General features: G+C 69.3%; 47 protein-coding genes and 1 riboswitch (2 of these 48 cut by a window edge). Of the genes, 21 read left to right on the plus strand and 26 right to left on the minus strand.

The window, feature by feature from the left end; translation table 11 throughout:
- The 3 genes from AB4Z09_RS00850 to yaaA form a co-directional block, all read left to right on the plus strand.
- Positions 1-1,295, plus strand: partial view of a hypothetical protein gene (locus AB4Z09_RS00850; protein WP_174909659.1) — the 3' portion only. 826 nt of this gene lie to the left of the window's left edge; 1,295 of the gene's 2,121 nt are visible here — the last part of the coding sequence; its start codon lies off the left edge, out of view; the stop codon is at positions 1,293-1,295.
- Between the two features lie 190 nt (positions 1,296-1,485).
- Positions 1,486-2,850 carry a hypothetical protein gene (locus tag AB4Z09_RS00855; protein WP_174909657.1) on the plus strand — a complete coding sequence of 455 codons (1,365 nt, stop codon included), beginning with the start codon at positions 1,486-1,488 and terminating at the stop codon, positions 2,848-2,850.
- Between the two features lie 171 nt (positions 2,851-3,021).
- Entirely contained in the window at positions 3,022-3,765 is a 744-nt protein-coding gene (yaaA, locus tag AB4Z09_RS00860) for a peroxide stress protein YaaA (protein ID WP_442238996.1), read from the plus strand.
- 10 nt (positions 3,766-3,775) lie between these two features.
- Here the strand turns inward: yaaA and AB4Z09_RS00865 are convergent, their stop codons facing one another.
- The 9 genes from AB4Z09_RS00865 to mqo all read right to left on the minus strand — a co-directional run bounded on the left by AB4Z09_RS00865 (position 3,776) and on the right by mqo (position 16,764).
- A complete protein-coding gene (locus AB4Z09_RS00865) occupies positions 3,776-6,304 on the minus strand; it encodes a polynucleotide kinase-phosphatase (RefSeq protein ID WP_442238997.1) in 2,529 nt (842 codons plus the stop codon).
- On the minus strand, positions 6,305-7,699 hold the full coding sequence (locus tag AB4Z09_RS00870; protein ID WP_442238998.1) for a 3' terminal RNA ribose 2'-O-methyltransferase Hen1: 1,395 nt from the start codon (positions 7,697-7,699) through the stop codon (positions 6,305-6,307). It abuts the gene before it with no gap.
- A gap of 117 nt (positions 7,700-7,816) precedes the next feature.
- Positions 7,817-9,295 carry a DHA2 family efflux MFS transporter permease subunit gene (locus AB4Z09_RS00875; protein WP_174909651.1) on the minus strand — a complete coding sequence of 493 codons (1,479 nt, stop codon included), beginning with the start codon at positions 9,293-9,295 and terminating at the stop codon, positions 7,817-7,819.
- 11 nt (positions 9,296-9,306) lie between these two features.
- On the minus strand, positions 9,307-10,533 hold the full coding sequence (gene cobA / locus AB4Z09_RS00880) for a uroporphyrinogen-III C-methyltransferase (protein WP_442238999.1): 1,227 nt from the start codon (positions 10,531-10,533) through the stop codon (positions 9,307-9,309).
- Between the two features lie 47 nt (positions 10,534-10,580).
- On the minus strand, positions 10,581-10,952 hold the full coding sequence (locus tag AB4Z09_RS00885; RefSeq protein WP_114719661.1) for a cobalamin biosynthesis protein: 372 nt from the start codon (positions 10,950-10,952) through the stop codon (positions 10,581-10,583).
- The gene (locus AB4Z09_RS00890; RefSeq protein WP_397484423.1) at positions 10,945-12,351 is read right to left on the minus strand and encodes a cobyrinate a,c-diamide synthase; all 1,407 of its coding nucleotides are present in this window, start codon (positions 12,349-12,351) and stop codon (positions 10,945-10,947) included. The genes AB4Z09_RS00885 and AB4Z09_RS00890 overlap by 8 nt, the downstream gene beginning before the upstream one ends.
- The gene (gene cobO / locus AB4Z09_RS00895) at positions 12,348-12,962 is read right to left on the minus strand and encodes a cob(I)yrinic acid a,c-diamide adenosyltransferase (protein ID WP_114719657.1); all 615 of its coding nucleotides are present in this window, start codon (positions 12,960-12,962) and stop codon (positions 12,348-12,350) included. Before cobO ends, AB4Z09_RS00890 begins: the two co-directional genes overlap by 4 nt.
- Positions 12,963-12,999: 37 nt before the next feature.
- The gene (locus tag AB4Z09_RS00900; RefSeq protein ID WP_258557698.1) at positions 13,000-14,943 is read right to left on the minus strand and encodes a magnesium chelatase subunit D family protein; all 1,944 of its coding nucleotides are present in this window, start codon (positions 14,941-14,943) and stop codon (positions 13,000-13,002) included.
- A 51-nt stretch (positions 14,944-14,994) separates the two neighbouring features.
- A riboswitch (adenosylcobalamin-variant (AdoCbl-variant) riboswitch) is annotated at positions 14,995-15,091 on the minus strand.
- Between the two features lie 134 nt (positions 15,092-15,225).
- Positions 15,226-16,764 carry a malate dehydrogenase (quinone) gene (gene mqo / locus AB4Z09_RS00905; RefSeq protein ID WP_442239000.1) on the minus strand — a complete coding sequence of 513 codons (1,539 nt, stop codon included), beginning with the start codon at positions 16,762-16,764 and terminating at the stop codon, positions 15,226-15,228.
- Between the two features lie 224 nt (positions 16,765-16,988).
- Here mqo and AB4Z09_RS00910 point away from each other — a divergent pair, with 224 nt between their 5' ends.
- From AB4Z09_RS00910 to AB4Z09_RS00935, 6 genes are all read left to right on the plus strand, one after another.
- Positions 16,989-18,008 carry an alpha/beta hydrolase gene (locus AB4Z09_RS00910; RefSeq protein WP_181818697.1) on the plus strand — a complete coding sequence of 340 codons (1,020 nt, stop codon included), beginning with the start codon at positions 16,989-16,991 and terminating at the stop codon, positions 18,006-18,008.
- A complete protein-coding gene (gene mtr / locus AB4Z09_RS00915) occupies positions 18,005-19,399 on the plus strand; it encodes a mycothione reductase (RefSeq protein ID WP_114719651.1) in 1,395 nt (464 codons plus the stop codon). The genes AB4Z09_RS00910 and mtr overlap by 4 nt, the downstream gene beginning before the upstream one ends.
- Positions 19,400-19,482: 83 nt before the next feature.
- Positions 19,483-20,697 (plus strand): lipase family protein, encoded by a 1,215-nt coding sequence (locus AB4Z09_RS00920; protein WP_442239001.1) that lies wholly within the window; start codon positions 19,483-19,485, stop codon positions 20,695-20,697.
- Between the two features lie 215 nt (positions 20,698-20,912).
- Positions 20,913-22,358: an MFS transporter gene (locus AB4Z09_RS00925; RefSeq protein WP_442239002.1), complete on the plus strand. Its 1,446-nt coding sequence runs from the start codon at positions 20,913-20,915 to the stop codon at positions 22,356-22,358.
- A 73-nt stretch (positions 22,359-22,431) separates the two neighbouring features.
- Entirely contained in the window at positions 22,432-25,857 is a 3,426-nt protein-coding gene (locus tag AB4Z09_RS00930; RefSeq protein ID WP_442239003.1) for a BTAD domain-containing putative transcriptional regulator, read from the plus strand.
- Positions 25,858-25,975: 118 nt separating this feature from the next.
- Positions 25,976-27,364, plus strand: coding sequence for an FAD-binding oxidoreductase (locus AB4Z09_RS00935; protein WP_114719643.1), 1,389 nt, complete (start codon positions 25,976-25,978; stop codon positions 27,362-27,364).
- Between the two features lie 108 nt (positions 27,365-27,472).
- Here AB4Z09_RS00935 and AB4Z09_RS00940 read toward each other — a convergent pair whose 3' ends face one another.
- The 7 genes from AB4Z09_RS00940 to AB4Z09_RS00970 all read right to left on the minus strand — a co-directional run bounded on the left by AB4Z09_RS00940 (position 27,473) and on the right by AB4Z09_RS00970 (position 34,874).
- Positions 27,473-28,141: a methionine ABC transporter permease gene (locus tag AB4Z09_RS00940; protein ID WP_114719641.1), complete on the minus strand. Its 669-nt coding sequence runs from the start codon at positions 28,139-28,141 to the stop codon at positions 27,473-27,475.
- The gene (locus AB4Z09_RS00945) at positions 28,138-29,172 is read right to left on the minus strand and encodes a methionine ABC transporter ATP-binding protein (RefSeq protein WP_174909632.1); all 1,035 of its coding nucleotides are present in this window, start codon (positions 29,170-29,172) and stop codon (positions 28,138-28,140) included. Before AB4Z09_RS00945 ends, AB4Z09_RS00940 begins: the two co-directional genes overlap by 4 nt.
- A complete protein-coding gene (locus tag AB4Z09_RS00950) occupies positions 29,172-30,005 on the minus strand; it encodes a MetQ/NlpA family ABC transporter substrate-binding protein (protein WP_174909630.1) in 834 nt (277 codons plus the stop codon). The genes AB4Z09_RS00945 and AB4Z09_RS00950 overlap by 1 nt, the downstream gene beginning before the upstream one ends.
- A gap of 31 nt (positions 30,006-30,036) precedes the next feature.
- Positions 30,037-31,035: an isopenicillin N synthase family dioxygenase gene (locus AB4Z09_RS00955; protein WP_114719635.1), complete on the minus strand. Its 999-nt coding sequence runs from the start codon at positions 31,033-31,035 to the stop codon at positions 30,037-30,039.
- A gap of 367 nt (positions 31,036-31,402) precedes the next feature.
- Positions 31,403-32,908 carry a SulP family inorganic anion transporter gene (locus AB4Z09_RS00960; protein ID WP_174909628.1) on the minus strand — a complete coding sequence of 502 codons (1,506 nt, stop codon included), beginning with the start codon at positions 32,906-32,908 and terminating at the stop codon, positions 31,403-31,405.
- A 56-nt stretch (positions 32,909-32,964) separates the two neighbouring features.
- The gene (locus AB4Z09_RS00965; RefSeq protein ID WP_174909626.1) at positions 32,965-33,531 is read right to left on the minus strand and encodes an alpha/beta fold hydrolase; all 567 of its coding nucleotides are present in this window, start codon (positions 33,529-33,531) and stop codon (positions 32,965-32,967) included.
- Between the two features lie 41 nt (positions 33,532-33,572).
- Positions 33,573-34,874, minus strand: a complete 1,302-nt coding sequence (locus AB4Z09_RS00970; protein ID WP_174909624.1) for a serine hydrolase domain-containing protein — start codon at positions 34,872-34,874, stop codon at positions 33,573-33,575.
- Positions 34,875-35,027: 153 nt separating this feature from the next.
- On the opposite strand from AB4Z09_RS00970, the gene AB4Z09_RS00975 reads away from it, so the two are divergent.
- Genes AB4Z09_RS00975 through AB4Z09_RS00985 form a run of 3 tightly spaced genes read left to right on the plus strand, consistent with a single transcriptional unit; the run spans position 35,028 to position 37,056 of the window.
- Positions 35,028-35,393, plus strand: a complete 366-nt coding sequence (locus tag AB4Z09_RS00975; RefSeq protein ID WP_441346808.1) for a GntR family transcriptional regulator — start codon at positions 35,028-35,030, stop codon at positions 35,391-35,393.
- Positions 35,390-36,310, plus strand: a complete 921-nt coding sequence (locus tag AB4Z09_RS00980; RefSeq protein ID WP_174909622.1) for an ABC transporter ATP-binding protein — start codon at positions 35,390-35,392, stop codon at positions 36,308-36,310. Before AB4Z09_RS00975 ends, AB4Z09_RS00980 begins: the two co-directional genes overlap by 4 nt.
- Complete coding sequence (locus tag AB4Z09_RS00985) at positions 36,307-37,056, plus strand: ABC transporter permease (RefSeq protein WP_254622892.1); 750 nt, start codon at positions 36,307-36,309, stop codon at positions 37,054-37,056. The genes AB4Z09_RS00980 and AB4Z09_RS00985 overlap by 4 nt, the downstream gene beginning before the upstream one ends.
- Here AB4Z09_RS00985 and AB4Z09_RS00990 read toward each other — a convergent pair.
- The gene (locus AB4Z09_RS00990) at positions 37,037-38,557 is read right to left on the minus strand and encodes a cobyric acid synthase (RefSeq protein ID WP_174914622.1); all 1,521 of its coding nucleotides are present in this window, start codon (positions 38,555-38,557) and stop codon (positions 37,037-37,039) included. The genes AB4Z09_RS00985 and AB4Z09_RS00990 overlap by 20 nt on opposite strands.
- An 8-nt stretch (positions 38,558-38,565) precedes the next feature.
- The gene (map, locus tag AB4Z09_RS00995) at positions 38,566-39,423 is read right to left on the minus strand and encodes a type I methionyl aminopeptidase (RefSeq protein WP_174909620.1); all 858 of its coding nucleotides are present in this window, start codon (positions 39,421-39,423) and stop codon (positions 38,566-38,568) included.
- Between the two features lie 166 nt (positions 39,424-39,589).
- Between map and murJ the strand changes: the two genes are divergently transcribed.
- Positions 39,590-41,197 carry a murein biosynthesis integral membrane protein MurJ gene (murJ, locus tag AB4Z09_RS01000; protein WP_174909618.1) on the plus strand — a complete coding sequence of 536 codons (1,608 nt, stop codon included), beginning with the start codon at positions 39,590-39,592 and terminating at the stop codon, positions 41,195-41,197.
- Positions 41,198-41,230: 33 nt separating this feature from the next.
- On the opposite strand, the gene AB4Z09_RS01005 is transcribed toward murJ, so the two are convergent.
- Positions 41,231-42,088, minus strand: coding sequence for an alpha/beta fold hydrolase (locus AB4Z09_RS01005; protein ID WP_174914620.1), 858 nt, complete (start codon positions 42,086-42,088; stop codon positions 41,231-41,233).
- Between the two features lie 130 nt (positions 42,089-42,218).
- Here AB4Z09_RS01005 and AB4Z09_RS01010 point away from each other — a divergent pair, with 130 nt between their 5' ends.
- The gene (locus AB4Z09_RS01010; RefSeq protein WP_254622890.1) at positions 42,219-42,548 is read left to right on the plus strand and encodes a hypothetical protein; all 330 of its coding nucleotides are present in this window, start codon (positions 42,219-42,221) and stop codon (positions 42,546-42,548) included.
- Positions 42,549-42,580: 32 nt separating this feature from the next.
- Here AB4Z09_RS01010 and AB4Z09_RS01015 read toward each other — a convergent pair whose 3' ends face one another.
- From AB4Z09_RS01015 to ppk2, 5 genes are all read right to left on the minus strand, one after another.
- Complete coding sequence (locus tag AB4Z09_RS01015) at positions 42,581-43,930, minus strand: diacylglycerol/lipid kinase family protein (RefSeq protein WP_174909616.1); 1,350 nt, start codon at positions 43,928-43,930, stop codon at positions 42,581-42,583.
- A gap of 42 nt (positions 43,931-43,972) precedes the next feature.
- Positions 43,973-45,388, minus strand: a complete 1,416-nt coding sequence (locus AB4Z09_RS01020) for a DUF2252 domain-containing protein (RefSeq protein ID WP_174909614.1) — start codon at positions 45,386-45,388, stop codon at positions 43,973-43,975.
- A gap of 114 nt (positions 45,389-45,502) precedes the next feature.
- Positions 45,503-47,206, minus strand: coding sequence for a SulP family inorganic anion transporter (locus AB4Z09_RS01025; protein WP_174909612.1), 1,704 nt, complete (start codon positions 47,204-47,206; stop codon positions 45,503-45,505).
- Between the two features lie 75 nt (positions 47,207-47,281).
- Entirely contained in the window at positions 47,282-50,077 is a 2,796-nt protein-coding gene (locus AB4Z09_RS01030; protein ID WP_174909611.1) for a cation-translocating P-type ATPase, read from the minus strand.
- Positions 50,078-50,110: 33 nt separating this feature from the next.
- Positions 50,111-50,914, minus strand: a complete 804-nt coding sequence (gene ppk2, locus AB4Z09_RS01035) for a polyphosphate kinase 2 (RefSeq protein WP_254622974.1) — start codon at positions 50,912-50,914, stop codon at positions 50,111-50,113.
- A gap of 410 nt (positions 50,915-51,324) precedes the next feature.
- Between ppk2 and AB4Z09_RS01040 the strand changes: the two genes are divergently transcribed.
- Positions 51,325-51,774, plus strand: a complete 450-nt coding sequence (locus AB4Z09_RS01040) for a DUF6325 family protein (RefSeq protein ID WP_174909609.1) — start codon at positions 51,325-51,327, stop codon at positions 51,772-51,774.
- A 17-nt stretch (positions 51,775-51,791) separates the two neighbouring features.
- Positions 51,792-52,079, plus strand: a complete 288-nt coding sequence (locus AB4Z09_RS01045) for an SHOCT domain-containing protein (RefSeq protein ID WP_114719605.1) — start codon at positions 51,792-51,794, stop codon at positions 52,077-52,079.
- Here the strand turns inward: AB4Z09_RS01045 and AB4Z09_RS01050 are convergent, their stop codons facing one another.
- Both AB4Z09_RS01050 and AB4Z09_RS01055 read right to left on the minus strand, forming a co-directional pair.
- Positions 52,080-52,781 carry a GntR family transcriptional regulator gene (locus AB4Z09_RS01050; RefSeq protein WP_114719603.1) on the minus strand — a complete coding sequence of 234 codons (702 nt, stop codon included), beginning with the start codon at positions 52,779-52,781 and terminating at the stop codon, positions 52,080-52,082.
- A complete protein-coding gene (locus tag AB4Z09_RS01055; protein WP_174909607.1) occupies positions 52,778-53,317 on the minus strand; it encodes an HD family phosphohydrolase in 540 nt (179 codons plus the stop codon). Before AB4Z09_RS01055 ends, AB4Z09_RS01050 begins: the two co-directional genes overlap by 4 nt.
- A gap of 97 nt (positions 53,318-53,414) precedes the next feature.
- On the opposite strand from AB4Z09_RS01055, the gene AB4Z09_RS01060 reads away from it, so the two are divergent.
- The 5 genes in view from AB4Z09_RS01060 to AB4Z09_RS01080 are tightly spaced (at most 47 nt apart) and all read left to right on the plus strand, a layout consistent with a single transcriptional unit that may run on beyond the window.
- On the plus strand, positions 53,415-54,542 hold the full coding sequence (locus AB4Z09_RS01060; protein WP_174909605.1) for a TIGR03364 family FAD-dependent oxidoreductase: 1,128 nt from the start codon (positions 53,415-53,417) through the stop codon (positions 54,540-54,542).
- Positions 54,543-54,566: 24 nt separating this feature from the next.
- The gene (locus AB4Z09_RS01065; RefSeq protein WP_174909603.1) at positions 54,567-55,250 is read left to right on the plus strand and encodes a phosphonatase-like hydrolase; all 684 of its coding nucleotides are present in this window, start codon (positions 54,567-54,569) and stop codon (positions 55,248-55,250) included.
- Between the two features lie 47 nt (positions 55,251-55,297).
- Positions 55,298-56,356 carry a 2-aminoethylphosphonate ABC transporter substrate-binding protein gene (locus tag AB4Z09_RS01070; RefSeq protein WP_174909602.1) on the plus strand — a complete coding sequence of 353 codons (1,059 nt, stop codon included), beginning with the start codon at positions 55,298-55,300 and terminating at the stop codon, positions 56,354-56,356.
- Between the two features lies 1 nt (position 56,357).
- Positions 56,358-57,536: an ABC transporter ATP-binding protein gene (locus tag AB4Z09_RS01075; RefSeq protein WP_174909600.1), complete on the plus strand. Its 1,179-nt coding sequence runs from the start codon at positions 56,358-56,360 to the stop codon at positions 57,534-57,536.
- Positions 57,533-57,671, plus strand: partial view of a 2-aminoethylphosphonate ABC transporter permease subunit gene (locus tag AB4Z09_RS01080; protein ID WP_174909598.1) — the 5' end (the start) only. 767 nt of this gene lie beyond the right edge of the window; 139 of the gene's 906 nt are visible here — the first part of the coding sequence; it begins with the start codon at positions 57,533-57,535; its stop codon lies beyond the right edge, outside the window. The genes AB4Z09_RS01075 and AB4Z09_RS01080 overlap by 4 nt, the downstream gene beginning before the upstream one ends.

Genomic DNA, 57,671 nt, shown 5'->3' on the forward strand with positions numbered 1-57,671 from the left:
CTTCGGTCTTCTACAAGCCGAAGTTCATCAAGCCGTCCGAAATGCCGGGTGGTTCGTTCTCGACGAGCATCGACGTGATCGGCGCATTCGAGGGCGGCGACTGCATCGCCGACAAGTGTGCCCTCTACACGCTCGCCGCGCACGGCTCGAGTGACCGCAGCCAGGACACCAAGACCTCCATCAGCTTCGTCGGCACCGCACCCCCGGTCACCGGTGGTGGCGGTGGTGGCGGCGGCGGAGCCGGGACCGGCGGGGCTGCTGGTGGCGGCGCGGCCGGCGCTGCGCCCGGCGAAACGTTCACGGCGAACAGCAGCCTGTCGGTGTCGCTCTCGAAATCGAGTGATATCAACCCGTCGGGTGAGACCGTCACGGTTTCCGGCTCCGGCTTCTCCGGCGCCGCTCCGGGCCTCTACGTCGGCCTCGTGCAGGACAACGTCTTCTCGGCCGCCGACGCGTCGGCCTGGATGACCTCGGCGTTCATCAAGCCGGAGCAGATCTCCGGTGGCAACTGGTCCCTCCCCGTGGAAATGATCGCTACCCAGGGCGCCTTCGACTGCATCAAGAATGCGTGCTCGATCTACACCGTCATGGCCCACGGCTCCTCGGACCGCAGCCAGGACACCAAGACCCCGGTGAGCTTCGTCGGCGGAGTCGCACCGGGCACCGTCACGGCGCCTCCGGTGCTGAATGCCGCCGGCGCTCCCGGCGCCGCGAAGACCGTGGCCGTGACGCTGTCGAAGGCCAAGGGACTCAAGGTCGAGGGCGACGAGATCACCATCTCGGGCACCGGATTCTCCGGTGCGCAACCCGGCATCTACGTCGGCCTGATCCAGGAGAACAAGTTCTCCACCACTGACGCCGGCGCCTGGATGACCACGGCGTTCATCACGCCGAGCAGGATCAAGGACGGCGCCTGGTCGACCACCATGAAGGTGCAGGCCGTCAAGGGCGACTCGGACTGCACCAAGAACGCGTGCTCGATCTACACGATCGCGGCTCACGGCTCGAGCGACCGCAGCCAGGACACGCAGACTCCCGTCAGCTTCGGCGACGACCCGAACGCACCCAACGCCGACAAGGCCGAAGAAGCAGCACTGGCGGCGGGTGCAGACGGCGGCTCGAACGACGGAGGCACGACCTCCTCGGACAACTCGAACACCGCCTCCTCGGCGATCCGCAATCTGTCGGACGCGTTCACCGACGGCACCGCCTGGATCCTGCCACTGCTCATCGGTGGCGTCGTCGGAGCCGGAATTGCAGTGGCAGCGACGTTCGCACTGCGCCGCCGCACCTAGCGCCACCCCTTTTCGCGTGAGGGGCATCCGAACCGGATGCCCCTCACCTGAACGTGCCCTGAACTGGCTACATGCGAACATCCGCGGCCCTGAAATCTGCTTCCGGCTACCCCTTTACCGCGAATCCAACTAAGGCTAGCTTTGCCTAATCTTTGCCGCGTTCCGGCGGCCCACATCAGAAAGTAGGAAAATGCGCGCGTTCACAAAGTCCGCGATCGTGGCGGTTGCCACCACGGTCGCCTGCACGATGCCGCTGGGCGTCGCGGCAGCGCAGACCAGCCCGTTCGGCTCGCTGGGCAGCCTCGGCTCCAGCGACCCGGGAACCGAGGAACCCGGCGAGGTGACGCCACTGGTGTCGCTGTCGAAGGCCACCGACCTCGTCGCCGACGGTGAGACCATCACCGTCACGGGCAGCGGCTTCTCCGGCGCCGGCGCCGGCATCTACGTCGGCCTCATCCAGGACAGCAAGTACTCCGCCACCGACTCCACCGCCTGGATGACCACCAAGTGGCTCGAGGCAACCGACATCGTGGGCGGCGCCTGGACCGCCGACATCGACGTCGCCGCCGTCAAGGGCGACTCGAACTGCCTCGAGAACACCTGCTCCATCTACACCGTCGCCGCACACGGCTCGCCCGACCGCACCCAGGACACCCAGACCCCGGTGAGTTTCGCGGCGCCCGTCGTCGTGCCGGCCGGCCCTGCCGTGACGATCTCGAAGACGACCGGTCTGACGAACGACGAGGAGATCACCGTCACCGGCACCGGCTTCGGCCGCGAGGGCCAGCGCATCTACGTCGGTCTCGCCCAGGTCGACAAGTACTCCGGCACCAACAGCAGCGCCTTCCACTCCACCGAGTGGATCAAGGCCGCTCAGATCGTGGACGGCGGCTTCACCACCACGCTGAAGGCCACCGCGATCAAGGGTGACGCGAACTGCTACGAGAACGCGTGCTCGATCTTCACGCTCGCCGATCACAACACGATCGACGACCGTAGCCAGGACACCCAGACGCCGGTCACCTTCGCGCCGCCGGTCGTCGTGCCCACCGGACCCGCGGTGACCGCGAACAAGACCACCAACCTGACTGTCGGCGAGACGATCACCGTCTCGGGCACCGGCTTCGAAGGTGCCGCGGCCGGCACCGGCCTGTACTACGGCATCGTCCAGGACGACCAGTTCTCGACCACCAACGCCGGCGCGTGGATCACCACCGGATTCATCACCAAGGGTCAGATCGTGGGCGGTGCCTGGACCGCCACCATCAACGCGACCGCCGTCAACGGCGTCTCGAACTGCTTCGTGAACGCGTGCTCGATCTACACCGTCATGGCCCATGGCTCCACGGACCGCAGCCAGGACACCAAGACCCCGATCACCTTCACGGCGCCTGCTGCCGCACCGGTTTCCGCACCGGTCGTCGATGCTCCCGAGATCCAGAACGTCGCCAGCGTCCAGTCCGACGCCGGTGAGGGCCCGCCGGTCGCTCCGCTGGCCATTGGTGGCGTCATCGCTGCCGGCCTGGCCGTGACGGCACTGCGTCGTCGCTCCTGAGGTCGTCGCTCCTGAGGTCGTCGCACCCGAGCTGAACCCGCAGAACAACTGAGGTCTGGCCTTCGCTCCCCGGAGCGGAGGCCAGACCTGTTTCGTGTGCCCGACGGTTCGCGACTCAGATCCGCACGCCGCGAGCGTCGGCGCCGCGGCCGCCCGGTAGCGTTGGCGTTCGTGCTTGTCCTGCTTCCCCCTTCCGAAACCAAGTCCGACGGCGGCAAGGGCGCGCCGCTCGATCTCAGCGAGCTGTCGATGCCGCAGCTGACCGAGACGCGCCAGATGCTGGTGCAGGCGCTCGTGGACCTGGCGGAGGACACCGAGGCATCGAATCTGGCGTTGGGACTGGGCCCGAAGCAGGCCGACGAGATCGAACGCAACGCGAAGCTGTGGGTCTCCGCCACCCGGCCCGCGCTCGAGCGCTACACGGGAGTGCTGTTCGACGCACTCGATGCGACGTCCTTCACGAAGGTGCAGCGGGAGAAGGCGTATCGCCGGCTCGGGATGGGCTCGGCGCTGTTCGGTGCGGTGCGGGCCGGGGACCCGATTCCCGCGTACCGGCTGTCCGGCGGATCCAAGCTGCCCGGCTTCGGGACGCTGCAGTCGCTGTGGAAGCCGGAACTCTCCGACGCCCTGGTCGCCGAGGCGGCCGGCGGACTGGTGGTGGATCTGCGCTCGGGCACCTACCAGCAGCTGGGCCCGGTGCCGGGTGCGATCATCGCGACCGTACTCACCGAGCAGCCGGACGGCTCCCGAAAAGTGGTGAGCCACTTCAACAAGCACCACAAGGGCCTGCTCGCGCGGGCACTGATCGTCTCGCGCGCCGAGCCGACCGACATCAAAGGTGTCGCCCGCGTCGCGTCGAAGGCCGGTCTCACCGTCGAGACCGCCTCCGACGGCGAACTGATCATCCTGACCTAGTCGGCTCAACCTACAACCGCGGGTCCACCGGCTCCGACTCGAGCGCGAGGACGGCGAACACCGCCTGATGGATCCGCCACAGCGACTCGGCCTTGATCAGCCGGTCGATCGCCTCCATTCCGAGCGCGTGCTCGCGCAACGCCATCGATTGCTTGTGGCCCAGGCTCCGATTCCGCAGTCGGGCCAGGTTCTCCGGCTCGGTGTAGTGCGGGCCGTAGATCAGCCGCAGATACTCGCGTCCCCGCACCTTGATGCCCGGCTGCACGCGTCCGCCACCGCTCTGGTTGTGGAACGGCTTGACCACCATTCCCTCCCCGCCCGCCGCGGTCAGCTCCTCCCACCAGGCAACGCCCGACTCCTCCGACTCGGGCACTGTCGTGTCCACGACCACTCGCCGCGTCGTCGTGAACAGCGTGGGCGCGACGTCGGCGAGTCGGTCGGCGACCTCGAGGTGCCAACCGTGGTCACGGTCGCCGTAGCTCGCCCCTTCGGTCGCGAGCAACTGGAACGGCGCGAGCCGCACGCCGTCGAGCCCGTCCGTCGGCCACACGTATCTCCGGTACGCCTCGACGTAGCGCTCGACGTCGTCGGCTCGGGACCTGGTCACGGCCAGCAGCGCACCGACATCGAGTCCCCGCCCGGACGCGCCATCGAGCACCGCCGCGCGCGCGGACAGGTCCGCGGACGCGGCCGCACCAACGGCCGCGTACTGCGACCGCAGCAGCTCCTCCGACTTCGCCGACCACGGCAGCAGTTCGGTGTCGAGCAGCAGCCAGTCGGTGCCGAGTTCGTCCCACAGCCCGGCGGCCCCGACGGCATCCGCGACCTTGGCGACCAGCAACTCGGTCTGCGTCTCTCCGAACATGCGCCGACCGGTGCGGGTGTGCACCATCCCCGACAGCCCGTCGCCGACACCGAAACGCTCCGCGGCGACGGACGCATCACGGCACACCAGCGCCACAGCGCGCGAACCCATGTGCTTCTCTTCACAGATCACCTTGTCCACCTTCGCCTTTCGATAGGCAGCGAAGGCCTCAGCAGGGTGCTCGAGCAGTCCCGGGAGTGTGGACGCCGCGCACGGCGACATCGTCGACGGAAGGTAGGTGAGCCACCGCGGGTCCACCGCGTAGCGGCTCATCACCTCGAGTGCGCCCGCCGCATTCTCCGGGCGAACCGAGATCCGCCCGCGAGTCGACGTCTCCACTCCCCCGGCCCGAAGGATGTCGTCGATGTCGAGGGCCTGCGGATCCGAGGTGGGCTGGTGGATCGGCTTCACCGGTCGGTACCACTGCCGCTCGGCGGGCACCGACACCACTTCGCGTTCCGGGTATCTCATTGCGGTGAGCGCGCCGCCGAAGACGCATCCGGTGTCGAGGCAGGCGGTGCGGTTGACCCAACGCACGTCCGGCACGGGTGTGTGCCCATAGAGCACAATTGCCTCACCCCGATAGTCCTCGGCCCAGGGATAGCGCACCGGAAGCCCGAACTCGTCCGTCTCCCCGGTGGTCTCGCCGTACAGTGCGAAGCTGCGCACCCGGCCCGACGCGCGGTTGTGGTATTCCTCCTTGAGCCCGGCGTGCGCGACGACCAGGCGTCCCCCGTCGAGAACGAGGTGCGCGACCAGCCCGTCGCAGAAGTCCGCGACCTGTCTGCGGAACTCCTCGGGCTCGCCGGCCAGCTGCTCGAGAGTGCGCTCGAGACCGTGCGTGGCGCTGACCTTCCTACCGCGCAACACCTTGACCAGTTTGTTCTCGTGGTTTCCGGGCACGCCGAGCGCATGACCGGCGCCGACCATCCCCATCACCAACCGGAGCACACCGGGAGAGTCGGGTCCCCGGTCGACGTAGTCGCCCACGAAGACCGCGGTCCGGCCGGCCGGCGGAACCGCGTCCACCGCCCGACCCAGGTCATCGCGGAGCACCGTGTACCCCAGCGCACCCAGCAGTGTTTCGAGCTCACCGAGGCAACCGTGGATGTCACCGATCACGTCGAACGGTCCGGTCAGGTCGCGGCGGTCGCTGCGCAGCGGCTGTCGGACGATCCGGGCCGACTCGACGGCGTCGACGCCGTCGAGCACGTGCGCGACCCGGAATCCCTCACGGGAGAACCCGCGCAACGAACGGCTCAGTTGCTGGTGCTGACGGCGCAGCACGGCGCGATCGAAGGCTCGGTCCCCGCGCGCCGCGTTGCGTTCGGCACAGACGGGCTCCGGGACGTTCATGACGATCGCCACGGGAAGAGTGTCGTGGCTGCGGGCGAGGTCGACCAGCTTCTTCCGCGCCGCCGGTTGAACACTCGTGGCGTCGACGACGGTCAGTTTGCCCGCACGCAGACGCTTGGCCGCGATGAACTCGAGCACCTCGAACGCGTCGGCCGTCGCGGCCTGCGCGTTCGGGTCGTCGCTGACGAGCCCCCGGCAGTGATCACTGGAGATCACCTCGTAGGGGCCGAAATGCCGGGCAGCGAACGAAGACTTGCCGGATCCACTGATCCCGACGAGCACGACCAAGGACGGTTCGGGAATCTCGAGGACACTCATCTACGAGCCCTCCTTTCGGGTGAATACGGCCATCTGGGTGGGCGCGCCGTGGGTCTCGTCGTGCTCGCCGATCCCGGTGAAACTCACGTCGTAGCCATGCGTGGCGGCGCCGTCGGCCGCCCAGCTCTCGAATTGTGTTCGGGTGTATTCGAACCGGTGATCCGGATGCCGGAACGCGCCCGCCTCGAGGTTCGGGTAGAGCACGTTGTACTCCGCGTTGGGTGTCGTCACCAGTACCACCCGCGGCCGCATGTCACCGAAGACCGATTGCACGAGGGCGGGCAAGCGCGACTCGTCGACGTGCTCGACGACCTCCATCAGCACCACCGCGTCGAAGCCACGAAGCCGCGCGTCGCGGTAGGTGGCCGAGGACTGCAGCACCGCGACACGGTCCCGCTGACCGTCCGGCAGTTCGTCGACGCCGAGCCTGCTCTCGGCCTTGCGGAGTGCGCGGTCGCTGACATCGACGCCGACGATCCTGGTGAACGACGGTCGGGCGAGCAGGGCCCGCAGCAGTCGACCCTCCCCGCAGCCCAGATCCACCACTCGTGCTGCACCCAGGTTCTCGAGGGTCGTCAGCACCGCGTCCTGGCGTAGTTGCGCGAGGCTCGTGTCGGGTGCGGGCGCGTCGGCGTCCTGCCCTGCCACATCGTCGGTCAGTCGATCGACGACCGACGACACCAGTTCTCGGCGGTGTGCGAGGTACCGCGACGCGATCAGTCCGGTCTCGGGGTGCCCGGCGAGCCATTCGCCGGCCACCCGCACCAGCTTGTCCGCCTCGTCCTCGCCCACCCAGTAGTGCTTGACGTCGTCGAGCACCGGCAGCAGCACGTACAGGTGACGCAGAGCCGCCGACAGTGTCGTGGTTCCCGCCAGCTCGAGGCGCACGTAGTCCGCGTCGCCCCACCGCGGAATCGTCTCGTCGAGGGGCAGCGGGATCGAAGTCACGTCCCAGCCGAGCGGGCCGAACAGTCGGCCGGGCAGATCTGCCCCGCCACGAGCGGGCATCGCCGGAATCGTGATCTGCAGCGGCATCGCGGCGTCGACAAGCTCCGGATGTGTCTTGCAGACGCCTGCCAACGCCGACTTGAATACCCGTGACAGGGCAACCGCCAGCATCGACGACCCGGCATACGGCCGGTCGTTCACATACTGGCCCAGCGCGAATCCGTCGCTGCCGCGGCGGAACTTGCTGCGCGCGAGTTCGATGGGATCGACGTCGAGCAGCAGCGCCGCGGTGCACCGCGCCCGGGTCGACTCCGGGTACAGCACCGTCGCGGTGCCCACGGACAACTCGAACGTCTGCACCCGATCGGGATGCTTGTGCAGCAGGTAGCCGAGGTCCGAGGCGTCCGGGACGCCGTCTGTGGCGGTAGCAGTCAGTGTCAGCAGCACCGAGGGCACGTTACGGGGCGGCGGCCCGTTCAGCCAGGACATTTCGGGCACAGCGCACCCGTGTGTCCCGGATGGATCCCGACGCCGCCGGCCCGCGCACGGCCGACCCGCGGCCTTCTACGCCTCCTGCGCGGCCTTCTCCGCGGCCTGGGCCTGCGCCACCTGCTTGGGGGTGAACCGGATGAACAGCGCGGTCAGCGCCGCCAGGAGCGCGAAGATGGCGCAGCCCAGCAGCGCGAACGTGTAGCCCTCGCTCAGTGCGAACAGCTGATCCGACGTCATGTCCGCGGCCACACCCGAGGTGCCGCCGAGCGAGAGGGTCTTGGACGTGGCCATCGCGCCGACGATCGCCAGACCGACCGGGCCGAACAGCGTCTGCGCGACCTGCGCGATCGCGGCCAGCGGGCCGATCTCTTGCGGGCCGACGCCGGCGATCGCACACAGCGGCAGCGGCACCACCGCGAGACCGACGCCGAAGCCGACTCCGACGACGAGCAAGAACATGTTGCCGACATAGGTCGCGGACGCGTCGAGCGTCGATCCGTAAAGCAGGCCGACGAACGTGATGAGGGTGCCGGTCACCACCAGCCAGCGCGCCTGCACCTTCACCGCGAGCTTCGACGCAACGAACGCGGCGGCACCGAGGCCGAACGCGAACGGCACGAACGCGAGGCCCGCGCGCAGCGGCGTGTAGCCGAGGATGTCCTGGACGAACAGCGCGACGAACGGCGCCAGCGAGAACATCACCATGCCGACGAGGGCGATGGAGACGAAGGTCGCGACCCGACTGCGGTTGCGGAACAGCGAGAACGGCAGCAGCGGGTTCTCCGCACGGCGCTCGACCGCGAGGAAGGCGCCCAGCAGGACCACGCCGCCGATCAGCCCGGTGAGTACGAGGGGGCTGCCCCAGCCCATCTCGGGGCCCTCGGTGAACCCGAAGACGACGGCGGCACAGCCGAGGGTTGCCAGGATCGCGCCCGGCACGTCGAGCTTCAGGCGCTCGGCGTTGGTCTCCTCCAGCGCGCGGAACGCGAACACCAGGATCACCAGGCCGATCGGCACGTTGATGAGGAAGATCCACCGCCACGACACTTCGGTGAGCGCACCGCCGATGATCAGCCCCAGCACCGAGCCGATGCCGGTCATCGCCGCGAAGATCGCGATCGCCTGATTCCGGACCGGGCCGGGCGCAAACGTTGTGGCCACCAGCGCCAGCGCGGTCGGTGACGCGATCGCCGCGCCGACGCCCTGGAGTGCGCGCGCCACAACCAGCGTGGCCTCGTTGACGGCGAGTCCGCACAGCAGCGACGTGACCGTGAACAATGCGACGCCGCCGATGAACACCCGTTTGCGGCCGAACGAGTCGCCGAGCCTGCCGCCCAGCAGCATCAGCCCGCCGTAGGTCAGCGCGTACGACGTGATGACCCAGTTGCGACCGGAATCGCTGAGTCCCAGGTCTTCCTGGATCTTGGCGAGCGCGAGCGAGGCGACCGTGCCGTCGAGCACCATCATCAGCTGCATTCCGCTGAGGACGACGATCGCGAGGCCGAACGCCCGCGTGGTCACGGGGTACTTCACGACGATGGAGTCAGACACGAGAGTTCACGTTACCGAGCGTCGGCGGAAAACCCGGCCACAGTGCCGATGACCACGATCGCAGGCGGGCGGATGTTCTCCTCCCGGACACGCGCCGCGACGGTCGCGAGGTCGGCGCGCAGCACCCGCTGGGTGCGCAGCGTGCCCTCCTGGATGACGGTGACCGGGGTGTCGGCGGGCCGGCCGCCGGCGACCAGGACGGTCGCGAACTGTTCGATCCGCTCGACCGCCATGAGCAGCACGATCGTGCCGCGCAGCTTCGCGAGCGCGGACCAGTCGACGAGCGAATCCGGATGGTCGGGCGCGACGTGTCCACTGACGACGACGAACTCGTGTGTGACGCCGCGGTGTGTGACGGGGATCCCGGCCGCCGACGGCACCGAGATGGCGCTCGTGATGCCGGGGACGACGGTTACCGGGACACCCGCGGCCGCGCACGCCTCGAGTTCCTCGTAGCCGCGGCCGAACACGTACGGGTCGCCGCCCTTGAGCCGGACCACGAACTTGCCGGCCTTCGCGCCCTCGATCAGGGCGGCGTTGATCGCCTCCTGCGCCATGGCGCGGCCGTACGGGATCTTCGCGGCGTCGATCACCTCGACGTGCGGACCGAGTTCGGCCAGCAACTCCGGCGGGGCGAGGCGGTCGGCGACGACGACGTCGGCACGGGCGAGCAGCCGTCGGCCACGCACGGTGATGAGGTCCGGGTCGCCCGGTCCCCCACCGACCAGCGCGACGCCGGGTGCGGGCGCCTCGTCGGTGTCGGAGACGGCGCCGGACTGCAGTGCCTCGAGCAGCGCCGTCCGCACGGCCGCGGAACGCCGGTGCGCGCCGCCGGCGAGGACGCCGATGCTCAGGCCGTCGAACATTCCCGTCGCCGGGGTCACGGCCGTGCCCTCGCGGGCACTGTCGGCGCGCACGCAGAACAACTGGCGGCGCTCGGCCTCCGCGACGATCGCGGCGTTGGTCTCGGGCTCGTCGGTGCACGCGATGCCGTACCAGGCGCCGTCGAGGTCGCCGTCGACGTAGTCGCGCAGTTCGAGCGTGATCTGCCCGGCGGTGGCCATGCCCTCCACCGCGGGGGTGACCGCGCGGCTGATGAGGTGCACTCGGGCCCCGGACGCGATCAGCAGACCGAGGCGGCGCTGCGCGACGGTGCCGCCCCCGACCACCACGACACGACGGTCCGTCAGGTTGAGTCCGACCAGGTAGCTGGTCTCGTCACCGGCGGCAGCAGACACTGCGTACTCCCTGTTCTCGAATTGCGGATTGTTGTTCATACGACAGATCACGAAACACTACGGGCAGCTGCGACAGTGACGCCATTCGTGACCCGCTTCGACACGACCAGGCGACCGCCGTCCGCGGCGAGGACGGCGGCAGCCTCGGCGACGCTCGGCGTCCCCACCGCCCCGGCCACAGCGTCCGCCGGATTCGGCACCGGAACCGCGGCGAGCCGATCGGCGGTGTACCCGACGAGCGTCGCGCCGAGGACCTCTGCGGCGTCCACGAAAGGGTCGGCTGTCACCTTCCGGTCGAGCGTGGCCAGCCTGCGCACCGGTTCGTCACCGCACACGTCCAGGACGGCGGCGACGATGTCCGCCGCCCCCACCCGGCTGCCCGCGCCGACCCCGACGCACCACCCGGCCCGGTCAGCCACGGGCGGCCTCGACGAATCGGCGCACGGACTCCGGGTTCCCGGCGGGATGGGTGTGCAGGTACGACGCGTGCACCGTGCCGGCGGAGCCTCCGGGTCCGGCGGGCCCGCCGACGAACCCTTCGCGGGTGGCGCCGGCGTCCCACGCGCGCCACCCCCACGCCGGGCCCGTTCCGTCGGCGGTGTCGGTCGTGAGCGACGTGCGGTGGAACTCGTGGCCCGTCACCCGCGTGCCGGCGGCGAACAGTGTCGACTCGGTGAGCGCGACGGCATCGCGGTATCCGAGGGTGAGCCGGGAGCCGAACCGCGCGTCGACGTCGACCACTCCGGCCATCGGATGCCCGTCGAGGCTACGGGCCAGGTACAGCAGCCCCGCGCACTCGGCGTGGATCGGTGCGCCGTCCGCGGCCAGCTGCCGAACCTGCTGCAGCAGTGCAGCATTCGACGACAGCGCCACGGCATGTTCCTCGGGGAATCCGCCGGGCAGCACCAGACCGGTTGCACCGGAGGGCAGTTCGTCGAGCAGCGGATCGAAGGTGACGACGTCGGCGCCCGCCGCCGTGAGCAGTTCGCGGTGCTCGGCGTAGCCGAAGGTGAACGCGACACCGCCGGCCAGCGCGATCACCGGCCGCGTGCCGGGGGCCACCGGACCGACCTCGCTCGCCGGGTCCCAGGTGGGCGTGTCGACCGACGAGCGCGCGAGCGATCGGATGGCGATCAGGTCCAGGTGCGCCGCCGCCAGTTCCGTCATCGCGGCGACGGCGTCCAGCGCCGCCCTGCCGTGTTCCACGGCCGGGACCAGCCCGAGATGGCGCGACGGCACCTCGAGTTCCGCCAGCCGGGGCACCGACCCGAGGACCGGCAGGCCCACTCGCTCGCACGCCTGCCGCAGCACCTGCTCGTGCCGGGCGCTGCCGACCCGGTTGAGGATCACCCCGCCGATCCGGACCGCCGAGTCGTACGTCGAGAAGCCGTGCAGGACGGCGGCGAGGCTCTGGCTGTGTCCGCGGGCGTCGATCACCAGCACGACGGGCGCGCCCAGCGCGGCGGCCACCTGCGCGGTGGACCCCTCCGCCGACGGTTCCGACGATCCGGGGTCGATCTTGCCGTCGAACAGGCCCATCACGCCCTCGACGACGGCGATGTCGCAGTCGGCGCTGCCGTGCCGGAACAGCGGCCCGATCCGGTCGGCGCCGACCAGGACCGGGTCGAGGTTGCGGCCGGGCCGTCCCGCGGCGAGCGCGTGGTAGCCGGGATCGATGTAGTCGGGGCCCACCTTGAACGGAGCCACCCGGTCCCCGGCGGCCCGCAGCGCCCCGACCAGTCCGGTCGCGACGGTCGTCTTGCCGCTGCCGGACGCCGGTGCCGCGATGACGACGGCGGGGGTGCTGGGGGTGATCACCACTCGATGCCGCGCTGGCCCTTGCGGCCGGCGTCCATGGGGTGCTTGATCTTGGTCATCTCGGTGACCAGGTCGGCCGCGTCGATCAGGGCCTGCGGGGCGTCCCGGCCGGTGATCACGACGTGCTGGTTGCCGGGCCGGTTGCGCAACACCTCGACCACCTCGTCGACGTCCACCCAGCCCCACTTGAGCGGGTAGGTGAACTCGTCGAGCACGTAGAAGCGGTGTGTCTCGGCCGCGAGCCGACGGGCGATCTCCTGCCAACCCTCGGCCGCGGCGGCCGCGTGGTCCTCCTCGGAACCCTGCTTGCGGGTCCACGACCAGCCCTCGCCCATCTTGTGCCACTGCACGGCGCCGCCGACACCGCTGCTCTCGTGCAGTTCGCCGAGCGCCCGGAAGGCAGCCTCCTCGCCCACCTTCCACTTCGCGCTCTTGACGAACTGGAACACACCGACGTCGAAGCCCTGGTTCCAGGCGCGCAGCGCCATGCCGAAGGCGGCGGTGGATTTCCCCTTGCCGGGTCCGGTGTGCACGGCGAGCACCGGCTGGTTGCGGCGCTGACGGGTGGTGAGCCCGTCCACGGGCACGTTCTCGGGTACGCCCTTGGGCATGTGCAGTCCCTTCCTCGGACTCGGATGTTCGGGCGGGTCAGGCGGCGGCGCGGACGACACCGGCGACCTGCTGCGCCGACAGCTCCGCGAGCCGCACGTAGCCGCCACGCAGGTCACGGGCCAGTTCGGCGGCCAGGCCGAGCCGGACCATTCCTGTCTCGCAGTCCACGACGATCGAGGCGGCGCCGGTGTCCGCAAGCATCGCGGCGGCGCGCTTGGCCCGCGACACGGCGTCCGGCCCGCCGGTGGCGCGGCCGTCGGTCAGGGACACCACCAGCGCGCGGCGGCGCGGATCGCGGACCCGTTCCCGCAACACGACGTCGCGGGCACTCAGGAAGCCTTCCGCCAGTGGGGTTCTGCCGCCGGTCTTCATCGACCGCAGACGCCGCACCGCGACGTCCACCGACGACGTGGGCGGCAAGACCAGCTCCGCGTCGCGGCCGCGGACGGTGATCACTGAGACCTTGTCGCGCCGCTGGTAGGCGTCGCGCAGCAACGACACCACCGCACCGGTGACCGCGGACAGGCGGTCCCGGGCGGCCATCGAGCCGGACGCGTCGACGACGAACAGCACCAGGTTGCCCTCGCGACCTTCCCGGATCGCTCCCCGAATGTCACTGGGCGCCAGCCGCATCGGACCGTCGCACCGCCCGCGGTCCGCCTGGTGTTCGGCGGCGGCGAACAGCGTCCCCACCAGGTGCAGGCCGTGACCGGACTCGGTCGTCGTCCGGACGGTGCGGCCCCGGGTCGAGCGGGAACGGGACCGCCGGCCGGGGGCGCCGTCGCCGACGCCGGGAATCTCGAGCATGCGGGTCCGGAACTGCGGGCCGGGGGTGCCGGCGTTGCGACCGGTCCCCGGTCCGGATCCCGGAGCGGGCGAATCCTGTTCGCGTGATTCCCCTTCGGATTCGCCGGACGGCGACTGCGGCGCCGGATCCGACGGGGACTCGCCGCCGCCGGGCCCGTCCGGATCGGGATCGGGGTCGGGGTCGGGCTCGTCGTGCGCCTTGACGTCGGCGTCGGCCTGCGTCATCGCGTCGTCGAGCTGCTGTTGGTCGAGGCCCGGCTCGTCGAAGGGGTCGCGCCGACGACGGTGCGGCAGAACGAGTTCCGCGGCCACGCGCACGTCCTCCTCGGCGACAGCGTCCGCGCCCCGCCAGGCGGCATGAGCGGTGGCGGTGCGTGCGAGGACCAGATCGGCTCGCATTCCGTCGACGTCGAACGACGCGCACAGCGACGCGATCCGACGCAGTTCTCCGTCGGACAGCTCGATGTCGTCGATGCGAGCGCGGGCCGCGGCGATCTGCCGGGCCAGCTCCGCGTCCTGCTCGGCGTAGCGGGCGGCGAAGGCGTCGGGGTCGCGCTCGTAGTCGAGGCGGCGGCGCACCACGTCCATGCGCACGTCGACGTCCCGGGACGCGGCCACGTCCACTGCGAGGCCGAACCGGTCCAGCAGCTGCGGGCGCAGCTCCCCCTCCTCGGGGTTCATGGTGCCGACGAGCACGAACTTGGCCGGGTGCGAGTGCGAGACGCCGTCGCGTTCGATGTGGACACGGCCCATCGCAGCGGCGTCGAGCAGCACGTCCACCAGGTGGTCGTGCAGGAGGTTGACCTCGTCGACGTACAGCACGCCCTGGTGCGCGTCGGCCAGCAGTCCTGGCTGGAAGGCGCGCTCGCCGTCGCGGAGCACCTTCTCGAGATCGAGCGATCCGACGACGCGGTCCTCGGTGGCACCGACCGGGAGCTCGACGAGGCGTGCCCGGCGGCGCTCCCCCACCTGCTCGATCTCGGGCAGCAGCGCCGTGAGCGCGCGCACAACGGTCGACTTCGCGGTGCCCTTCTCCCCGCGGACCAGCACCCCGCCGACGCCGGGGTGGACGGCGCACAGGATCAGCGCCAGGCGCAGCCGGTCCTGTCCGACGACGGCACTGAACGGGAAGCCGGCAGGCTCGTGAGCGGCCAGGTCATGACTGTGACGCAACGATCGAATCCCTTCACGTCTCGGTTTCCTCGCCGAGAGCTTGGCGGTGCGAAACGTTGCGGCATTCTGGCTTCGGGTGGTTCGGATCGAACACCGTCACAGTGGCGGGACCGCGCCTGATTCTCACAGGACTTCCCCGCAGACGTTTCTCAGCAGCACACTACCGTGCGGACCCCGGTGGCACGTCGCCGCACACCTGCGGGCGACACACAGCCGCACACCTGAGGTCGACACACAGCCGCGGCCCGGAGTGGCCTCCGGGCCGCGGTGGGTGAGCGATCGTCAGACGGACGCGGATTCGACGACCGGAGCCGCCTGAGCCGGGACGGAGTCGGACGCGCCGCCGAGCTGCAGCGAGCGGGTGCTCCAGTCCCAGACCTGCTGGAACAGGTCCACGTTGTCGGACAGCTTCTGGCCCAGCGACGGGACCATCTGCTGCAGCGTCGGCTTCCACGCCTCGAACTCGCACGGGAAGCAGCGCTGCAGGACGTCGAGCATGGCCGGAACGGCGGTGGACGCGCCGGGCGAGGCACCGAGCAGGCCGGCGATGGTGCCGTCCTCGGCGTTGACGACGGCGGTGCCGAACTCGAGGACGCCGCCCTTGCCCTTCTTGCGGATCACCTGGACGCGCTGGCCGGCGGTGATGAGCTCCCAGTCCTTGCCGATGGCCTTCGGCACGAACTCGCCGAGGGTGCCGATCCGGTCGGCGGGCGACTGCATGAGCTCACCGATGAGGTACTTGGTGAGGCTCATCTCGGTGAGACCGACACCGAGCATCGACATCAGGTTGTTGGGCTTGACCGAGCCGGGCAGGTCGGTGATCTTGCCCTGCTTGAGGAACTTGGGCGACCAGCCGGCGTAGGGGCCGAACAGCAGGCCCGGCTTGCCGTTGATGACGCGGGTGTCGAGGTGCGGCACCGACATCGGAGGGGCACCGACAGCCGCCTTGCCGTACACCTTGGCCCGGTGCTGGTCGATCAGCTCGGGGTTGGTGCAGCGCAGGAACTGGCCGCTGACCGGGAAGCCACCGAAGCCCTTGGCCTCCTTGATGCCCGACTTCTGCAGCAGGTGCAGAGCGCCGCCGCCGGCGCCGACGAACACGAACTTGGCGTTGACGGTCTTCTTGGCGCGGGTGCGCAGGTTCTCGACCTTGACGATCCAGCTGCCGTCGGACTGCTTGGTGAGGTTGCGGACCTCGTGACCGAAGTGGACGGTGCCACCCGAGGACGCGACGTGGTTGAGCAGCTGCTTGGTGAGCGCGCCGAAGTCGACGTCGGTACCGGACTCGGTCCAGTTCAGTGCGACCGGATCGGAGAAGTCGCGGCCCTTGGCCATCAGCGGCAGGCGCTCGGTGAAGAAGTCCTCGGACTCGGAGTACTCCATACCGGCGAACAAGGGATGGCTCGCCAGTGCCTCATAGCGCGCACGCAGGTACTTCACGTTGTCCGCGCCGTGCACGAAGCTCACGTGCGGGATCGGGTTGATGAACTCCTTGGGATCGGTGAGGATCCCGTTGTCCACGGCGTACGACCAGAACTGGCGGGAGACCTGGAACTGCTCGTTGACGTTGATCGCCTTGGTGATGTCGACGGTGCCGTCGGACTTCGCAGGCGTGTAGTTGAGCTCACACAGTGCGGAGTGGCCGGTACCCGCGTTGTTCCACGGGTCGCTGCTCTCGGCGGCAGCGGCGTCGAGTCGTTCGAAGGTGGTGATCGACCAGTCCGGCTGCACCTGACGCAGGATCGCGCCGAGCGTCGCGCTCATGATGCCCGCACCCACGAGCACTACATCGGTCTTCACCACTACGTTCTGCTCTGACACTGGAGAATCGACTTCCTTGTCTGTTCACACGCGACCTGTTCGCACGCATCGCCGGCGCAGAATCCTCGTTGTCACCGGAGTTCCGAAACCGACGACCGAATCCACTGAAGGCATCGCGTGCACAGACCGCAATTCGCGCGCCTGTGGCGCTTAGGTTACCTGTGCGTCACCTCCCCCAATTGTGCCCCTCGCAAACGACTCTGTTCGCCCAATAGAGTGTGATCGTGACTACTTGGGCTCCCGACGTCCTCGGCGACGGATACCAGCAGCTGACAATCCCTTTGGGGACCGATCCCGACGGAGAGGGAGACGTCGAGGCCACCCTGGTCCGCTACCAGCCCTCGTCCACACCCGCGAACCGGGCCGTGCTGTACGTCCACGGGTTCACCGACTACTTCTTCCAGCAGCATCTCGCCGAACATTTCGCCGAGCAGGGATTCTCGTTTTTCGCGCTCGACCTGCGTAAATGCGGACGGTCACGGCGGCCGGGACAGACGCCGCACTTCGTGACCGATCTGCGGATGTACGACGACGAGCTGAACCAGGCCCTCCGCCTGGTGCGCGAGCAGATCGGCGGCGGCCAGGTCCTGCTCGTCGCGCACTCGACGGGCGGGCTGATCCTGCCGCTGTGGCTCGATCGGCTCGAGCGCAAGCCGGGCGGTTCCGCCGGCGCCGGTGTGGCGGGTCTCATCCTCAACAGCCCGTGGTTCGACCTGCAGGGCCCGGCCCTGCTGCGCGCCGCAGGCACGACCGCGGCCATCGACGCACTCGGCCGGGTGTCGAGCAAGACCCCGATCCCCGGGCAGAAGCTCGACACGTACGGCTCGAGCCTGCACGTCAGCTCCAACGGGCCGTGGGAGTACAACCTCGACTGGAAGCCGCTGACCGGGTTCCCGGTGAGGTTCGGCTGGCTGCGCGCGATCCGGCGCGGACACGCCCACCTGCACCGCGGCCTCGACATCGGGGTGCCGTCGCTGATCCTGCGCTCGAAGAACACCGTCTTCGCGTCCCGCTACAACCCCACCGTCGACGCCGCCGACGCCGTGCTCGACGTCGACCAGATCGCCAAGTGGGCGGGCTGCCTCGGCAACCGCACCACGATCGTGCCGATCGACGGCGCCCGCCACGACGTGTTCCTGTCCACCGAGAAGCCGCTCGCGGCCGCGTTCACCGAGGTGGATCTGTGGCTGGACTGGCTCGACGCCCATCACCTGTCCGATCGAGAGTCCGGAGCCCCCGCGTGAATCACCCCGATACGACCCACTTCGACCTCGCGATCATCGGGACCGGATCGGGCAACTCGATCCTCGACCAGCGCTACGACGGGATGAAGGTCGCGATCCTCGAGGAAGGTACGTTCGGCGGCACGTGCCTCAACGTGGGCTGCATCCCCACCAAGATGTACGTCTACGCGGCCGAGGTGGCCCGCACGATCACCGAGTCGTCCAAGCTGGGGATCGACGCCACCCTCGATGACGTGCGCTGGCACGACATCGTCAAGCGCGTGTTCGGCCGGATCGATCCGATCGCGGCCGGCGGCGAGCGGTACCGCACCGAGGACTGCGCGAACGTGACGGTCTTCCGCGGGCACGCCAGGTTTGTCGGCCCCCGCACCATCGACACCGGCACGGGCGAGGTCATCACCGCCGACCAGGTGGTGATCGCGGCCGGTTCGCGGCCGATGATCCCGCAGGAGATCCTCGAAGGCGGCGTCCGCTTCCACACCAACGACGACATCATGCGGCTACCCGAACTGCCGGAGCGCCTGGTGATCCTCGGATCCGGCTTCATCGCTGCGGAGTTCGCGCACGTGTTCTCGGCGCTCGGCGTCCAGGTGTCGATCATCGGCCGCAGCGAGCGACTGCTGCGTCACCTGGACCGGGACGTCTCCGAGTGGTTCACCGAACTGGCGCACCGCAAGTGGGACGTCCACCTGAGCAACCCGATGGTCGCCGCGCGCCCTGCCGGCAACGGCATCGAGATCGAACTGTCCGACGGCACCGTCGTCGCCGGCGACGAGTTGCTGGTCGCGGTCGGCCGCACCCCCAACGGGGACCGGCTCGACGCGTCGCACGGCGGAGTTGCCGTCGAAGAGACCGGGCGGGTCATCGTCGACGAGTTCCAGCGCACCACCGCGGAGGGCGTGTTCGCGCTCGGCGACGTGTCGTCGCCGTACCAGCTCAAGCACGTCGCGAACCACGAGATGCGCGTCGTCCAGCACAACCTGCTCCACGATGCCTGGAACAGCTCCACCGCCGGGCTGCGGCGCACCGACCACCGGTTCGTCCCGGCGGCGGTGTTCACCGATCCGCAGATCGCGGACGTCGGCATGACCGAGGAGCAGGCCCGCGAGGCCGGCCTCGACATCACCGTCAAGGTGCAGAACTACGGCGATGTCGCATACGGCTGGGCGATGGAGGACGACGAGGGATTCTGCAAGGTCATCGCCGAGCGCGGCACCGGACGGCTGCTCGGTGCCCACGTGATCGGCGCGCAGGCCCCGACCGTGATCCAGCCGCTGATCCAGGCCATGACCTTCGGCCTGTCGGCACAGGACATGGCCACCGGGCAGTACTGGATCCACCCGGCGATGCCGGAGGTGGTCGAGAACGCGCTACTCGGCCTGGAGATCTGAGGAAGGTCGCCCGCACGCCTTCCGTTGGGGTCGGTTCCGGCGAACCACCTCGACGAGTGATGGCGCTCAGCTAGATTCGGCGCATGACGGGTTCCGGGATCGGCCGCCGTATCGTCACCGCGATCGCTGTCGCACTGATCGCGGGCGCACCTCAAATCCTCGCTCCGGCCGCCCAGGCCGTCCCCGCCGTCACGCCGGCGCGCGACGATCCCGGGTCAGTCCTCGAGTCCGCCCCACTGCCCCAGTCGTTCTGGCTGCCGGGCACCGACGCCGCCTACCGGATCACCTACCTGACCACGGGCCCCCGCGGCGACACGCCCTGCACCGGCATGGTGTTCGTCCCGGCCGGCCCGCCGCCGCCGGGCGGCTGGCCGGTCATCGCCTGGGCGCACGGAACCATCGGCGACTCCGACACCGATGCCCCGTCGGTCAACGGCGTCGACGCGGCCAGCAGTCGCTACGTGGCGAACTGGCTGGCCCGGGGGTACGCCGTCGCGGCCACCGATTACATCGGCCTGGGCACTCCCGGTGTCCCGCCCTATCTGGACGGGAAGTCCGCGGCGCACAGTGTCATCGATTCGGTGCGCGCGGCCCGCGCCGTCGACGACCGACTCTCGTCGCGGTGGGCGGTCGTCGGCCTGTCCGAGGGCGGGCAGGCGGCGGTGTTCACCGCGCACGCCGCCACCGAGTATGCGCCCGAACTGGATTACCGCGGCGCGGTCGCCGCCGGCGTGCCGTCGAACATCGAGACGATCGCCCCTCTGGCCGGACCGAACTTCCCGCCGCAGGGCCTCGCCGGGCTGACCAACTTCATGACGTTCGTGATCGCCGGATTCCGCGATACCCACCCCGAACTCGACGTGAACAGCTTCCTGACGCCGATCGGGCGCACGCTGGTCGACGCGGCGCCGGAGCTGCCATACCCGCAGTTCGCCCGACTTGCCGCGAATGTCTCTGTGGCCCAGATGCTCTCGCGGTCACTCAACGATCCGGCACTGCTGGCCGCGTTACGCGACTACCTGCAGGTGCCGACCTCCGGATTCGACCGGCCGCTGATGATCGCACAGGGCGCCACGGACCTGACCGTGCCGCTGCCGTTGACGGTCAAGCTGGTCGCGGACATGAACCTGGCCGGCACCCGACCGGACTTCAGGATCTATCCGGCCGACCACATCGGCAGCCTGTTCGCCAACGAGGCGGACGCGGTCACATTCGTCACGAAGGTGTTCGAGTGCGACCGCGGATCGGACGACCCCGGGTGCGAGCCGGCCTCCGCGGGTTCCATCGGGTCGAGCTGACCGCGGCGCCACCAGCGCGTCAGCGCACGGTGGTGGCCGTCGGACTCGGGTGCGGTGTTCTCGGGTGGGGCCCAACCGCGTTGGCGATCCCTTGGATCCGCATCACGGTTCTCGCGGGGCGAGCGACTGTTCCAAGAGTTTCTCCTGACCTGTCCCAAGCGGGGAGGCGGAGGGTGTCCGAGGTACACCTTCCCTTCGGAGAGTCAGGACAGACCATGACCACACCGATCGTTCCGAGAAATGTCGCGACGCGACGAGCCACCCTGGTCGCGGTGTGCGTGACGACGGCGATGTTGATGCTCGACATCGCGGTCGTCAACACCGCCCTGCCATCTATCGCATCCGATCTGGAGCCGGGCGTCAGTGGCCTGCAGTGGGTAGTCGACGCCTACACCCTGGCGCTGGCCACGGTGGTCCTCAGCGCCGGATCCTGGGCGGACCGCCGCGGCCGACGGCACGTGTTCCTGATCGGCATCCTGTGGTTCACCGCGGCGTCGCTGCTGTGCGCGCTGGCACCGACCATCTGGGTTCTCGATCTCGCCCGCGCCGCACAGGGCGTCGGCGGAGCCGTACTCTTCGCGTGCTCGCTGGCCCTGTTGGCGGATGTCTTCGAGAAGGGGCCGGCGCGCGCGTCTGCCCTGGCCGCCTACGGCGCCACCATCGGCGGCGCGTTCGCCATCGGCCCCCTCGTCGGCGGGCTGCTGACCGAGATGCTGGATTGGCGCGCAATCTTTCTGGTCAATGTGCCGATCGGCCTGATCACGCTCGCCGTCACCGTGCGCTGGGTTCCGGAGTCGCGCGATCCGCACCCGCGTGGGGCGGATGTGCCGGGACAGATCCTGGTGTCCACGGGCCTGGCGGCGCTGGTGTTCGGGTTGTTGCGCGGAAACGAGGCCGGCTGGTTGGAGCCGCAACCGGTCGTCGCCCTCATCGTCGCGGCCGCCGCGCTGGTCGGGTTCGTCCAGCACGAACTCCGCACGAGCGAGCCCATGTTGCCCCCGCACCTGCTGGCCAACCGGGCCTTCGCCGGGGCGCAGATCGCGGCCTTCGCGATCTCCGCGTCGTTGTTCGCGGTGTTCGTCTACACCACGATCTACCTGCAGAATGTGCTGCACCTGTCGCCGGTCGAGGCCGGACTGGTGTACCTGCCGGCGACCGTCGCGATGTTCGTGGTCGCGGGCGCCACCGCGAAGTTCGACGGGCGTGTCCCGGTGTCCGTCTCCCTGACCTGCTCACTGCTGCTGGTGGCGGTCGGTCTGGTGATGATGACCGCCGTCGACGTCACCGGGTCCAAGTACGTGCTGCTCCCCGGGTTCGTCGTGGCCTGTGTCGGGGCCGGTGTGTTCAACCCGGTGATGAGCGGATTGGTGCTCGGCGAAAGTACGTCGGACCACTCCGGACTGGCTGCGGGCATCAACGATGCGTTCCGTCAGACCGGAATCGCGGTCGGCGTCGCCGGGCTCGGCGCGCTCCTGCCCGCACAGTCGATGCTGCTGGGTGGATCGCCGCACGAGTTCGTCGACGGCCTGCAGCAGGCCCTGCTGGTGGCCGCGTTCATCGCGGCGCTCGGGGCGCTGGTGTGCGCCGCCACGCTGCGCACGACCCGATCGGTTGACGAACCTGCTGAGCAAACGGGCGGGTCCGCACCCATGACCGTCTGACGATTTTGCCGGACAGCTGCCGAATCCGGTCCCTACACTTCAACGGTTGCTGTCCTTGTAAAAGGAGCCACGCATGATCTTTCGACTGCTGGGACCGCTCGAGGTGGTTCGACGCCCGGAGTCGGGCGGTGCGGTCGATCCGGGTGGCGCCGAGCGGGTGGTCGATCTGGGTCCGCGGAAGCAACGCGCGGTTCTGGCAGTCCTGCTGTTGCACCGGGGCCGCGTGGTCTCCACGGATCGGTTGATCGACGCGCTGTGGCAGGGCGATGCTCCGGCGAGTGCCATGGCGAGCATCCAGGCCTACATCTCCAACCTGCGCAGGGCGCTGCGCGGCGAGTCCGGGGGGACGTCCCCGATCGTGCGCCAGCCACCCGGGTACGTGCTCGACATCGCAGCCGAGGACGTGGACCTGTCCGCGTTCCTCGACGACGCCGAGTCCGCGCGCCGCCATGCGGACGCCGCGGAGTGGGAACTCGCACTGACGATGGCGGATCGGGGCCTGGCCTCGGTCCGGGGGCACCTGCTCGAGGACCTCAGCGACGAACCGTGGGTGGTGACGGAGGCCGCCGGTTTCGAGGAGGTCCGCACCGAGTGCCGCGAGACCCGGATCACGGCGCTCCTCGCGTTGGGGCGCCTGGCCCCGGCCCTCATCGAGGCGGCCCAACTGTGCAGCGAGTTTCCGTTCCGGGACCGCACCTGCTGGCTGCGCATGCTGGCCCTGCACCGGGCCGGTCGGTCCTCGGAAGCGTTGGAACAGTTCGGCATCCATGCGGCGAGGTTGGACACCGAGTTGGGGCTGCGGCCCGGGACCGAACTGGTCGCCCTGCAGGGTGCGATCCTGCGCCACGAGCCGGGCCTCGCGGCCTGGCCGCGCACCCCGGGATGGACTGGGGCGGAGCAGGTTCCAGCACCGGCGTCGGCGGGGACCGCGCCCGAGGCTCCCGACGCCGAGTCCGGGCGCGTGTTCGTCGGGAGCATGCCGGAAGCCGGGACGATCGACCAGATGCTCGACGACGTCCGCGGCGGTGCACCCCGCTGGCTGGTGCTGACCGGTCCGGCCGGGATAGGTAAGACCCGACTGGCGGAAGAATGCGACGCCCGGACGACGTCGATCGACGGTACGGCGGTGTGGGCGCGCTGCCTCGAGGACGACGGTGCGCCCGCGTGGTGGCCGATCCGGCGCCTGCTGCGGGAGTTGGGCGCCGACGCCGACGCCGTGCTGATTCCCCCGACCGACGTGGAACCGGACGAGGCGCGCTTCGCGGTGTACGAACGGGTGGCGGGCGTGATCGAGTCGGCGGCGTCCGGTGTGCCCGCGCTCACCGTGGTCGTCGACGACATCCAGTGGGCCGACCCGACCTCGCTGCGGTGCCTGATGTACCTGGTGGGCGCGCTGCACCGGGAACGCGTCTGGTTCGTGCTCACGCTGCGGGACTCGGAACTGACGCCCACCGTCCGAGCCTTCGTCGACGCGGTCCTGCACCGCGAGGGGAACCGGCACATCGTGGTGCCCGCGCTGGCGGAGACGGAGGTGGCGGCGCTGGCCAGTCACGTCTGCGGGGAGCGGCTCAGCGTGACCGAGGCGCGGGTGCTGGCCGAACGCACGGGCGGCAATCCGCTGTTCGTGTCCGAGTACGCCAGGCTGCCGCGGGACGAACGCCTCGGCGGCGGGATCCCGATGGCCGTTCGATCGGTCCTGGGCCGACGGCTGACGGCCGTGGAACCGGCGGTGCTGCAGGTGCTTCGGGTGGCCGCGGTCATCGGCGACACCGTCGAGATGGACATCCTCGCCGCCGCGACCCGCCTCGACCTGGACACCCTGGCCGACTACATCGACGACGCGGCCGACGAACGGATCCTCGTCGCCGATCCGGGGATCGGGGGATACGCCTTTGCGCACGGCCTGCTGCGGGACGAGGTGCTCGCCGCGATCCCGGAACTGCGCCGCCAACGCATCCACGCCCGCATCGCCGAGGTGCTGGCGGACTCCTCCGACCCGGACCGCTCGAGCCGACGCGCACAACATTTGATGGCGGCCCTGCCGCTGGTCGATCCGCGCACCGTCCTCGACGCGTGCACCGACGCGGCCCGGGTGGCGACCGAGCGGTGGAGTTCGGAGACCGCGGCCCAGTGGTGGCAGGCCGCCGTGCAGGCGTTCGATCTGCTGCCGGGGTCGGAGCAGTCCGCCGACGACCGCGACGACCTGCTGGTGGCCCGGGTGGAGGCGCTCGCGCGGGCCGGACGGGGCCAGACGGTGCTCGACGTGGTGGACGCCGGCCTCCTCGACGCGGTCCGCGAGGGGCGGATGTCGGCGGCCGGACGGTTGGCCGCGGCGCTGCTCCGGGCCGCCGGTGCGTGGCCGTGGGTGTCCTACGGGGAGGACCCGGGCCCGCTGCTCGAGCGGCTCGCGGGCCTGGAGCCGTTCGTCGCGTCCGATCGGACCGCGCATGCGCGGGTGCTCGCGGCGCTGGCGGTGGGCAGTTGCTACCACCCCGACTCGTCCGTCCCCAACGCGATGAGCAGCACGGCGCTCACGATCGCCCGCGAGTTGGACGATCCGGACGTGATCGCCGACGCTCTGCTGGGCCGCATCCTCCTCTACTCCGGCGTGGCGACCCACAGCCACGAATCGGTGCGGTTGATCGACGAGCTTTTCGCGCTGCCGCACCGGCAGTCCCGGTTCGACGATGTGATCGCGCACGCCGCGGCCAGCATGACGCAGATGAATCTGGCGGACGTCGATGCCGCCGTCGTGCACGTGCGGCACGGGATCACCGGCTGCGACCTGCTGCGGCTGCCGGTGTTGCGGGTCCAATTGCGGTGGATGGAGGCAACTCTGGCCGCCTGGCGCGGCGACTTCGAGGAGACGCGGCGGCAGTACGACACGGCCCGCCAGATCCACCTGCAGACCGAGTTGTACACCGCGGGCAGCGCCGACCTCGCCGCGCACACCCTGGAATGGGAACACGGCAGCCTCGGCGACGCGGATCCCGGCATCGTGGAGCCGGATTCGTGGAGCATCGCGATCGCCGGGGCGCGGGGCGACCGGGCGGTGGCGGTCGACGAGATCGCCCGGTGGTCGGCCAAGGGCGGTCCGTTCACCTGGACGACGTTGGGGCACCAGACGTTGATCGCCCGAGTGGTGGCCGATCTGGGGCTCGTCGAGTACGCCGAGATGTTCATCGACCTGCTCGCACCGTTCCACGACCGCATCGCCACGGTGGGCCAGGTCGGGGTGATCGGATCGGTGGCGGAAGTCGCTGCCCGCCTGCATGCGATGCTCGGCCGCACCGAGGCCGCGGTGGCGTTGCTCGCGCAGGCCGAGGACATCGCGACCAGGACGTCGAGCCCGCCGACCCTGCTGCGGTGCCGCCTGCTGCGGGCTCAACTGTGCGCGGCGTCGCCCGAGCGGGATCGGGCCATCGCCGAGATCGCGGATGAGGCCCAGCGTTTCGGGATGCTCGCGCTCGCCGCCTATGCGCGCTCGATAGCGGCCTGACCTGGCGTAACGGTCTTGGCGAAACCTTGGATGGTTTCCGAAACTCGGGGCAAGAACCACCCAAGAGAGCTCGGACATTCTTTCTTCACACCCGAAACGCGGATGGAAGGAAGCTCCGATGAATCCTCAGACACCGACGATCGACGCCGTGCCGATCGACTCGCTCCGAAAGATGGTGTCCGGATCGGTGGCACTGCCCGGTGAGGCCGGATACGGGTTGGCGACACCCTGGAATGTCGCGGTACCGGTGCGTCCGTATGCGGTGGTCGCCGTGGACACCGCACGCGATGTCGCGGCGACCGTGCGATTCGCGGCGGATCACGGTCTGCGGGTCGCCGTCCAGCGGACCGGTCACGGCGCGGTGCCCCTGGACGGCGATGTCCTGCTCATCCACACTGGACGCCTGGCCGAATGCGTGGTCGATCCGGAGGGTCGCACTGCTCGCGTCGGAGCGGGGCTGGTGTGGCAGGACGTCATCGATGCCGCGACACCGCACGGATTGGCGCCGTTGGCCGGTTCCTCCGTCACCGTCGGCGTGGCGGGATTCCTCACCGGTGCGGGAATCGGCCCGATGGTGCGCACCTACGGACTGTCGTCCGATCACGTGCGTGCCTTCGAGATCGTCACCGGCGACGGCGAACTCCTTCGAGTAACCCCCGACGAACACGCCGAACTCTTCTGGGGACTGCGCGGTGGCAAGGCGACACTGGGAATCGTCACGGCAGTCGAGATCGATCTCATACCGATCTCCCACTTCTACGGTGGTGCAATCTATTTCGACGGTGCGGACGCTGCCGCGGTCGCCCACGCGTGGCTCGACTGGTGTGCCGATCTCCCCGAGCACAGTTCGACGTCGATCGCATTTCTGCAGCTTCCGCCGCTACCGCAGGTTCCCCCACCCCTCGCGGGCCGGTTGACCTTTGCCGTCAGGTTCGCCAGCCTCGTGGAAGAACCGGAGGCCGAGGCGCTCATCAGCCGAATACGTTCTGTGGCCACCCCGTTGATCGACGCCGTCGGAATGATGCCCTATGCGGCCATCGCGGCGGTGCATGCTGATCCCGTCGATCCGATGCCGGTCCACGAATTCAGCGCTCTGACACACGAACTGTCACACGAAGCGATCGATGCTCTCCTGTCGGTCGCCGGGCCTGGTTCACACTCCCCGCAGACCGTGATCGAACTGCGGCTTCTCGGGGGCGCGCTCGCTCGCGAACCGCGTCATCGCAGCGCCTTCTGCCATCGCGATGCCGATTTTGCGCTGATGGTCGTCGGAGCCTTGGTGCCCCCCTCGGCGGATGCCGTTGTCGGACATGCCCACGACATCGATCGAGCACTGTCACAGTGGACCACCGGCGGCTCGTTGCCCAATTTCACGCCCAGCGCCGATCCGGACAGGATTGCGCGCACCTACGACGACGACACAGCTCATTGGCTCAGGGCGCTCGCCGACGAGCACGACAGCAAGGGTGTGCTGCACGTCGGCCAGGTCATGCGCCGGATCCGGTGAGCCGCTGCACTTGCCGGCGTCCGGCGTCGGCGGGCCGCGTCGACACCCCAGCAACGAGGAACGCTCCGCACCCGAAATCGGGTGCGGAGCGTTCGTCGTCTCAGAGGCCTACTTCCGGTGCGAGAGCGCCCGGACCACCCCGTCTCCGATGGACTGCAGGATCTGCACCAGCACGATGAGCACCACCACCGCGACCAGGAGCACCGGCGTGTTGAACCGCTGGTAGCCGTAGACGATCGCGAAGTCGCCCAGACCGCCGCCGCCGATGACCCCGGCCATCGCCGAGTACCCGACGAGCAGGACGACGGTCAGCGTCGCACCCGCCACCAGCGACGAAACCGACTCCGGCAGCAGCACTTTCCGGACGACCTGCATGTTCGTCGCCCCCATCGCCTGACCGGCCTCGATGCGACCGACGGGCACCTCCCGCAATGCCGACTCGACCACGCGCGCATAGAACGGGATCGCGCCGATCGTGAGCGGCACGATCGCCGCGGTCGGCCCGATCGCGGTGCCGACGATCAAGCGGGTGAGCCCGATGAGCGCGATCATCAGGATCAGGAACGGCAGCGAGCGGAAGATGTTGACGATCGTGCCGAGCACGACGTTGACGACGCGCTGCGGCCACAGTCCGCTCGGCGCGGTCACGTACAGCACGACGCCGAGCAGGATCCCGCCGAGCACGGTGAGCACGAAGGAGATCCCCACCATGTAGAGGGTCTCCTGCGTCGCCTCCCACACCTCGGGGAGCGAGTCGTACCAGGTCAGCTTGTTCATGCGGTGGCTCCCTGCGTCACGGCGCCGGTCGTTTCCGGTCCTTCACCCCACGCCAGGGTGGTACCCGGCTGGGCGTCCACGAACGCGGCGACGTCCGCCCGGTCCACGTCGGGACCGAAACGCAGACGCAGTCGGCCGACGGTGACGCCGGCGACCTGTTCGACCCGACCGCCGACCACGGAGATGTCGACGTCGAGCTTGCGGACGAGCTGCGCGAGCCACGGTCCGTGGGCCTCGTCACCGATCGTCGTGACCAGTGCGGTGTCCGCGTCGGCGCCCGCGGACGGGTCGTCCCCGACCGGGACGATCGCCGCGCCCAGAACCGAGCCGGGCGTACCGACCAGATCGAGGATCCGTCCGGTCTCCGCGATCCGGCCGTCCTCGAGCCGGGCGGCGGAGGTGCAGATGCGGCGCAGCACACCCAGTTCGTGGGTGATGAGCACGACGGTGACGCCGATCCTGCGATTCAGCTCGGCGAGCAGGTCGAGCACCTGATCGGTGGTGTCGGGATCGAGCGCACTGGTCGCCTCGTCGCAGAGCAGCACGTCGGGCTCGGACGCGAGGGCGCGGGCGATGCCCACGCGCTGCTGCTGCCCGCCCGACAGCTGCGACGGGAACGTCTTCTCCTTGCCCGCGAGACCGACCAACTCGATCAGCTCGTCGGCGCGGGCCCGGCGCTGCTTGCGGTCCAGTCCGGCCAGTTCGAGCGGGAACTCGATGTTGGCCCGCACGGTCCGCGAGTGCAGCAGGTTGAACTGCTGGAACACGGTGCCGATGCGGCGGCGCGCCTGCCGCTGGCCGGCACCGGTGAGCTGCGAGACGTCGTCGCCGCGGAGCACGATGCGCCCGCTGGTGGGGCGCTCGAGCAGGTTCAGGCACCGCAGCAGCGTGGACTTGCCCGCACCCGACGGTCCGACGATGCCGAAGATCTCGCCCTCGGCGATCTCGAGGTCGATGCCGCGCAGGGCCGAGACCTCCCCCGCGCCGGCGGCGGCGGGGAAGGTCTTGACCAGATTCTCGACGGTGATCATCACTTCGCGGGGTGGACCGGGACGACGGAACCGCTGTAGTTCTCCTGGATCCACGCGGCGGTCTCCGGGGAGACGAGCGCGTCGGCGAGGGCCTTGACGCCCGGATCGTTCTCGTTCGCCGCGCGGACGACGAGCAGGTTCGCGAACGGGTTGTTCTCGACGTTCTCCGAGAGCAGGGCGTCGTCGGCCGGGATCAGGCCGGCCTCGATCGCGTAGTTCGAGTTGATGACCGCGGCGGTGATCTGCGGGTCGCCCAGGTTGCGGGCGATCTGCGAGCGCTCGATCTCGACGAACTTCAGGTTCTTCGGGTTGGCCTTGATGTTCTTCTGCGTGACGATGGACAGATCGGCGTCCGCGAACGGCACGTCCATCTGGATCAGTCCGGCCGACTCGAGCAGGTACAGCCCGCGCGAGAAGTTGGTGGTGTCCTTGGGCAGGGCGATGGTCGACCCGTCGGCGATCTGGTCGATCGCGGTGACCTTCTCGGAGTACAGGCCCATCGGCTCGAGGTGGACGTCGGCGACCGAGACGAGGTCGCTGACACCCTTCTGCTTCTGCCAGTCCGCGAGGTACGGCGCGTGCTGGAAGTAATTGGCTTGCACGTCGCCGGCGACGAGCAGTTCGTTGGGATCGATCTCGCCGGTGACCGGCTTGATGTCGAGCTTGACGTCGCCCAGAGCGCCGGAGTCGGCGATGTGCTCGAGGATCTCCACGTGCGGGGTGCTCGACGCGGAGATCACCAGCGTCTCCCCGTCACCGCTCGAGGAGCAAGCAGCCAGGCCCGCGGTGAGCAGGGCGGCGGCGGACAGAACAGCAGTGCGGCGCAAGAACATTGGGAGGTACCTTCCGATCGGGTCGAGATGGTCAGCCACGCAGTGCGGGCAGGTCGAGCAGGTCGCGGTGGTACCGCTCGGTGACGTTGGGATGGGCGCGCAGGCGCGACTTGAGGGCGTTGAGTCCGTAGCGGGCGTGCAGGGTGCCGCCGTGCTGGTCGGGTCCGACACCGGCCGCCTCGGCGGCCAGCGCGGGCGACAGCGGCACCGTGGGCAGGGCGTGGTCGTAGCCGGGGTTGAGGAAGAACGGCAGCGAGACGCGATCGGTGCCTGCGGCCGGCGGCAGCACCCGGTGCACGGTGGCCTTGAGGTAGCCGCCGGTGGCCACCTCGAGGAGCTCACCGATGTTGACCAGGAAGTGCCCGGGGATCGGGTCGACGTCGAGCCAACCGTTCTCGGTCTCCACCTGGAAGCCGCCGCTGGTCGGTTCGGGGTAGAGCAGGGTCAGGGCCCCGACGTCCTTGTGGCTGCCGACCCCCTGGTCGGTGACCGAGCCGTCGTGGCCCGGGTAGCGGGCAATCTTGAGCAGCGGATCAGGGTCGGCGAAGGCGGCATCGAAGAAGTCCGCGGGGGCGCCGAGCGACTGCGCCCATCCACTGATGAGGCGAAGTCCGGCGGTCTGCGCCTGGGCCGACCACTCGAGCGCCAGGTCGCGCAGCTGCGGGACGCGGGTGGGCCACAGGTTGGGTCCGTGCAGCACGTCCCACGGGCGGTCCGGATCGATCGGCTCGACCGCGGCACGCTCGGGTCCGATGTCGAGCTGCTCGCGCCAGTCGATGTAGCCCTGGGTGCGCTCGCCGCCGACGCGGGTGTAGCCGCGGAAGTGCGGCGAGTTGCTGTTCTCGATCTCGAGCTTGTCGGCCTCGGGCAGCGCGAAGAACTCGCGAGCCGCGGCGATCAGGTCGTCGGTGAGCTGCTGGTCGATGCCGTGACCGGTCAGGTAGAAGAATCCAATCTCGTGCGTGACGGTGCGCAGGGCGTCGATGTCGAGGTTTTCCAGATCGATGATCGGGAGGGAACGGGCGGACATGGAACGGATCCTTTCCCCACGGGCACCGGCGGAAAACTCACGCTGCGACGTTTCGGTGCCCGGTGGGAAGAATCAGCACGGGGATGCGGGACGGCCTTCGAGGTGCCGTCGCGCGGGGATCTCGTCTCAGCTCACGCGCATGCAGCGACAACACGCGCAACGCATTCGCGTCACGGTGGCGGTGGCTGCAGTGCCGCGCATCGAGGTCCTTCCCGGACAGGATCGAGAAACCGACACACCGGGTTCGGCGTGTCCGTGCCTGGAGGCTAACCCCCTTTCAGCCGTTCGATCAAATCGAACGTATACGCACGGCGACGAACGGCGACATTTGTTCGACGAACGGTCGTGGGCGGCACGGTCGAGCGATCTAGCCGAGCTTCCCGGACAACCGTTCGAGGCGGTGCAGACTCGCACCGTCGAGGCCCACGATGCGCGTGGACGTCCCCTTGGCGGCGTACTTGCGCCGCACCGCGTCGAGCGTGGCCACCGTGGAGGCATCCCACACCTCTGCGTCGGTGAGGTCGATGACCACCGAGTCCGGGTCGCCGCCGTAGTCGAAGCGGCGGATCAGGTCGTTACTCGACGCCCAGAACAACTCCCCGGTCACCCGGTAGGTCCGCTCTACGACCCCGCCGGCCTCACGGTCGTCGCGGTCGTGGACGTCGACGCGGGCCGTGCGGGCGACCCGCCGCGCGAACGCCACCATCGCGGTGAGGACACCGAGGACGACACCGACCGCCAGGTTCTCGGTCGCGAGGGTGCCCGCGACGGTCACCAGCATCACGAGGGTTTCGCTGCGCGGCATCAGCTTCAGGGTGCGCGGTGCAATGCTGCGCCAGTCGAAGGTCGTCACCGCGATCACGAGCATCACCGCCACCAGTGCGGCCATCGGGACGGCCCCGACGACGTCGCCGACGGTCACGCACAGCGCGAGCAGGAAGAATCCGGCGAGGAACGTGGAGATCCTGGTGCGGGCCCGCCCCTCCTTGACGTTGATCATCGTCTGGCCGATCATCGCGCAGCCACCCATGCCGCCGAACAACGCGCCGGCGATGTTCGCGACGCCCTGCCCCCAGGCTTCGCGGGTCTTGCCGGACGGGGTGTCGGTGATGTCGTCGACGAGTTTGGCGGTCAGCAACGACTCGAGCAGACCGACCAGCGCCAGGCCGAGGGCGAACGGTGCGACGATCGTCAGCGTCTCCCACGTCCACGGCACGTCCGGGATCATCCACGTGGGCAGGCCCGACGGCAGCTCACCCTGGTCCGCGACGTCGGGCACGTCGAGACGGAACAGTGCCACCACACTGGTCAGCACCACGATCGCGATCAGCGGGGCGGGCACCGCCGTCGTCAGCCTGGGCACGAACACGATCATCGCCAGCCCGGCCACGACCAGCGGATAGACGAGCCACGGCACGTCGAACAGATGCCGCAACTGCGCGCTGAAGATGAGGATCGCGAGCGCGTTGACGAACCCGATCATCACCGACCTCGGGATGAACCGCACCAGTCGGGCGATGCCCGCCGCCGCGAAGGCGATCTGGAGTGCGCCGGCCAGCCACACCGCCGCGATCAGGTAGTCGATCCCGTGCGCGGCCACGAGCGGGGCCACCACCAGCGCCGTCGCACCGGCGGCAGCGGAGACCATCGCCGGCCGGCCACCGACGAACGCGATCGTCATCGCCATGATGCACGACGTGTACAGCGCCACCTTGGGATCCACGCCCGCGATGACCGCGAACGAGATCACCTCGGGGATCAGCGCGAGGGACGTCACCAGCCCGGCCAGCGCCTCGGTGGTGAGTCGGCGTGGGGAACGCAGCGCGGCGCGAACGGACGTGACGTCGGACGGGGCGGGAACGGTGTCGTGCACCGGAGGAGTCTAGAAACCTCCCGCCGGCGCCCGCGGGTCAGCCCGCACCCGAGCCGCTACCAGGAGCTCGTGCGGAGAACGATCTCGCTGGCGAGCTCCGGGGCCGCGTCCGCGGGGACGTTGTCGATGCCGTCGAGCTGGACGATCCGGAACTCCGAATACGCGTACCGCCCACTGGCGTCCGCGCAGGGACGGCCGAGCGAGGTGCCCACGACGACCGTAGTCGGCAGTTCGACGGCGGGGCACGCCGCGTCCCGAACCGAGCCGTCCGCCCCCGGCACCGCGGGGTGGCCACGATCGGCGACGACGAGGCTCGCGAACCGACCGAATGTCTTGGCGGCCAGCAGCCACGCCAGCTCGGCGCCCGACCCGGAGCCGACGAGGTTCACCCACGGCAGCTTCAGCTCGTCGAGCATCGCGATCACCGACGGCTCGTCGAGCCCGTCGACGTTCTCCGGGACGACGGTCCGCAGATCCGAGTCGTGCAGGCGCGCGCAGACGGCGTCGAAGACGTCAGCCGTATCGCCCGCATCGGGAAGCAAGAGAACTGTGTGTCGGCTCTCGGGCCCACCGATACGGACCGTCCAGGTCCCGCTTCCCACCTCAACACGCGTCGACTCCATGGCTGGAAACGGTACGCGATCCACGTCACGGAATCGGACGCCTATGCGGGATAGACCTTGCCGATGATCTCCTTCGCCATGGTGGTCGCCGGATCCTGCCCGTTCGCGGCCGGAGCCAGATTGGTCCACACCACCAGGGTCACCTTGTTCTCGGGGTCGTGACCCATGAAGGAGTTGAATCCCGGAAGCTCCCCGGTGTGCCCGAACATCGGACCCATTTTCGCTATACCCCAACCGTATTGGGCCGACGCACTGTCCGGGCCCGTCGGCTGCACGCTGGCGAGGCGCTGGGCCTGCAGGTCGGCGTCGAGCAGCTTCCCGCCGACCAGGGCCTGCACCCACGTCACGAGGTCGTTGGCGGTCGAGATGCCGGCGCCGGCCGCCCATGCCCACGACGGGTTGACGTCGGTGACGTCGTTCGGCTGCAGCGTTGCGTCCTTCGCGGCGGCCTGCATGTCTGCCGGCAGCGCCGGATCGGTCAACGTGTCCATGTTCGTCCCGTACACGTAACCCTGTGAGTGCGGCGCGGGAATCGAACTGTCGGCGGTGTCCGGGAACGAGGTTCCGGTCAGCCCCAACGGACCGAACAGCCGCGACTGGAAGATCTGCGGCAACGGCTTGCCGTCCAGGCTCTCCGCGATGAGACCCAGCAGCACGATGTTGGTGTTGGAGTAGTGATACCCCTGCCCCGGCGGGAAGTACGGCGGATTCGCGAACCCGATCGCCAGCAGGTCGTCCGGCTTCCATTGCTTCTGCGGGTCGTTGTCGAGGGTCTCGTTGAGCTCGGCGGTCTCGGTGTAGTTGAACAGGCCGCTGCGCATGTCGAGCAACTGCTCGATGGTGATGTTGTCGCCGTTCGGCACGTCCGGCCGGTACTTCGAGACCGGATCCGTCAGCGCGATCTTGCCCTCCTGGACGAGCTGCAGGATCACCGTGCCGGTCATGGTCTTGGTGTTGGAGCCGATGCGAATGTGGTCGACGGTGGTCACCGCCGTCGACGCGCCGAGCTTTCCCGTGCCGTAGGTCGCCGTGAGGTCCCCGCCGGGCATCTTGAGGATGGCGACCGCACCCGGGACCTGCAGGTCCTTCGCCATCGACGCAACGGTCTCGTTCAGGGTGGCCGCGTCGATCTTCTGCAGCGCCACGGTGGTGGTCGCGGACGCCGTACTGCTTGACGTCGCGCTACTCGAGGCCGTCTCGCCGGATCCCGAATCACCGGAGGAACAACCGGCGATCGCGAGCGCCGCGACCAGCGCGCCGCACGCGACACGAATCCCCGTCCCGGTATCGAATCTGCTGCGCACGTCGACTCCCCTCACGCGGATGTCCAGGCCGTTCGGCATCGCTCCGGATCTTAGGTGCCGGAACCACTCCTCCGTGCCGAACGGACGAAACCGCCTCACGCCCGGCGCAATCGGGTTGACCGCACACCACACCGGCTCTATGGTTCATTACATGAGTAATGAACCAATCAGCCCTGCGGCCGGAGGGTCACGGTGCTGAACGAGGAGGGCAAGCCCCTCTTCCAGCAGATCGCGGGGCTCGTCGAGAACGCGATCATCGACGGTTCACTGCCGGAGGAGTCGCAGGCGCCGTCCACCAACGAACTGGCGGCCTTCCACCGGATCAACCCGGCGACGGCGGCGAAGGGACTCAACCAGCTCGTCGCCGACGGAATCCTTTACAAGAGAAGGGGTATCGGCATGTTCGTCACCACGGGCGCCCGGGACGCGCTCCGGTTCCGCAGGCGCGAACAGTTCGCGACGCAATACGTCGCGCCGCTCGTCCGCGAGGCGGACAAGCTCGGAATGAGCATCGCCGAACTCAAATCCATGCTGGACAAGTGGGAGGAACGTCCATGACCATCACAGACATCGACCGGGACACCATCGTCTCGGTACGGGCGCTCGGGAAGCGCTACGGCGACGTCACCGCGCTCGACGACATCTCGTTCGATCTGCGGGAAGGGAAGATCTACGGGCTGCTCGGCCGCAACGGCGCGGGCAAGACCACGCTGATGAAGATCCTCACCGGCCAGGAACTGCCGAGCAGCGGGGAGGTCAGTGCGTTCGGCGGGGCACCGTTCGAGAACGCGGACGTCCTGCAGAACGTGTGCTTCGTCAAGGAGAGCCAGAAGTATCCGGACGATCTGAAGGTCAAGCACGTCCTGTCCGCCGCGGCCCTCCTGCTACCGGGGTGGGACGGCGAGTTCGCCGGCCGATTGATGGACGACTTCCAACTCCCCGAGTGCCGCCGGGTCAAGAAGCTCTCGCGCGGAATGACGTCTGCGCTCGGCATCGTCATCGGGCTCGCATCGCGGGCGCCGCTGACGCTGTTCGACGAGCCCTACCTGGGCCTCGACGCGGTTGCCCGCCAACTGTTCTACGACCGACTGCTCGCCGACTACGTGGACCACCCGCGCACGGTCGTGCTGTCCACGCATCTGATCGACGAGGTGGCCGACCTGCTCGAACACGTCATCGTGATCGACGGCGGCCGGGTCGCCACCGACGCCGATTCCGACGACCTGCGCAGCCGGCATGTGCTGGCCAGTGGTCGTGCCGCGGCCGTGGACGCCTTCACAGCGGGACGGACGGTCCTGCACCGCGAGGACATCGGCGGCTTCGCACGCGCAACCGTGCGTGGCACGATCTCCGCGGCGGACCGCGCCGAGGCGGCGCGAAACGACATCGAACTGTCGCCGGTCTCCCTGCAGCAGATCACGATTCGCAACGCCCTCGACAGCCGCACCGACATCGGCAAGGAGACCCGGTCATGACCGTCGCCACCCCCACCCGCACCGCCGCTTCGGCGGGCCCCTCGCCCACCGGTGTCCGACGCCTCCTGGCGGTATGCCGACTCCACGTGGTGGCGTGGCCGCTGCTGCTGGCCCTGCCCGCCGCGATCCTCGCGGTCACGTTCGCCATCAATCTCACGATCTTCGCGCTGATCGACGCCGAGAGCGAGACCCACGGCACCGGCGCCGTGCTCTCGCTGTACGGATTCGTCGTGGCGTTCTACGCGCAGGCGATGACACAGTCGTTCCCGTTCGCGCTGGGCTTGAGCGTGACGCGGCGCCAGTTCTTCACCTCGACCGTCGTCGTGGCGGTGGTCCAGTCGGCCGCGTTCGCCGCGGTGCTGCAGCTGCTGTCGGTGATCGAGGCGGCGACCGACGGGTGGGGAGTCCGGATGCGCATGTTCGGAGTCCTCCGCTACGCGACGGATTCGAGTGTGCTCCAGACCGTCACGCTGTTCGCAAGCCTGCTGCTGACCACATCGATCTCGATGCTGCTCGGCGCGGTGTACCAGCGCTGGAGGACACCGGGGTTCCTCATCGCGGGAATCGGGACGATCGGAGCACTGGGCATCGCCGCGGTCGTCATCACGTGGGCACGCTGGTGGCCGGCGGTGGGATCATGGTTCGTCGATGCGCCCCGGACGGTGGTGCTCGCGGTGGTTCCGCTGGCAGCCTCGGTCGCGGCGATCGCCGCGACCTGGGCAGTCCTCAGGCGAGCGACGACCTGATCATGGGCATTCCGCTCGGCGCGCCGCCTCCCAGCAGCGCGTCGAGCGCGTCCAGGTCCAGGTGCTGTTCCACCAGGTCGGCCAGCAGATCCAACTGCGCCTCCCGCACCCGCGCGACGTCGGTGCCGGGCGCGACGCGGAACCCGGGCCGGCCGGCCGCGTCGGCGATCTCGGTCAGCAGGTGCCGCCGGTAGTCGTCGCTCTCGAGCAGACCGTGCCAGTGGGTGCCGCGGACACTCCCCCGGACGCTACCCTCCTTGACGCCGTCCGCGCCGCTCAACAGCGGCGCGTCGCCGTTGCGCCGGATGCGCCCGTGATGGATCTCGTAGCCGCGCACCGGGATTCCGTCGGCGTGACCGTCGACCTGCGCGAGCACCTTGTCGGCGGCGAACTCGATCTCGAGGTCGAGCAGCCCCAGTCCGGGTACCGCGCCGACGCCGGATTCGATACCGTCGTCGATCACCGTGCCCAACATCTGGTAGCCGCCACAGATGCCGAGAATCGCGCCGCCGGTCTCCGCACGGCGGACGAGAGCGTCACCGATTCCGTTGCGCCGCATCCACTCCAGATCGGCCACCGTCGACTTGCTGCCGGGCACGACGACGAGGTCGACGTCGGCGAGGCGCGACGGCTCGCTCACCCAGTGCACCGAAACGCCCGGTTCGCACGCGAGGGCCTCGACGTCGGTGGAGTTCGAGATCCGCGGCAGCCGGATCGCGGCCACCCGCAACCATTCGTCGCCGGCGGGCGGGCCGGGCCGTCCCACCGGTGCGTCGCCGACCACGCCGAGCGAGTCCTCGGCGTCGAGCCACAGGTCCTCGGCGAACGGGACGACGCCGAGGGTCGGCCGTCCGGTGAGGGCACGCAGTTGCTCGAGGCCCGGTTCGAGGAGGCTCACGTCCCCGCGGAACTTGTTGATCACGAACCCGGCGATCAGCGCCTGGTCCTCAGGAGAGAGGACCGCGACCGTCCCGAACAGGTGAGCCAGCACTCCCCCGCGGTCGATGTCGCCGACCACGATCACCGGCAGCTGCGCGGCCTGCGCCAACCCCATGTTCGCCAGGTCGGTGGCGCGCAGGTTGATCTCGGCGGGCGATCCGGCACCCTCGCAGATCACGACGTCGAACTCGTCGCGCAGCGACGCCAGCTCGTCGGCGACGATGTCCCGGAGCCACTCGCGGTGGGTGATGTAGTCGCGGGCGCCGACACTGGTGACGGCCTTGCCGCGGACCACCAGCTGCGACGTCCGGTCGCCGCCGGGCTTGAGCAGCACCGGGTTGAACCGGACACTCGGCTCGAGGCCGCACGCCCGCGCCTGCAGCGCCTGGGCCCGGCCGATCTCCCCGCCGTCGAGGGTGACGACGGAGTTGTTCGACATGTTCTGCGCTTTGAACGGCGCCACCTTCACCCCGCGCCGCGCCAGCATCCGGCACAGCCCGGCCACCAGGACGCTCTTGCCGGCGTCGGAGGTGGTGCCGGCGACCAGCAGTGCGCCGGTCAGCGCCGCTGTCACGGCAGCGTGAGGATCTCGTTGCCCTCATCGGTGACGACGATGGTGTGCTCGAACTGGGCGGTCCACTTGCGATCCTTGGTGACGACTGTCCAGCCGTCCTCCCAGATGTCGTAGTCGACGGTGCCGAGGTTGATCATCGGCTCGATCGTGAACACCATGCCGGGCTCGATGATGGTGTCGACGTTCGGCTGGTCGTAGTGCAGGATCACCAGGCCGTTGTGGAAGGTCTCACCGATGCCGTGGCCGGTGAAGTCACGCACGACGCCGTAGCCGAAGCGGTTGGCGTACGACTCGATGACGCGGCCGATGACGTTGAGTTCGCGGCCCGGCCTCACGGCCTTGATGGCACGCATCGTCGCCTCGTGGGTGCGCTCGACCAGCAGGCGGTTCTCCTCCGAGACGTCGCCCGCGAGGAACGTCGCATTGGTGTCGCCGTGCACGCCGTCGATGTAGGCGGTGACGTCGATGTTGACGATGTCGCCGTCCTGGATCACCGTCGAGTCGGGGATGCCGTGGCAGATCACCTCGTTGAGCGACGTGCAGCACGACTTCGGGAAGCCGCGGTAGCCCAGCGTCGACGGGTAGGCGCCGTGGTCGCACATGTACTCGTGCGCGATCCGGTCCAACTCGTCGGTCGTGGCCCCCGGCGCGACGGCCTTACCGGCCTCCTGCAGCGCCTGCGCCGCGATCTTGCTCGCCACCCGCATCTTCTCGATGGTCTCGGGCGTCTGCACCCACGGCTCCTTGCCCTCCCGGGCCGTCGCCTTCCACACGTACTCGGGACGCTCGATGTCCTTCGGGACAGCGAGGGTGGGCGAGACGGTTCCGGAAACGAGCGCAGTGCGAACAGACATGGGTTCAGGGTAGACCGGTGGTCCCGGAGCTTTCCGACTTCCCCGCTACACGCCTCGACGGCGACAGCGCCGCCGTGCCGTCGACATCCTGCCCCAGCCCAGATCCGCCCGTCCCCTGGACGGTGAGGCAACGCGCCGGTCGGGTGCGCCGTGAGAGCCTGAAATCATGGGGAGACATCGAAGGCAGGATGACGAGCCGGAACGCCTGGTCGCGCGGGCTGGGGGACGAGTCGCCGTCGCCGGGACGGTCAGCCGTGTGACGGGTTTCGTTCGCACGGCGGCGCTGGCGGCGGTGCTGGGGACTGCACTGGTCGGCGATGCCTACAACGGCGCGAACAGCTTTCCCAACATGGTGTACGCACTGCTGCTCGGTGGTGTGCTCACGAGCGTGTTGATCCCCGTCCTGACGCGCTCACGATTACGTGGCGGCCAGGTGGACGTCGAGTTCACGCAGCGACTGGTGGCAGGCGCGACGGTCGTGATGGCGGCGGTCACCGTGCTCGCCGTCCTGTGCGCCCCGCTCGTCTCGTCGGTGTTCGTCAAGGACGCCGCGCAGCGGGACCTGACGACCGTGTTCGCGTACCTCCTACTGCCCGAGATCTTCTTCTACGGACTGGCGGCCCTGGCGACGGCGGTGCTCGACGTCCGTGGCGTCCACGGCCCCGCGGCCTGGGCGCCCGTGGTCAACAACGGCATCGTCCTGGCCACGGTGGCCGTGTTCGTCCTGCTGCCGGGGCCGGTCACGCTCACGCCACAGTCGATGACCGTGGCCCAGGTGGCGGTGATCGGTGTCGGCACCACCCTGGGCATCGTCGGACAGGCGGCGACCGTCGTCCTCGCTCTGCGACGCAACGGTTTCCGCTGGCGCTGGAGGGTTCGTCTGCTGCCGTACACGTGGCGTCCCGTGCGCGCCGGGCTACCGCTGATCGGATGGGTCCTCGCCTACGTCGTCACCAGCCAGATCGGCGTCGTCGTGGTGCTGCGCGTCGCCTTCAGCCACGGCGGCGTCTCCACGTACACCTACGCGGACCTGCTCTTCCAGGTGCCGTACGGGATTCTGGGCGTCTCGCTCCTGACGGTTCTGATGCCGCGCATCGCGCGCGCTGTCGCCGAGAACGATCACGCCGCAGTCCTGGCCGACCTCGGGCGCGGCGCCCGGTATTCGGTGGTCGCGCTCGTCCCGGTCACGGCCGCCCTGATGGTCCTGGGACCGACGTTGGCGGCGGTCATCTTCGTCGGTCGTGTGGACCCGGCCGACGCCCACCTGATCGGCACGGCGCTGGCCGTTTCGGCGTTCGGGTTGGCGCCGTTCGCACTCGTGATGCTCCAACTACGGGTCTTCTACGCCGACCACGACACCCGCACACCGGCACTGATCAACATCGCGATGGTGACCACGAAGATCGCGGTCATCGCGGTCGCGGTGACGACACTGCCTGATCAGGGCGTGGTGCTGATGCTGTGCGTCGCCGGTTCCGTCTCCTACGTCGTCGGGGCGATGCTGGGACATGTCCTGTTGCGAAGGCGGTTCGGGCTGCTGGGCTTCCATCACGTGCGCCACACCGCGGTCCGGGTCGTCGCCGCGGCGACAATCTCCGGCGCCATCTGTTTCGTCGTCACGCACGCGACGAAGTCCCATCTGGGCGATCCCCGGACCGGTGCGGCCGCGGCGCTGGTCGCCGGGACCCTCACCGGAATCGCCGCCTTCGCGCTGGCGGCGAAGCTCATCGGGGTTCCGGAGATCCGTCACGCTCGCAGGATCCTTCGGCCCTGACCGCGTGCCCGGTCGCAGCCGGCCGCCGCAGGATCAGCGCTGCAGGAACTCGAGCACGGAGCGCTCGAACGCCGTCTTCGCCTCGATCATCACCCAGTGCCCACACTTGGGAAAGACCCGCAACTCGGCGTCCGGGATGAGGCGCATCGACGCCATCCCCATGTCGGGAGGACTCATCCGGTCGTCGAGGCCCCACGTCAGCATCGTGGGACACGACACCTTGTGCATCATCGCCCAGTACGGCGGCCGTCCGGACTGGAGCAGGGACTGCTGCTGCAGCGCAAAGGATTCCGCGCCGTACATGACCCGCGCGGCCTCGAGCGACTGCGGGTCACGCGCCGCCTCCCATCGCTCCTCGATCAATTGCTCGGTGACGACCCCGGAGTCGTGGACCATGGCCCGCAGCCAGCGGGCCAGATTCTCCTTCGACGGGTCGGCGACGAAGTCGTGCAGCAACCGTCGACCCTCGCTGGGATCGGGGCTGAGGATGTGTGGGCCCACCCCGCCGATCGTGATCAGCCTGCTCACCCGGGCCGGGGAGTGGATCGCGAGATTGACGGCGACGATCCCACCCATCGAGTTGCCGACCATCGCCGCGGACGCGATCCCGAGGGCGTCCATGAAGCGGGTGACCGCCGACCCGGCCGCGAGAACCGGGTGTCCCTCGGTGGGGTCGCTCACGCCGAACCCGGGAAACTCCAGGATGTGGCAGCGGTAGTGCTCGGCGAAGACCCCGAGGTTGCCGCGGTAGTTGCGCCATCCCGACACACCCGGCCCGGAGCCGTGCAGCAGGAGCAGCGGCGGCGCATCCTCGGCGCCGGCCACGTGGTAGCGGAGAACCCCCTCGTCCGTCACCAACTCCCGTTTGGTGCCCTCGTAGCTCACGTCGATCGTCATGTCTCCCCCTCGCGATGATGTACCGAGAGGCCCAGAGTAGAACGCGTTCCAGTTTTGGGGTCGATTTCGGCGGAGATGCGTTTGTCCCCAGTTTGGGTATGGTGACGGGTCAACCTGATCAGAAGTGAGGGTGGCAATGGGCCAGCAGTCGCGGGCCACCGAACGTCGGTGGGCTCCGGTCAAGGTCAGCAACGTCGTCTCGACCGTGTCGGGCGACACCGTCCGTGTCGACGCCGAACTCGGCGGCGACATCAGCCCCGAGTGGGCCGAGGCATTCGAGCGCATGAGCCGAAGCCGGCGGAGCGATCTCGCGCTTCACGCCGACGCCGAGCCGCCCCGCATCACCCTGGTGGCGCGAAGCGACCACGGCGACAGTCCCGAGATCGTCATCCTGTACGCCGTGGAGGAAGTGAACCTCTACGTACGGCTGGCGCTCGAACTCGTCGGTCGATAGCCCCGGGTTCCACCGGCGCCCGCCGGAAGGGGTCACCCTCGCGGGACCCGATTCCGCTGGGAGAACCCGGTCGGCCAGCCCGTCAGCCGGTACAGGCGCGCCAGTTCGATTCCCGGCTTCTTCGGAAGCGCACCCGGCCGGTGCCGCGGCAGACGCACCCGCAGCACCGCGGGCGCGATGGTGCACACAACCGGGGTGCGGACCATCCGGGATTCTCCGTCGACGCCCACCGGTATCACCGACTGATCGGCGTCGACGACGACCTCGGCCGCGCGGGCCGTGCTCACCCCCCGCGCATGAGCGCCCTGCAGCAGACCGACGGCTTCCCGGGCACTGTTCACCGACATCGTCACCACGCCCAGGACACCGTCGTCCAGGCGCTCTCGCCGTCCCATACCCACGAGATCACCGGTGCGGTACGGGCCGTTGCTCACCAGGACCGCCTGTGGACCGCCGACCGTGACGTCGCCGATCTCCACCGTCAGCAGGTAGCCCCGATGGCTGTCGAGCAGCTCGGGCAGCATCTCCAGCACGGTTCCCGTCTTGTCGTCGCGGTAGGCCGGGCTCTGCACCAATTCCGCGTACACCCCGAACGAGGCGTTGTTGACGAACGGGTGCCCGTTCATCCATCCGAGATCGACACGCACCTCGACGCCGTCGGCCAGCGCATCGAGGCACGTGGCAGGGTCGTCTCGGTCCAGCCCGAGATCCAGCGCGAAGTGGTTGCGGGTTCCGGCACTGATCACCAGGAACGGCAGGTCGTGCTCTGCCGCGACGGCGGCCACCAGGGCCTGTGTGCCGTCGCCGCCGGCGACACCGAGCAGATCCGCGCCGCGTTCGACGGCCCGCCGCGCCAGTGCGGCGACGTCGGCGTTCTCCGGTCCGTCGAGCAGAATCACCTCGGCCCCGAGGTCTTCGGCCTTGCGCTGCAGACCGAACTTCGCCACCTTGCCGCCGCCCGAGCGCGGATTCATCAGGAGGAACGGCCGACGTGGGGCAGGGGCGGTGTACTCGGGCATCGCGTTCTTCTCGGGCTCCCCCAGCGCGGCGCGGGCGCACAGGACGGCCGCGAGCAGCAGCACGCACGAGAGCACCACCGCCCACAGCAGATCGGCACGGAGCAATAGGACGAGTACGACGATCGGCGCGAGCACCACCAGGACCGACGAGATCGCGCGTAGCACGCCGTGACTGGTGAGAAACCAGTACGACGCCGCCACTGTCGCCGCGACGCCGCCGGTGCCCACCGCCAGCACGGCGGCGGTGCCGAACAACCCTGCGAACGCGATCGGCGCTGCGGCCGCACCGAATGCCGCCACGAATGCGGCTCGGGCCCACCATCGGCGAACCCGCGGCCGGGTGTCCGTGTTCTCGTTGCCCATCTCAGTCCTCATCGGTATCGGACACTGCGCCGCGCACTTTGGTCATACCCCGAACTGTGCGGCGATACGGCGTTCGTCGATGGCCTCGAGCAGGACCGCGTGGTCGCGGGCGTTCCGGTCGGCGTACGACTCGGCGAACTCGGTGACGGCCTTGTCGAATTCGCTTCCGGCGTCGAGGTAGGCGGCGATCGCGATCCGGTCCCCGGAGCGGGCGTGGCCGTAGGCCAGTACCCGTCCGCACAGCCGCCCGTACAGTTCCATCCCCGACGGCGTCATCGCTTCGACCACCGCCGAGCCCTTGCCGTCGCGCAGTTGACGCACGTAGAAGTCCCGGACCACCCCGTCCGGGTCCGCCCCCCGCTGCCATCCGAGGAAGATGTCGCTCGCGGCCTGCATCAACCGCTGTCCCGCCACGACGCGCTCCCCCTGGTTCGTGAACGACGGACCGTCCACGTAGTTCGCGAGCACCGACGGCCGCGCCTCCTTCGCCTGCAGGAACAGCGGGTCACCGTCGACGCCCTGCAGCAACAGGATCCACGCCTGGGTTCCCACGCTGCCCACGCCGACCACCTTGCGGGCCGCCTGGACGAACTCGAACTGTCGCAGCAGCACCCGCCGGTTGTCCTGCAACGTCTCCCGATAGTCGTCCAGCCGTCCACGCAGCTCCTCGAAGAGGGACTGGGCGTCCGCCTGGGCGAAGACCTCCTCGATCGGCACGATCAGCGGCGGCGTGCTGACGATCCGCCGGCGGCCGTCCACCTCCGTGGTCAGTTTGGCCAGCGCGTGGACGCTGTCCCGGTGCCACGACTTCTCGAGCGTTCTGCGCATGTTCTTCTTCGAGGAGGTGTCGAGTTCGTCGCGGAGCGCGACCAGTTCGGCGGAGGGCTCGATGTGCGAATACCAGACCGCGAGATTTCCCCGCTCCGCCTGCTGCAGCATGGTTTCGCGGTACTCCGCGGCGCACGCGCGGACGACCTTGGTCCGTTGCTTGCCGCCGAGCCCCCGCTCCCGGCCCGCCACCGCGAGGCTCGCGACGAGCCGCTTGACGTCCCACTCGAACGGTCCCGGGTACGTCTCGTCGAAGTCGTTGATATCGAACGCCTGCATCCGTTCGGGGGTGGCGAAGATCCCGAAGTTGCTCAGGTGCGCGTCCCCGCACAACTGCACAGTCAGTCCCGTCCGGGGCGCGCTCGACAGGTCGTCGGCCATGATCAGCGCGGAGCCACGGTAGAAGGCGAACGGACCGCTCGCCATGCGCCCGTACCGCACCCGGACGAGGTCCGGGATGCGGGCCGCGGACTGCTGCTCGAGCAGGCCGATCGGATCGCGCCGAGCGCCCGTCGTGCATTCGGCGAGGGCCGAGAACGGAGTCGCGCGCCTGGCAGCCAGACCACGCTCGGCGCGCTCGGCCCGGCTGAGCGTCGCCTCTCCAGGTTGCTGTCTGTCGGTGTCCGGCATGGTGAACCGTCCTGCCGCGCGGGTCGAGGCCCGACCATCGGGTGCGATGAAGATATTGTCCGCCGCTCCTCGGTGCGCCCGCGGCGGTTTCCCGATTCCGGCTCCATCGCGGCGTCAGGTGCCTCCGCGCGGATGTGCACGCCGGTGAAAATCGGCGACCGCGGCGTCGAGTGTGGGGTAGAAGTGGGTGGCATCGAACCGATCGCCGACACCGAACTGGACGAGGCGGTCCTTGATCGGCCCCTTCATCTCGGCGAAGGCCAACCGAATGCCTCGACCTTCGAGATAGCGGTCGAGATCGACGAGTTCGTCGACGGCCGTGGTGTCCAGACCGGTGATCGGTTCGGCGGCGATCACCACCCATTCGACCGGGGTCTGCGCCCGCGCCACGACCGACCGCACGTAGTCGTCGAAGATACCGCCGTTCGCGAAGAACAGTGGCGCATCGAACCGGACCAGCACCAGACCGGGGATGCGGTGCCCTTCCGGATGCCGGGCGACATCGTGGAATCCGGTCCCGGACGTCTCGACCAATTCCGTGCGGTACGGCTGCCACGCCCGCGCGACGACCGCGACGAACGACAGCCCGATCGCGACCAGGATGCCCTGGAGCACTCCCACGAGTGCGACACCGAGGAACGCGGCGACGGCGAGACCGGTCTCCACCCGACTCATGTGCCACATCGAGATCATCCCGCGCACATCGATCAACGCCGACGCCGCGACGATCACCACCGCTGCCAGGGTGGCGTCGGGCAGGTAGGCGGTGATCCCGGGGGCGACGAGCACGAACACCAACACCGCCACCGCTCCGACCGCCCCCGCCAATTGCGTGTGCGCACCGCTCTGCTCGGCCACCGGGGTCCGGGAACCGCTGGCCGAGATCGGGAATCCGCCGAACAGGCCGCTCGCCACGTTGGCCGCCCCGATCGCCTTCATCTCCGTGCTGCCGTTCACTTCCTCACCGCGGCGGGCCGCGAACGTCCGGGACAGCACGCCGGTGTCGGCGAAGGCGATGAGCGCGATGCCGGCGGCCGGACCGATCAGTGCCAGTGTGTCCTGCCAGTCGACGCCGCCGAACTGCGGAAGCGGCAGCCCCTTGGGCAGCGCACCGACCATCCCGATCTCCTCGTCGAGTCCGATCGCCGCGGAGAGCGCGATCGATCCCACGACGGCGACGAGGACACCGGGAACGCGGGGCAGCCACAGACGGAAGGCCATGATGACGGCGAACGAACCGATACCCACCGCGGCGGCGACCGGGGTGCTGTCGCCCGCGAGAATCGACGTGCCGATGGCGGCGATCTCGCCCAGCAGGCCGGACGCGTCGACGGAGAAACCGAGCAGTTTCGGCAACTGTCCGACCACGACGATCAGCGCAATCGCGTTCAGATAGCCGAGCCGGATGGGCTTCGAGAGCAGCTCGGTCACGAAGCCCAGACGCAGGAACCCACCGATGATGAGGATCGCCCCGACCAGGATGGCGAGTACCCCGGCGAGGGCGAGTGCGCTCTCCGGGTCACCGACGGCCGCCAGCGGCAGCACCGCCGCGGCGATCAACGGCGCCAGCGACGAATCAGGACCGAGCACAAGGATTTTCGACGGGCCCACAACGGCGTAGGCGAGCAGCGGCACGATCGTCGCGTACAGCCCGGCGTACGCGGGGAGTCCGGCGGCCTCCGCATAGCCCATGCCGGCCGGGATCAGCAGCGCGGTGAGGACGAGGCCGGCCGTGACGTCGGTGCGCAACCAGCCGCGCTGGTACTCCCGGGCCGTCGCCACCCCGGGTAGCCGTCCGAGGCTCTCCCTCCAGGGCATCCTCGAATTATCGCCCCCACACCCGCTGCCGGCACGGGGATTCGCGGCTATCGGTCGGCGGGCGCGAGAAGCGGATCAACGCAGATGTGCGCGCTGCGGCGCGACCACCTCCGCCGCGGGAATCGGTGCGGGCGGCGCCGACCTCCGTCGGCGACGGCGCCGCAGCGCCTTCTCCGCCTCGATCACGACCGGGACGATCAGCGACCACCCGAGACACGCGAGCCACTGGCCGCCGGTCAGCGTCGTGGTGGTGAGAAGGTCCTGGAGGAAGCCGAGTTCGACTGCGAGCACCGTCACGACGGTCGGAATCGACAGGATCTTGATCGCGCCGAGAATCGGTGCGGTGAGACCGGAGTCGGGATCACGCCGCAGAACCAGCCCGGCGAGAATGGAACCGAAGGACAGCACGACGAACGCCATCGTCATCGGGACGTTCGGTTCGGTCGGGCTCATCGATCCGGGGGCCAGGAGCATCGCCGCCAGGGTGACCGCGAATTGGAGAGCACCGTACGCGAACCACTGCACGAACGACCGCTTGTTGGCGATCGGCCGGCCCGGGTCCCGGGGCGGCTTGTCCATCAGATTGGGTGGTGGCGGGTCCTGCATGATGACGATCACCGGGAACAGCGTGATGAAGAAGTGCTGGAACAGCACCATCAGCGGAGTGAGTGCGACGCCGTCGTTGATCCCGAACACGCTGGCCACCAGGAACAGCAGCACCAGGGAGAACAGCTTGGACATCTGGTAGCGGATGTACGACACGATCTTGTCGTAGATGCTGCGGCCCAGACGGATCGCGGTGACCAGGGTCCCGAAGTTGTCGTCGGTGAGGATGAGCTTGCCGGCCTGTTTGGTCACCTCGCTGCCCGACCCCATCGCGACACCGATGTCGGCCTTCTTCAGCGCGGCGGCGTCGTTGACCGCGTCACCGGTCATCGCGACGATCGCGCCGCCCTGTTGCATGACGCCCGCGAGACGGAGCTTGTCCTGCGGTGTGACGCGGCCGAAGACGTGGAGCTCCGGCAGCGCGGCCGCAAGTTCCTCATCGGTCATGGCCTGGAGTTCGGCGCCGCCGATCGCCCCGGGCCCGAGTCCGAGTTCGGCGCCGATCGCGGACGCGGTCACCGCGTGGTCGCCGGTGATCATGCGGACGTCGATGCCCGCGGTGTGCGCTGTGCGGACGGCATCGATCGCCTCCGGTCGCAGCGGGTCGATGATGCCCACCATGCCGACGAAGACGAGGTCCTCGACGAACGCCATCGGATCGTCGGCCACCGCTCGTTCCTGGCCGTCGAGGATGCGGGCGGCGAAAGCCAGGACACGAAGGCCCTTTTCGGACATCACGCGGTTGGCAGCCGTGATCTCGTCGCGGACGTCGTCGAGGGGAACCAGTTCCCGACCCGGCCGGAAGGCGGACCCGCACCGCGCGAGAACCACGTCCGGTCCGCCCTTGACGAGCTCGACGAACCGGGTGTCGCCGTCGACCGGTAGATGGTGGAACGTCGACATGAACTTGTACGCGGAATCGAACGGAACCTCCGCCACCCGCGGATACGTGCGCCGGGTGCTCGGGGCGTCGACCCCCAGCTTGGCCGCGAGGACGACCAGCGCGGCCTCGGTCGGATCGCCGACCACCTCCCCGCTGTCGGTGACGGTGGCATCGCTGTCGAGACACAGCCCGTACGCCAGCAGCGTGAAGTCCGGAACCGGCTCCCCCGCGACGTGCGCGACAGTCCCGGACTTGCTGTAGCCCTCGCCGTCCACCGTGAACCACCGGCAGTGGAAGTACAGCGACCGGACCGTCATCTGGTTCATCGTCAGAGTGCCGGTCTTGTCGGAGTTGATCGCGCTTGTGGCGCCGAGGGTTTCGACATCGCTGAGGTTCTTGACGACCGCCTTCGCATCGGCCAGCCGGCGAGCGCCGTACGCCAGCATGGCCTGCACGAACGTCGGCAGACCGGTCGGGATCGCGGACACCCCCATCGAGATGCCGAGCAACATGACCGTGGTGAGGTCCTGTCCACGCAGCAGTCCGATGACGACGATGATCGCCACCGCAACCCACGCGATGATGCCGAGCACCTTGGTCAGCGAATCGAGTTCTCGCTGCAGCGGAGACTTGACGGGAGCGATCGCCGACAGCATCGACGCGATCCGACCCATCTCGGTCCGCATGCCGGTCTCCGTCACGACCATCGTCGCGGTGCCACGGGTGACGGAGGTGTTCTGGAACAGGATGTTGCTGCGATCGCCGAGTGGGACATCCACGGCATCGAGTGTCTGCGGATCCTTCGCGACGGGCGCGCTCTCCCCCGTCAGCGCCGCCTCCTGGGTTTCCAGGGTGGCCGAGCGCAGCAGTCGGCCGTCCGCCGGGACAAGGTCACCGGCCTCGAGTTCGACGATGTCGCCGGGGACGAGATCCGGTGCGGGCAGCTGGATCAGCGTGCCGTCTCGGATGACCCGCGCCTGTGGAATCTGCATCCTGGCGAGGGCGTCGACGCTGGCTCGCGCTTTCAGTTCCTGCTGCGTGCCCAGCACGATGTTGAGGACGACCAGCGCCACCACCACGAGCGCGGTCGGGATCTCCCCGATGATCAGACTGACGATCACCACCGCCACCAGCATCAGGTTCATCGGATCCTTCAGCTGCAGCAGAGCCACGGCCCAGATCGACGGGGCGGGCTCGGAGGCGATCTCGTTGACGCCGTACCGCCCGCGCCGCGCATCGGTCTCGGCGGTCGTCAGTCCGGCACGACGGTCGGAGCCCAGGGCCGACACGACGGCGTCGGCGTCACGGATGTGCCAATCCGATCGGGGCTCCCCGTCCGTGGGGGCCTGCGCCCGATCGGGCACGGGGTGTTCGGTGGCCATCGCGCCTCCTCCTTGCCCGGTGACTCGGGGATGTCAGAACGGCGTCGGAATCCAGTGCAGCGGCTGGGTGGGCGGTCGGTAGCCCTCGGCGCTCTGCTGTTCGGGCAAGGAGACGTCGTGATGCTCCAGCGGCTCGTAGGGAACCTGACTCAGCAGGTGGCTGATCACATTGAGGCGTCCGCGTCTCTTGTCGTCGTTGAGCGCGACGTACCACGGCGCCCAGCCGGTGTCGGTGAACCGGAACATCTCGTCCCTGGCCCGCGAGTAATCGAACCAGTGGCTGTACGACTCCAGGTCCATCCGGGACAGCTTCCAGATCTTTCGCGGGTCGTCGATGCGACTCTGCAGACGGAGCGTCTGTTGGTCCTGACCAACCTCCAGCCAGTACTTCAGCAGGATGACGCCGGACTCGACGATCGCGCGTTCCACGGTCGGAATGATCTGGAGGAACTGCCGCGCCTGGTCCTCGGTGCACAGGCCGAGGACGCGCTCGATGCCCGCGCGGTTGTACCAACTGCGATCGAAGATGACGACCTCGCCGGCCGCGGGCAGGTGCGGCATGTATCGCTGAACATACATCTGCGACTTCTCACGATCGGTCGGCGCCGGTAGGGCTACCACCCGGAACACCCGGGGTGAGACCCGCTCGGTGATCGCCTTGATGACGCCGCCCTTGCCGGCCGTGTCGCGGCCCTCGAACACGATGCACACCTTCGCGCCGGACGCCTTGACCCATTCCTGCATCGCCACCAGCTCGGCGTGGAGGGGTTTGAGCTCCCGGCGGTAGTCCTTGTTCTTCATCGGCGCCGCAGATGCGACGGTGCCGGTCTCCGTCAGCTCACCGGCGTCGGGGGTGCGCCCACCGGGCGGCCCCGCGCGCTTGCCGGGCTTCCCGGCCCCAGCCTTCTTGCTCACGACATCCACGGCCCTCAGTACGTCGCGCGACGGACACGTCCTCGCGACATGGCCATCCCTTGGGTGCCGGCCCGACCGGGCCGCGCACCCCATTCTCTCTCCCCGCAGGGGTCGCTCGTTGCGGAATTCGACACGACCGCCGAGCGATTCTTGTCCGGTCGGGGGTGTTCGAGACACTCGCCTCGTTCGCCTCGAATTGCACTGACTTCGATGCCGTTTCGAGCTTGACCCCGGGCCGCGCAGACCCAGACGATTGTTGGGCGAACGGGGACGGGGAGGTACTTCACGTCGACCGAGCGGTCCACCTGTTTTCCGAAAAGAGAGGCTCCGCAGTGAACGACACCGAACTCGACGATCTCGGGCCCATCGACTATCTCGTCGTGGAGTTTCCTGCCGATCGGCAACCCGACGGCTCCGCACTACCGATCCTCCGCGGGCTCGTCGAGCGCGGCATCATCCGCGTGCTCGACCTCGCGTTCGTCCGCAAGGAGGCCGACGGATCGCTGTCGGGCATCGAGATCGACGACGTCGGCTTCGAAGGTGAGATCGACGTGACGCTGTTCGCGGAGGCGTCGTCGGATCTGCTGAAGGAGACCGACCTCGAGGAAGCCGCCGCCATCCTCGAACCAGGCTGTTCCGCAGCGGTTCTCGTGTACGAGAACCGCTGGGCTGCCCCCTTCGCGGCAGCACTGCGCCACAGCGGCGCACAGCTCGTGGCCACGGGGCGCATCCCCCTCCAGACGATTCTGGAGAACCTCGAGTCGCTCGACACCGCCAGCTGACGATCAAGGAGCACACCATGCCCGGACTTCTCCGCGGAATCGCACGTACCGCCGCAGTGGCCGGAACCGCGACGGCGGTCTCGAATCGAGTGTCCCGACGCCAGGGCCAGCGGTGGGCGGCCGAACAGCCGGCCCCGCAATATGCGGCACCCCAGGCGCCACCACCTCCCCCGCCGCCTGCCCCACCGCCCGCCGGAGGCCCCGACCGGATCGCCGCCCTGAAACAACTCGGTGAACTCCGGGACCAGGGCGTGCTCACGGACGCCGAGTTCGCCGCCGAGAAGGCCCGGATCCTGGCTTCGTGATCAGCGCAGTTCGGTGACGAACGCCATCCGGTCCCCGCGGTAGAGGGACCGGACGCGCTCGATCGGCACACCGTCGGCGTCGCGGGAGACGCGGTGCAGTTTCAGCATCGGCATCGCGGTGCTCGATTCCACCAGCGCCGCCTCCCGCGGCGTCGGCAGCGCGGTCTCGATGCGTTCGGTCGCCGTGGTGAACACGATGTCCCGCGCCCGGATCGCGGCATACAGCGACGTCTCGGGATCGAACGTGTCGTGCAGATCCGGAAACCGCCGCTGCGGCAGGTACGTGCTCTCGAGACCGATGCGCTCACCGTCCGCGAGGAGCACACGTTCGAGGTGGATCACCGGTTCACCGACTGCGATCTCCAGGATGTCAGCGAGCTTCGCGTGAGCGTCGATCTCCTCCCACCGCACCAGGAAACGCCCCGGCTCCCGGCCCTGACTGAGCGCACCCTCGGTGTAGGAACCGAGCGAGAGCGGTTGGACGAGCTTGGGTCGCGCGACGACGGTCCCCCGACCGCGGCGTTCGATGCGGCCCGCCACGAGCAACTCGTGCAGCGCCTGCCGCACCGTCTCGCGCGAGACGGCGCACCGCGCGGCGAGTTCCCGCTCGGCGGGGACGGAATCGCCCTCGGACAGGTCGGCGAGCAGATCCTCGACATGCGTCCGAACCAGGTAGTGCTTGGGCAGGCTCTCGGCGGTCATCGGGACACCCCCAGCCCGTCGCGCACGCGTCGTGCCACCACGACGTCGTCGATCGACGGGGATTGCGCGCCCGGCACTTTCGCGCGATCGTCGTACCGGCGCAACCGCACCGCATCCGGCCACCACGGGTGCGAGGTCCATGCCTCCTCCACCGCCGGACCCCCCTGCAGCCCCAGGGTCGCGACGGATTCCGCGGACAGCCCGTCCGCGTAGCCCGGCTCGGTGGCCACCAGGAACCGCTTGGCCGCGACGTGTGCGCCGGCCAGCCAGCCCACCCGCTCACCGAAGCGCGGGGTGAGCCACTCCCGGGCGAACCGGTCGTGCGCGGTCGCGGCCTCGACGCCGACGAGCGGGCTGCGTGCCAGATCGTGCAGCGCGCAGGCCAGTACCAGTTCGTCGTCGGCCCCGTCGGCGATGGCGTGGCCCGCCGCCTGCAGCGCGTGGGCGAGTTCGTCGACCGCTTCCCCGTCGAAGATCCCACGCAACGAATCCATCAGCGCGGCAGTCTCTTCGAGCACGATCGTGTTGTCGTTCATGCCTGCAGACTACACAAATACGGTCTATACCAATTGTTCATCCGACGTTTCCCGAACATCCCCCAGATGGTCTAGACCAATGCGCATGCTGTGTCCCATGCGAATTGCAATTGTGGGCGGAGGAATCCTCGGAACGGCACACGCCGACGAGGCGATCCGTCGAGGACACGACGTCATCCATCTCGAACGCGAACTCGAGGCGCGCGGTGCCACCGTGCGCAACTTCGGATTGGTGTGGGTGTCCGGTCGGGCCGAACACGAACTGGACGCGTCGCTGCGCTCCCGTGAACTGTGGGCCGACCTGGCCCGCCGCGTCCCCGGGATCGGCTTCCGCGCCGCGGGCTCGATGACACTGCTGCGCACCCCCGAGGAAGTCGCGGTCGCCGAGGACATGGCGGCCCGCGACGACGCCGACGTCCGCGGCTTCACACTGCTCGAGCCCGACGCGGTCCGCGCCGTCAATCCTGCGTTGCGGGGCAAGTTCCTCGCCGGCCTGCACTGCACCCGGGACGGTGCCGTGGAGTCCCGCGTCGCACTGCCCGCCGTCCGCCGTCATCTGGAGGCGTCGGGCCGCTACGCCTTCCACGCCGGCACCGAGGCCCGCGAGATCACCTCCACCGCGACCGGCGTCCGCATCCGCGACGACCACGAGCGCACGTTCGACGCCGACCTGGTCATCGTGTGCCCTGGCGCGACGCTCGGCGGCCTGGCCCGCGATCTCGCCGGCGACCTGCCGCTGCGCCGGGTGCGCCTGCAGATGATGCAGACCGCACCGCTCGGCGAGGCGCTCACCACCGCGATCGCCGACGGCGACAGCATGCGCTACTACCCTGCCTTCGCAGGGTCGGCCCTCGACGCCCTGCGCGACGCCCAACCGCAGGAGCCCACCGCCGCCGAGCACCGGATGCAGTTGCTGTGCGTGCAGCGCCTGCACGGCGGCCTGACCATCGGCGACACCCACGAGTACGACGAGCCGTTCGACTTCGACGTCGACGAGGCCCCGTACCGGCACCTGACCAGCGTGGTCGAGGAACTGCTCGGCCGGGACCTGCCGCCGATCGTCAAGCGCTGGGCCGGGGTGTACAGCCAGTGCCTGGACCCGCAGCAACTGGTGCACCGCGCAGAGCCGGCCGACGGCGTGTGGGTGGTCGCCGGGCCGGGCGGACGCGGCATGACCCTGGGCCCCGCCCTCGCCGAACAGACCGCCGACCAGCTGGGCCTCTGAGCCCCGAACCCCACAGGAGCCACCGTGACCACCATCAAGCTCGCCGTCCTCGACATGGCCGGCACCACCGTCGCCGACGACGGCCTCGTCCTGCACGCGTTCGACGCGGCCGGCGCCGCGGCCGGGCTGCCCGCGACCGGCCCCGAGGCCGGCGCCGCCCGGCAGTACGTGCTCGACACGATGGGTCAGTCCAAGATCGTCGTGTTCCGCGCGCTGTTCGGCGACGAGGACCGGGCCCAGGCCGCGAACCGCGCGTTCGAGGCCGAGTACGACCGCCTCGTCGACGAGGGCGGCGCCACCGCGATTCCCGATGCCGCCGAGTCGATCACGGCGCTGCGTGATGCTGGTGTCAAGGTGGCACTGACCACCGGATTCAGTCGCACCACGCAGGACAAGCTCCTCGCCGCGCTGGGCTGGCAGACGCTGGCGGACCTCACCCTCTCCCCCGCCGAGGCGGGACGCGGGCGCCCCTACCCGGACCTGATCCTCACCGCCCTCATGCGTCTCGGCATCGACGACGTGAAAGAGGTTGCGGTGCTGGGCGACACCGCCAACGACGTCACCAGCGGCCTGCGTGCCGGCGCCGCCATCGTGGCGGGCACCCTCACCGGCGCGCACGACGAGCAGCAACTGCGCACCGCGAATCCCACCCACGTGGTGCCGTCGGTCCGCGAGTTCACCGATCTCGTTCTCTCCCTTAGCAACTGATCCCTCCCGTCACCGTTCGAATCCCTCACCCAGACAAGGACATCCGAATGAGCAGGAACACCGAGCGTTTCCGTGTCGGTATCGCGGCGATCGCGATGACGACCGCGGCCCTCACCCTGACCGCCTGCGGCGGCACCGGCACCGCGGCGACCGGCGGCGGCGGTACCGTCACCGTCTACAGCGCCGACGGCCTCGCCGGCTGGTACAAGACCCAGTTCGCCGCGTTCACCGAGGAGACAGGCATCGCCGTCAACCTCGTCGAGGCCGGCTCCGGCGAGGTCGTCTCCCGCGTGGAGAAGGAGCAGTCCAACCCGCAGGCCGACGTCGTGGTGACGCTGCCGCCGTTCATCCAGAAGGCCGACGCACAGGGACTGCTCGAGCCCAGCGGCATCGACACCTCCGCCGTCCCCGCCGACGTCCAGGACCCGGAGGGCAAGTACGTACCCCTGGTCGACAACTACCTGTCGTTCATCGCCAACCCCGGCGCCAACCCGGCCCCGGCCACGTGGGACGACCTGCTCACCGACCAGTTCAAGGGCAAGCTGCAGTACTCCACCCCCGGCCAGGCCGGCGACGGCACCGCCGTCCTGCTGCTGCTCCAGCACCTCAAGGGCAAGGAGGGCGCGCTGGACTACCTCGCGAAGCTGCAGGCCAACAACGTCGGACCGTCGTCGTCCACCGGCAAGCTGCAGCCCAAGGTCAGCAACGGTGAACTGCTCGTCGCGAACGGCGACGTCCAGATGAACCTCGCGTCCATCAAGGATGACGGCTCCGAGTTCGACATCTTCTTCCCCGCCGACGGCGGCAAGCGCACCACGGTCGCACTGCCGTACGTGATGGGCCTGGCGAAGGGCGCCCCGCACTCCGACGACGCCAAGAAGCTGATGGAGTACCTGCTGTCGGAGAAGGCGCAGAAGACGGTCGCCACCGACGCGCTCGGCGTCTCGGTGCGCACCGACGTCCGTGACGCGGCGGGCACCTCCACCGACAAGTCCACCCCGACCGGGCTCGTGAACGGTGTCGAGGTGTGGACCCCGAACTGGAACGACGTCCTCGCCTCGCTCGACGCCGACATCGCCGCCTACCAGAAGGCCACCGGTAACTGACATGTCTCGATTCGAGTCCGGGCGGTCCCTCGGCACCAGAGCCCGCAACGGCGGCGCGACCGCGCACTCCGCTCCGGCCATCACGTTCGACCGGGTCACCGTCTCCTACGGCCGCGGCCGCGGGACCACCCGGGCCCTGGTCGACTTCAACCTGCGGGTCGCCCGCGGCGAGACCGTAGCCCTGCTCGGCCCCAGCGGGTCGGGTAAGTCCACCGCGCTCAAGGCACTGGCCGGCTTCACCCGGCCCACCTCAGGGACCGTCCGACTCGGCGGCGACGACGTCACCGATCTGCCCCCGGCCAAGCGTGGCATCGGCGTCGTCGTCCAGTCGTATGCCCTGTTCCCGCACATGCGGGTCGCCGACAACGTCGCATTCGGACTACGCGCACAGCGTGTTCCGCGGTCGGAGATCGCGGACCGGGTGTCCGACGCCCTCGCGATGGTCGGCATGTCGGCCTACGGCAAGCGGTTGCCACGAGAGCTGTCCGGCGGTCAGCAGCAGCGCGTGGCGATCGCCCGCGCACTCGCCATCCGCCCCAAGGTGCTGCTGCTCGACGAGCCGCTCGCCGCCCTCGACGCGCAACTGCGCCAGAGCATGCTCACCGAACTGCAGGAACTGCGGGCGGCGCTCCCGGACACCGCGATGCTCTACGTGACGCACGACCAGTCCGAGGCGCTGGCACTCGCCGACCGCATCGCCGTCATGCGCGACGCCCGCCTGGTGGACGTCGACACCGCCGAGAACCTGTGGAAGCGCCCGCCGAGCAGCTTCACCGCCGCGTTCCTCGGCGGCGCGAACCTGCTGCCCTGCACGGTGACCCGGGTGATCGGAACGTCGGCACTGGTGTCCGTGGGCGGCACGCCCGTCACCGCGCACGCACCCCAGCCCGAGATCGGCCGCACCGAGTGGGAGTCCGACGCCGGCGCCCTGCTGTGCCTGCGACCGCACGCGATCACCCTCACCTCCCCCGCCGAACGCGGGGCGCTGCCGGCCCGCATCGTCGCGAGCGTGTGGCGCGGGTCGTCGACGCGGGTCACGATCGCGCTACCCGGACTGCCCGAGACGCCGATCGACGTCGACGTGCCCGGCCACGACGAACGTCCGGTGGGCACCGAGGTCGGGCTGCGTTTCCCGGAGCGGGGCGCCGTCCTGGTGCCGGCCCCGGAGGCGGTGTCGTGACCGCCCTCCTCGAGGCCCCGGTCGCCGCCGACCCGCCGACCCGGCCGGAGCCGTCGCGGTGGCGGTCCGGGCTGTGGGTGCTTCCGCCGCTGCTGCTGGTGATCGGGTTCGCGGTGTACCCGATGGCGCGAGTGC

This window comes from Rhodococcus sp. TAF43, assembly GCF_052113525.1.
In the GTDB taxonomy this organism is placed as follows: Bacteria; Actinomycetota; Actinomycetes; order Mycobacteriales; family Mycobacteriaceae; genus Prescottella.

Bases quoted from the DNA above. Each gene is read 5' to 3' on its own strand.
- AB4Z09_RS00970 (WP_174909624.1), bottom strand. From the start codon at position 34,874: ATGCCGAACGGCCTGGACATCCGCGTGAGGGGAGTCGACGTGCGCAGC.
- AB4Z09_RS01025 (WP_174909612.1), bottom strand. From the start codon at position 47,206: ATGCCCTGGAGGGAGAGCCTCGGACGGCTACCCGGGGTGGCGACGGCC.
- AB4Z09_RS00865 (WP_442238997.1), bottom strand. From the start codon at position 6,304: ATGAGTGTCCTCGAGATTCCCGAACCGTCCTTGGTCGTGCTCGTCGGG.
- AB4Z09_RS01030 (WP_174909611.1), bottom strand. From the start codon at position 50,077: ATGGCCACCGAACACCCCGTGCCCGATCGGGCGCAGGCCCCCACGGAC.
- AB4Z09_RS00980 (WP_174909622.1), top strand. From the start codon at position 35,390: ATGACCATCACAGACATCGACCGGGACACCATCGTCTCGGTACGGGCG.
- AB4Z09_RS00985 (WP_254622892.1), top strand. From the start codon at position 36,307: ATGACCGTCGCCACCCCCACCCGCACCGCCGCTTCGGCGGGCCCCTCG.
- AB4Z09_RS01060 (WP_174909605.1), top strand. From the start codon at position 53,415: ATGCGAATTGCAATTGTGGGCGGAGGAATCCTCGGAACGGCACACGCC.
- AB4Z09_RS01070 (WP_174909602.1), top strand. From the start codon at position 55,298: ATGAGCAGGAACACCGAGCGTTTCCGTGTCGGTATCGCGGCGATCGCG.
- AB4Z09_RS00920 (WP_442239001.1), top strand. From the start codon at position 19,483: ATGACGGGTTCCGGGATCGGCCGCCGTATCGTCACCGCGATCGCTGTC.
- AB4Z09_RS00945 (WP_174909632.1), bottom strand. From the start codon at position 29,172: ATGATCACCGTCGAGAATCTGGTCAAGACCTTCCCCGCCGCCGCCGGC.
- AB4Z09_RS00935 (WP_114719643.1), top strand. From the start codon at position 25,976: ATGAATCCTCAGACACCGACGATCGACGCCGTGCCGATCGACTCGCTC.
- AB4Z09_RS00955 (WP_114719635.1), bottom strand. From the start codon at position 31,035: ATGTCCGCCCGTTCCCTCCCGATCATCGATCTGGAAAACCTCGACATC.
- AB4Z09_RS00925 (WP_442239002.1), top strand. From the start codon at position 20,913: ATGACCACACCGATCGTTCCGAGAAATGTCGCGACGCGACGAGCCACC.
- cobO (WP_114719657.1), bottom strand. From the start codon at position 12,962: ATGCCCAAGGGCGTACCCGAGAACGTGCCCGTGGACGGGCTCACCACC.
- AB4Z09_RS01045 (WP_114719605.1), top strand. From the start codon at position 51,792: ATGCCCGGACTTCTCCGCGGAATCGCACGTACCGCCGCAGTGGCCGGA.
- AB4Z09_RS01055 (WP_174909607.1), bottom strand. From the start codon at position 53,317: ATGAACGACAACACGATCGTGCTCGAAGAGACTGCCGCGCTGATGGAT.
- AB4Z09_RS00855 (WP_174909657.1), top strand. From the start codon at position 1,486: ATGCGCGCGTTCACAAAGTCCGCGATCGTGGCGGTTGCCACCACGGTC.
- map (WP_174909620.1), bottom strand. From the start codon at position 39,423: ATGTCTGTTCGCACTGCGCTCGTTTCCGGAACCGTCTCGCCCACCCTC.
- AB4Z09_RS00930 (WP_442239003.1), top strand. From the start codon at position 22,432: ATGATCTTTCGACTGCTGGGACCGCTCGAGGTGGTTCGACGCCCGGAG.
- murJ (WP_174909618.1), top strand. From the start codon at position 39,590: ATGGGGAGACATCGAAGGCAGGATGACGAGCCGGAACGCCTGGTCGCG.
- AB4Z09_RS01015 (WP_174909616.1), bottom strand. From the start codon at position 43,930: ATGGGCAACGAGAACACGGACACCCGGCCGCGGGTTCGCCGATGGTGG.
- AB4Z09_RS00950 (WP_174909630.1), bottom strand. From the start codon at position 30,005: ATGTTCTTGCGCCGCACTGCTGTTCTGTCCGCCGCCGCCCTGCTCACC.
- AB4Z09_RS01020 (WP_174909614.1), bottom strand. From the start codon at position 45,388: ATGCCGGACACCGACAGACAGCAACCTGGAGAGGCGACGCTCAGCCGG.
- AB4Z09_RS01050 (WP_114719603.1), bottom strand. From the start codon at position 52,781: ATGACCGCCGAGAGCCTGCCCAAGCACTACCTGGTTCGGACGCATGTC.
- AB4Z09_RS00965 (WP_174909626.1), bottom strand. From the start codon at position 33,531: ATGGAGTCGACGCGTGTTGAGGTGGGAAGCGGGACCTGGACGGTCCGT.
- AB4Z09_RS01075 (WP_174909600.1), top strand. From the start codon at position 56,358: ATGTCTCGATTCGAGTCCGGGCGGTCCCTCGGCACCAGAGCCCGCAAC.
- AB4Z09_RS00940 (WP_114719641.1), bottom strand. From the start codon at position 28,141: ATGAACAAGCTGACCTGGTACGACTCGCTCCCCGAGGTGTGGGAGGCG.